Origin of the sequence: Christensenella sp. MSJ-20 (genome assembly GCF_044357945.1) — a bacterium.
GTDB lineage: Bacteria > Bacillota > Clostridia > Christensenellales > QAND01 > QAND01.
On sequence record NZ_CP076563.1, the window covers coordinates 1,088,353 to 1,144,786 of the forward strand.

Annotated in this window: 57 protein-coding genes, 3 tRNA genes and 2 riboswitches (1 of these 62 cut by a window edge); of the genes, 19 read left to right on the forward strand and 41 right to left on the reverse strand. The window is 55.9% G+C overall.

The features are described from left to right. Positions 1–1,599, forward strand: partial view of a LuxR C-terminal-related transcriptional regulator gene (locus KP626_RS05550; protein WP_395975599.1) — the 3' portion only. 150 nt of this gene lie to the left of the window's left edge; only the last 1,599 of its 1,749 coding nucleotides appear in the window; its start codon lies beyond the left edge, outside the window; it ends in the stop codon at positions 1,597–1,599. Beyond that, positions 1,596–1,823, forward strand: a complete 228-nt coding sequence (locus tag KP626_RS05555) for a helix-turn-helix domain-containing protein (protein WP_395975601.1) — start codon at positions 1,596–1,598, stop codon at positions 1,821–1,823. Before KP626_RS05550 ends, KP626_RS05555 begins: the two co-directional genes overlap by 4 nt. 190 nt (positions 1,824–2,013) lie before the next feature. On the opposite strand, the gene KP626_RS05560 is transcribed toward KP626_RS05555, so the two are convergent. After that, positions 2,014–2,089, reverse strand: a tRNA-Ala gene (locus KP626_RS05560). Between the two features lie 172 nt (positions 2,090–2,261). On the opposite strand from KP626_RS05560, the gene KP626_RS05565 reads away from it, so the two are divergent. Together KP626_RS05565 and KP626_RS05570 are read left to right on the forward strand one after the other, a co-directional pair. After that, entirely contained in the window at positions 2,262–2,735 is a 474-nt protein-coding gene (locus tag KP626_RS05565) for a QueT transporter family protein (protein WP_395975603.1), read from the forward strand. A gap of 122 nt (positions 2,736–2,857) precedes the next feature. After that, the gene (locus tag KP626_RS05570; protein WP_395975605.1) at positions 2,858–3,349 is read left to right on the forward strand and encodes a MarR family winged helix-turn-helix transcriptional regulator; all 492 of its coding nucleotides are present in this window, start codon (positions 2,858–2,860) and stop codon (positions 3,347–3,349) included. 28 nt (positions 3,350–3,377) lie between these two features. On the opposite strand, the gene KP626_RS05575 is transcribed toward KP626_RS05570, so the two are convergent. Genes KP626_RS05575 through KP626_RS05585 form a run of 3 tightly spaced genes read right to left on the reverse strand, consistent with a single transcriptional unit; the run spans position 3,378 to position 5,884 of the window. Beyond that, the gene (locus KP626_RS05575) at positions 3,378–4,526 is read right to left on the reverse strand and encodes a glycosyltransferase (RefSeq protein WP_395975607.1); all 1,149 of its coding nucleotides are present in this window, start codon (positions 4,524–4,526) and stop codon (positions 3,378–3,380) included. Next, positions 4,523–5,341 (reverse strand): M55 family metallopeptidase, encoded by an 819-nt coding sequence (locus tag KP626_RS05580; protein WP_395975609.1) that lies wholly within the window; start codon positions 5,339–5,341, stop codon positions 4,523–4,525. Before KP626_RS05580 ends, KP626_RS05575 begins: the two co-directional genes overlap by 4 nt. Positions 5,342–5,377: 36 nt before the next feature. After that, entirely contained in the window at positions 5,378–5,884 is a 507-nt protein-coding gene (locus KP626_RS05585; RefSeq protein ID WP_395975611.1) for a hypothetical protein, read from the reverse strand. 189 nt (positions 5,885–6,073) lie between these two features. Here KP626_RS05585 and KP626_RS05590 point away from each other — a divergent pair, with 189 nt between their 5' ends. Then, positions 6,074–6,823 (forward strand): collagen binding domain-containing protein, encoded by a 750-nt coding sequence (locus KP626_RS05590; protein ID WP_395975613.1) that lies wholly within the window; start codon positions 6,074–6,076, stop codon positions 6,821–6,823. Positions 6,824–6,886: 63 nt separating this feature from the next. Here KP626_RS05590 and KP626_RS05595 read toward each other — a convergent pair whose 3' ends face one another. Together KP626_RS05595 and KP626_RS05600 are read right to left on the reverse strand one after the other, a co-directional pair. Beyond that, a complete protein-coding gene (locus KP626_RS05595) occupies positions 6,887–8,290 on the reverse strand; it encodes an NAD(P)/FAD-dependent oxidoreductase (protein WP_395975615.1) in 1,404 nt (467 codons plus the stop codon). A gap of 103 nt (positions 8,291–8,393) precedes the next feature. Continuing rightward, positions 8,394–8,909 carry a DUF4358 domain-containing protein gene (locus KP626_RS05600; RefSeq protein ID WP_395975617.1) on the reverse strand — a complete coding sequence of 172 codons (516 nt, stop codon included), beginning with the start codon at positions 8,907–8,909 and terminating at the stop codon, positions 8,394–8,396. A 300-nt stretch (positions 8,910–9,209) separates the two neighbouring features. On the opposite strand from KP626_RS05600, the gene KP626_RS05605 reads away from it, so the two are divergent. The 4 genes from KP626_RS05605 to KP626_RS05620 all read left to right on the forward strand — a co-directional run bounded on the left by KP626_RS05605 (position 9,210) and on the right by KP626_RS05620 (position 12,114). Continuing rightward, positions 9,210–9,641, forward strand: a complete 432-nt coding sequence (locus KP626_RS05605; protein ID WP_395975619.1) for a MarR family winged helix-turn-helix transcriptional regulator — start codon at positions 9,210–9,212, stop codon at positions 9,639–9,641. A 61-nt stretch (positions 9,642–9,702) separates the two neighbouring features. Further along, the gene (locus KP626_RS05610) at positions 9,703–11,079 is read left to right on the forward strand and encodes an MATE family efflux transporter (RefSeq protein ID WP_395975621.1); all 1,377 of its coding nucleotides are present in this window, start codon (positions 9,703–9,705) and stop codon (positions 11,077–11,079) included. 69 nt (positions 11,080–11,148) lie between these two features. Then, positions 11,149–11,367 carry an acyl carrier protein gene (locus KP626_RS05615; protein ID WP_395975623.1) on the forward strand — a complete coding sequence of 73 codons (219 nt, stop codon included), beginning with the start codon at positions 11,149–11,151 and terminating at the stop codon, positions 11,365–11,367. Between the two features lie 219 nt (positions 11,368–11,586). Continuing rightward, a complete protein-coding gene (locus KP626_RS05620) occupies positions 11,587–12,114 on the forward strand; it encodes a cyclophilin-like fold protein (protein WP_395975625.1) in 528 nt (175 codons plus the stop codon). A gap of 40 nt (positions 12,115–12,154) precedes the next feature. On the opposite strand, the gene srtB is transcribed toward KP626_RS05620, so the two are convergent. The 5 genes from srtB to KP626_RS05645 form a co-directional block, all read right to left on the reverse strand. Next, a complete protein-coding gene (srtB, locus tag KP626_RS05625; protein ID WP_395975627.1) occupies positions 12,155–12,859 on the reverse strand; it encodes a class B sortase in 705 nt (234 codons plus the stop codon). Between the two features lie 140 nt (positions 12,860–12,999). Further along, on the reverse strand, positions 13,000–13,479 hold the full coding sequence (locus tag KP626_RS05630; RefSeq protein ID WP_395975629.1) for a PTS system mannose/fructose/N-acetylgalactosamine-transporter subunit IIB: 480 nt from the start codon (positions 13,477–13,479) through the stop codon (positions 13,000–13,002). Positions 13,480–13,605: 126 nt separating this feature from the next. Beyond that, positions 13,606–14,958, reverse strand: coding sequence for an alpha/beta fold hydrolase (locus tag KP626_RS05635; protein ID WP_395975631.1), 1,353 nt, complete (start codon positions 14,956–14,958; stop codon positions 13,606–13,608). Between the two features lie 4 nt (positions 14,959–14,962). Next, on the reverse strand, positions 14,963–16,180 hold the full coding sequence (gene nagA, locus KP626_RS05640) for an N-acetylglucosamine-6-phosphate deacetylase (RefSeq protein WP_395975633.1): 1,218 nt from the start codon (positions 16,178–16,180) through the stop codon (positions 14,963–14,965). Positions 16,181–16,227: 47 nt separating this feature from the next. Beyond that, positions 16,228–16,734 carry a PaaI family thioesterase gene (locus KP626_RS05645; RefSeq protein ID WP_395975635.1) on the reverse strand — a complete coding sequence of 169 codons (507 nt, stop codon included), beginning with the start codon at positions 16,732–16,734 and terminating at the stop codon, positions 16,228–16,230. A 197-nt stretch (positions 16,735–16,931) separates the two neighbouring features. Here KP626_RS05645 and KP626_RS05650 point away from each other — a divergent pair, with 197 nt between their 5' ends. Continuing rightward, positions 16,932–18,086 carry an aldo/keto reductase gene (locus KP626_RS05650; protein ID WP_395975637.1) on the forward strand — a complete coding sequence of 385 codons (1,155 nt, stop codon included), beginning with the start codon at positions 16,932–16,934 and terminating at the stop codon, positions 18,084–18,086. A 47-nt stretch (positions 18,087–18,133) separates the two neighbouring features. Here the strand turns inward: KP626_RS05650 and KP626_RS05655 are convergent, their stop codons facing one another. Further along, positions 18,134–19,255 (reverse strand): DHHW family protein, encoded by a 1,122-nt coding sequence (locus tag KP626_RS05655; protein ID WP_395975639.1) that lies wholly within the window; start codon positions 19,253–19,255, stop codon positions 18,134–18,136. Positions 19,256–19,266: 11 nt separating this feature from the next. Continuing rightward, entirely contained in the window at positions 19,267–20,652 is a 1,386-nt protein-coding gene (locus KP626_RS05660; RefSeq protein WP_395975641.1) for an MBOAT family O-acyltransferase, read from the reverse strand. A gap of 204 nt (positions 20,653–20,856) precedes the next feature. Between KP626_RS05660 and KP626_RS05665 the strand changes: the two genes are divergently transcribed. From KP626_RS05665 to KP626_RS05675, 3 genes are all read left to right on the forward strand, one after another. After that, positions 20,857–20,933 (forward strand) — tRNA-Thr (locus tag KP626_RS05665). Positions 20,934–21,238: 305 nt separating this feature from the next. Then, entirely contained in the window at positions 21,239–21,862 is a 624-nt protein-coding gene (locus tag KP626_RS05670; protein WP_395975643.1) for an SGNH/GDSL hydrolase family protein, read from the forward strand. A 90-nt stretch (positions 21,863–21,952) separates the two neighbouring features. Then, positions 21,953–22,843 (forward strand): tocopherol cyclase family protein, encoded by an 891-nt coding sequence (locus tag KP626_RS05675; RefSeq protein WP_395975645.1) that lies wholly within the window; start codon positions 21,953–21,955, stop codon positions 22,841–22,843. Between the two features lie 9 nt (positions 22,844–22,852). Here the strand turns inward: KP626_RS05675 and KP626_RS05680 are convergent, their stop codons facing one another. Further along, positions 22,853–23,347 carry a GNAT family N-acetyltransferase gene (locus tag KP626_RS05680; RefSeq protein WP_395975647.1) on the reverse strand — a complete coding sequence of 165 codons (495 nt, stop codon included), beginning with the start codon at positions 23,345–23,347 and terminating at the stop codon, positions 22,853–22,855. 89 nt (positions 23,348–23,436) lie between these two features. On the opposite strand from KP626_RS05680, the gene KP626_RS05685 reads away from it, so the two are divergent. Then, on the forward strand, positions 23,437–23,649 hold the full coding sequence (locus KP626_RS05685; protein ID WP_395975649.1) for a DUF896 domain-containing protein: 213 nt from the start codon (positions 23,437–23,439) through the stop codon (positions 23,647–23,649). A gap of 90 nt (positions 23,650–23,739) precedes the next feature. On the opposite strand, the gene KP626_RS05690 is transcribed toward KP626_RS05685, so the two are convergent. The 24 genes from KP626_RS05690 to KP626_RS05805 all read right to left on the reverse strand — a co-directional run bounded on the left by KP626_RS05690 (position 23,740) and on the right by KP626_RS05805 (position 50,628). Continuing rightward, complete coding sequence (locus tag KP626_RS05690; protein WP_395975651.1) at positions 23,740–24,027, reverse strand: DUF1292 domain-containing protein; 288 nt, start codon at positions 24,025–24,027, stop codon at positions 23,740–23,742. Positions 24,028–24,115: 88 nt separating this feature from the next. After that, positions 24,116–25,471, reverse strand: a complete 1,356-nt coding sequence (gene dnaB / locus KP626_RS05695) for a replicative DNA helicase (RefSeq protein WP_395975653.1) — start codon at positions 25,469–25,471, stop codon at positions 24,116–24,118. A gap of 12 nt (positions 25,472–25,483) precedes the next feature. Next, positions 25,484–25,936: a 50S ribosomal protein L9 gene (rplI, locus tag KP626_RS05700; protein WP_395975655.1), complete on the reverse strand. Its 453-nt coding sequence runs from the start codon at positions 25,934–25,936 to the stop codon at positions 25,484–25,486. Between the two features lie 615 nt (positions 25,937–26,551). Further along, the gene (gene serS / locus KP626_RS05705) at positions 26,552–27,979 is read right to left on the reverse strand and encodes a serine--tRNA ligase (protein WP_395975657.1); all 1,428 of its coding nucleotides are present in this window, start codon (positions 27,977–27,979) and stop codon (positions 26,552–26,554) included. Between the two features lie 16 nt (positions 27,980–27,995). Then, positions 27,996–29,018 carry a PTS transporter subunit IIC gene (locus tag KP626_RS05710; protein WP_395975659.1) on the reverse strand — a complete coding sequence of 341 codons (1,023 nt, stop codon included), beginning with the start codon at positions 29,016–29,018 and terminating at the stop codon, positions 27,996–27,998. Between the two features lie 159 nt (positions 29,019–29,177). Next, positions 29,178–29,612, reverse strand: coding sequence for a hypothetical protein (locus tag KP626_RS05715; RefSeq protein ID WP_395975661.1), 435 nt, complete (start codon positions 29,610–29,612; stop codon positions 29,178–29,180). Positions 29,613–29,639: 27 nt separating this feature from the next. Next, the gene (gene argS, locus KP626_RS05720) at positions 29,640–31,334 is read right to left on the reverse strand and encodes an arginine--tRNA ligase (protein WP_395975663.1); all 1,695 of its coding nucleotides are present in this window, start codon (positions 31,332–31,334) and stop codon (positions 29,640–29,642) included. A gap of 126 nt (positions 31,335–31,460) precedes the next feature. Further along, on the reverse strand, positions 31,461–32,090 hold the full coding sequence (locus KP626_RS05725) for a hypothetical protein (RefSeq protein WP_395979013.1): 630 nt from the start codon (positions 32,088–32,090) through the stop codon (positions 31,461–31,463). Next, a complete protein-coding gene (locus tag KP626_RS05730) occupies positions 32,050–32,742 on the reverse strand; it encodes a hypothetical protein (RefSeq protein WP_395975665.1) in 693 nt (230 codons plus the stop codon). Before KP626_RS05730 ends, KP626_RS05725 begins: the two co-directional genes overlap by 41 nt. 137 nt (positions 32,743–32,879) lie before the next feature. Next, the gene (locus tag KP626_RS05735; protein ID WP_395975667.1) at positions 32,880–33,854 is read right to left on the reverse strand and encodes a hypothetical protein; all 975 of its coding nucleotides are present in this window, start codon (positions 33,852–33,854) and stop codon (positions 32,880–32,882) included. A 64-nt stretch (positions 33,855–33,918) separates the two neighbouring features. After that, positions 33,919–34,033: riboswitch (molybdenum cofactor riboswitch) on the reverse strand. Positions 34,034–34,094: 61 nt separating this feature from the next. Continuing rightward, positions 34,095–35,120, reverse strand: coding sequence for an ABC transporter substrate-binding protein (locus KP626_RS05740; protein ID WP_395975669.1), 1,026 nt, complete (start codon positions 35,118–35,120; stop codon positions 34,095–34,097). A gap of 15 nt (positions 35,121–35,135) precedes the next feature. After that, positions 35,136–38,249, reverse strand: a complete 3,114-nt coding sequence (locus tag KP626_RS05745; protein ID WP_395975671.1) for a hypothetical protein — start codon at positions 38,247–38,249, stop codon at positions 35,136–35,138. Between the two features lie 48 nt (positions 38,250–38,297). Next, a riboswitch (molybdenum cofactor riboswitch) is annotated at positions 38,298–38,412 on the reverse strand. An 83-nt stretch (positions 38,413–38,495) separates the two neighbouring features. Next, positions 38,496–39,710: a hypothetical protein gene (locus KP626_RS05750; protein ID WP_395975673.1), complete on the reverse strand. Its 1,215-nt coding sequence runs from the start codon at positions 39,708–39,710 to the stop codon at positions 38,496–38,498. 9 nt (positions 39,711–39,719) lie between these two features. Beyond that, a complete protein-coding gene (gene wecB / locus KP626_RS05755) occupies positions 39,720–40,844 on the reverse strand; it encodes a non-hydrolyzing UDP-N-acetylglucosamine 2-epimerase (RefSeq protein WP_395975675.1) in 1,125 nt (374 codons plus the stop codon). Positions 40,845–40,856: 12 nt separating this feature from the next. Next, entirely contained in the window at positions 40,857–42,224 is a 1,368-nt protein-coding gene (locus KP626_RS05760; RefSeq protein ID WP_395975677.1) for a CotH kinase family protein, read from the reverse strand. A gap of 17 nt (positions 42,225–42,241) precedes the next feature. Further along, on the reverse strand, positions 42,242–42,922 hold the full coding sequence (locus KP626_RS05765; RefSeq protein WP_395975679.1) for a DUF4956 domain-containing protein: 681 nt from the start codon (positions 42,920–42,922) through the stop codon (positions 42,242–42,244). A gap of 20 nt (positions 42,923–42,942) precedes the next feature. Continuing rightward, positions 42,943–43,611 (reverse strand): polyphosphate polymerase domain-containing protein, encoded by a 669-nt coding sequence (locus KP626_RS05770; RefSeq protein WP_395975681.1) that lies wholly within the window; start codon positions 43,609–43,611, stop codon positions 42,943–42,945. A 21-nt stretch (positions 43,612–43,632) separates the two neighbouring features. Further along, positions 43,633–44,283 carry a DUF4203 domain-containing protein gene (locus KP626_RS05775; protein WP_395975683.1) on the reverse strand — a complete coding sequence of 217 codons (651 nt, stop codon included), beginning with the start codon at positions 44,281–44,283 and terminating at the stop codon, positions 43,633–43,635. A gap of 3 nt (positions 44,284–44,286) precedes the next feature. Further along, positions 44,287–45,360 carry a DHHW family protein gene (locus KP626_RS05780; protein ID WP_395975685.1) on the reverse strand — a complete coding sequence of 358 codons (1,074 nt, stop codon included), beginning with the start codon at positions 45,358–45,360 and terminating at the stop codon, positions 44,287–44,289. Further along, positions 45,361–47,190, reverse strand: coding sequence for a leucine-rich repeat protein (locus KP626_RS05785; protein WP_395975687.1), 1,830 nt, complete (start codon positions 47,188–47,190; stop codon positions 45,361–45,363). Between the two features lies 1 nt (position 47,191). Further along, positions 47,192–48,469 (reverse strand): glycosyltransferase, encoded by a 1,278-nt coding sequence (locus KP626_RS05790; RefSeq protein ID WP_395975689.1) that lies wholly within the window; start codon positions 48,467–48,469, stop codon positions 47,192–47,194. Next, complete coding sequence (locus tag KP626_RS05795; protein WP_395975691.1) at positions 48,454–49,239, reverse strand: hypothetical protein; 786 nt, start codon at positions 49,237–49,239, stop codon at positions 48,454–48,456. Before KP626_RS05795 ends, KP626_RS05790 begins: the two co-directional genes overlap by 16 nt. Positions 49,240–49,626: 387 nt before the next feature. Then, entirely contained in the window at positions 49,627–50,292 is a 666-nt protein-coding gene (locus tag KP626_RS05800) for a manganese catalase family protein (RefSeq protein WP_395975693.1), read from the reverse strand. Between the two features lie 259 nt (positions 50,293–50,551). Then, positions 50,552–50,628 (reverse strand) — tRNA-Arg (locus tag KP626_RS05805). A gap of 121 nt (positions 50,629–50,749) precedes the next feature. Here KP626_RS05805 and KP626_RS05810 point away from each other — a divergent pair. The 4 genes from KP626_RS05810 to KP626_RS05825 all read left to right on the forward strand — a co-directional run bounded on the left by KP626_RS05810 (position 50,750) and on the right by KP626_RS05825 (position 55,161). Beyond that, positions 50,750–52,165 carry an amidohydrolase family protein gene (locus KP626_RS05810; RefSeq protein WP_395975695.1) on the forward strand — a complete coding sequence of 472 codons (1,416 nt, stop codon included), beginning with the start codon at positions 50,750–50,752 and terminating at the stop codon, positions 52,163–52,165. Positions 52,166–52,354: 189 nt separating this feature from the next. After that, positions 52,355–53,437: a PASTA domain-containing protein gene (locus KP626_RS05815; protein WP_395975697.1), complete on the forward strand. Its 1,083-nt coding sequence runs from the start codon at positions 52,355–52,357 to the stop codon at positions 53,435–53,437. Positions 53,438–53,735: 298 nt separating this feature from the next. Beyond that, complete coding sequence (locus KP626_RS05820) at positions 53,736–54,515, forward strand: Cof-type HAD-IIB family hydrolase (protein WP_395975699.1); 780 nt, start codon at positions 53,736–53,738, stop codon at positions 54,513–54,515. A 16-nt stretch (positions 54,516–54,531) separates the two neighbouring features. Further along, on the forward strand, positions 54,532–55,161 hold the full coding sequence (locus tag KP626_RS05825; RefSeq protein WP_395975701.1) for an HAD family hydrolase: 630 nt from the start codon (positions 54,532–54,534) through the stop codon (positions 55,159–55,161). Between the two features lie 37 nt (positions 55,162–55,198). Here KP626_RS05825 and KP626_RS05830 read toward each other — a convergent pair whose 3' ends face one another. Both KP626_RS05830 and KP626_RS05835 read right to left on the reverse strand, forming a co-directional pair. Further along, positions 55,199–55,438, reverse strand: a complete 240-nt coding sequence (locus KP626_RS05830) for a 4-oxalocrotonate tautomerase family protein (protein WP_395975703.1) — start codon at positions 55,436–55,438, stop codon at positions 55,199–55,201. Between the two features lie 154 nt (positions 55,439–55,592). Continuing rightward, a complete protein-coding gene (locus KP626_RS05835; RefSeq protein ID WP_395975705.1) occupies positions 55,593–55,796 on the reverse strand; it encodes a helix-turn-helix domain-containing protein in 204 nt (67 codons plus the stop codon). A 224-nt stretch (positions 55,797–56,020) separates the two neighbouring features. On the opposite strand from KP626_RS05835, the gene KP626_RS05840 reads away from it, so the two are divergent. Beyond that, positions 56,021–56,194 (forward strand): hypothetical protein, encoded by a 174-nt coding sequence (locus KP626_RS05840; protein WP_395975707.1) that lies wholly within the window; start codon positions 56,021–56,023, stop codon positions 56,192–56,194. A 44-nt stretch (positions 56,195–56,238) separates the two neighbouring features. Here the strand turns inward: KP626_RS05840 and KP626_RS05845 are convergent, their stop codons facing one another. Next, on the reverse strand, positions 56,239–56,424 hold the full coding sequence (locus KP626_RS05845; RefSeq protein WP_395975709.1) for a hypothetical protein: 186 nt from the start codon (positions 56,422–56,424) through the stop codon (positions 56,239–56,241). Positions 56,425–56,434 lie beyond the last annotated feature (10 nt).

Sequence of the window (56,434 nt, forward strand, 5' to 3'; positions counted from 1 at the left end):
TTTTCTAACTCAGAAGAGAAGCTGGGACAAATATTAAAGGTTCGTCAAGATGCGGCCTATTCTGCAGTTACCAATCATTTGGATTCCCTTGAGGCGCAAAGCATCGCGCTGTCAAAAAGCGCTTGTTCCATCATCTCTGACGCGCTGGATAGGAGCCCAGTATCCACATTAAATGACAATCCCGAGGAACTTCTTAAGACTCAAAAGCTGCTTTACCCAACGCTAAACACCACTTTAAAATCCAGTGGCTGCAATGGTGCCTACATCATTTTAAATGCTACAACCAATACCTCCGCGCCCGTAGCCGCAACTTCGCGTTCCGGGCTTTACCTACGGTATGTAAATTTAAGCGCCACAAATTCCATACAGCAGGACGTAACATTTTATCGGGGCATCCCAGATGTCGCCAGGGATATTCCCTTAGAATTGCATAACCGCTGGAATCTAGAGTTTGATATTTCCAAAATTCCAGCCTATGAAACACTTGTGAAAACAAGCTCCGGGCGTCTTGCAGACAACTGCCTCTGGTCAAAGCGAATGCTATTACCGGGAACATGGGAAAACCTAATGCTGCTGTCCGTCCCCATTCTAAACGAAAACGGGGAAATCTACGGTATCTGCGGGTTAGAAATCAGTCAGCTGTATTTTCGCTTAGCTTATCCATCCGCCAGCAGCGAATTTGGCAATATGGTTACGGTTTTAGCTCCAATAGACGGAGATGTATTGTCCCTCAAGGACGGCTTAATTGGCAGTAGACAAGGTATGCATATCGATGAAATTTCTTCATTGTACTGCAAAAAGGGAGACTACTATAACACCTATCTAAGCAACGATAAAATCTATCTCGGCTTACATCAGGAGATCAATGTCAAATCCACAGACGGCAACACGCTTGCCGCTGTTACGCTGATTTCAGCGGAAGCGTTTGCTTCTGTCGTAAATCACGAGCGCATGATATGGATTTTTTGCGCTCTTGTATTTTTATTGCTGATGGTGCTATTTTCCCTATATCTATCCCGAAGGTTTGTTAAGCCCATTCTCAAAAAACTAGATGCCATTCGAAATAATACTTGGGATGAGGACTCCGCAGAGTCCTATTACGAAATTGATGATCTATTTGGTTTTCTTGCTGAAAAAGATCGGGAATATGAACAGACAAAAACTGCGCTGGAGACCGCGCAAAGTGAGTCCGCTAAAGCGCATACGGAACACGAACAAACACTTCGAGCATTGGAAAATGCGCAGCGAGAAGCAGCCAAAGCACAGATAGAGTATGAACAAGCTCAAAACAACTATATGGCCGCTCAACAAAAAATTGCGCGGCTAGCGCATTCCAAAAAATATGAAATCGATCCCGATGACTACCAGGAATTTCTGATCGGCGTTCAAATGCTTACTCCTACGGAACGGGTTATTTTTGATCATTATTTATCAGGAAAGAATGTAAAGGAAATTATGAACATCGTGGGCATCAAGGAGAGTACACTTCGCTATCATAATCGGAATATTTACTCCAAGCTGGGAGTGAATTCTTTAAAACAGATGCTACTGTACGCCGCATTGATGAAACAGGAAGGCGAAGGAGGATTTAAAAAATGACTTTGGCCGGCAGACTAAATCAAATCATTGAAGAACAGCATATTAGCAAAACAGAATTTGCGCACCGAGTTGGTATTACGAAAAATTATCTCTATATCCTAACCGGCAAAAGTAGAGCGAATACCAATAAAAACAAGACTATATCCCCAATACTAGCCAAACTTATTGCACTCGAGTTTGGTTACAACGCCAATTGGATTCTAAATGGAAAGGAAGAATCGTAAAAAGAACTTTTTACTGGGTAATTCTTTGTACTGTACAAAATAAGTGTAAGCATTACAGGCAAGCGGACGCTGTCTCGTTCAACAGCAAAAACTCTTCTGATCCAATCCGATAGCGCAACTGCAGAATACAGATTTGCAGCCCCTAAAAATAAAAAGCCCACCGTGATCTTAACAGAATTACGGTGGACTCTGGTGGAGCATAGGGGATTCGAACCCCTGATCTCTGCATTGCGAACGCAGCGCTCTACCAACTGAGCCAATGCCCCAGGGACGAGTGCTATTATAACAGATATCCCTTTTCTTTTCAATCGGCCATATCAAACCGAAAAAATTATTTTTCAATCAAGATCCAGAGAAAAATATCCGGTTTCGATTCCATAATTTGTGGTATCATAGAAACAAACCAGCGGCGCGGCCGTCAGCTCGAGGTGACCAATTATGAGTCGGGATCAGATTCATACCATCGTTCAAAGCGCAATCATTGCGGCCCTCTACTTTCTCTTAACTTGGGCTTTTGCGCCCATCTCCTTTTCCGGAGTGCAGGTTCGCATCTCCGAGGCCCTTTACGCCTTCTGCCTCTTCACCCCCTGCGGGATCTGGGGGATGTCGGCGGGGTGCCTATTGGCCAACCTGTTCTTCAGTCCTTACGGCTTTTTGGATATTCTTCTAGGCACCCTGGCTACCTTCGTGGGAGCCATTGGGGTCTATGCCCTGCGCAAAAACAAGATGGTTGCCTTTGCCTGCCCCGTAATCAGCAACGCCTTTTTGGTACCGGTGGTGCTCCAGGTAGCCGCCGGGCTTCCCTATGTGGCCAATCTCCTCTATGTGGCGGTAGGAGAAGGCATTGCCGTATACGCCATCGGATTGCTGCTAAGCTCTGTCCTGCCCCGCCTGTACCAGGACCAGCAGTAGATTCCATCGGCGCCGATACAACCAATTTTAGGAAAAACCCGCTTTTTAGCGGGTTTTTCCTTCTCTCCCCTGAACTTTTATGTTATTATAACCAATAGGAACATACGGAAGAGGGATCACCCATGGAGAAAGGTCTGCTCATCGAAGGAATCGCAAAAAATGTATTGGTGATGCTGCCCAAAGCTAAGGCCATCTTTAAGGATACGTATGGAAAGAAACCCCAGTTAAATCTGCGCGGCATCCAAATCCTGATCATCAACATCATCCACAATGAAGGACCCATGTCCATGGGAAAGCTGTCCTCCATCGTCTCCATAGCAAAGGCCAATACCACGCCTTTGGTGGCCGACCTCATCGAGAAAGGCTACCTCTGCCGGCGGCGGTATGAAAAGGACCGGCGCGTGATTCTCATCGACCTCACCGAAGAGGGCCGTCAGGTTCAGCGCATGGTCCAACAGGAGAACATCGCCTTTTTTAAAAGCAAGCTGGGCGCCTTCGAAACGGAGGACCTGGCCCGCCTGAACGACGTGGTTTTATCCCTAACGAGCCTCTTTGACCGGTGGCTGGAGACGCCTCCAGCCGAAGCCGTGGCAGAACTGCAAAAAAGCGAATAATAAAAAAAGAGCCCGGAAGGGCTCTTTTTTATTCCTTCGGCAATGTGCCCTCACCGGAACGGACCCCTCGTTCCTCCACCATCCGGATGATCTCATCGCAGAGATCATCCGCGGAATGGGCATTCCCAATCTTCTTCTGCATGGCTAAAATCTGCTGCAGCCGCTGGGGGTCCGATAGCAGGTTCAAAACCGCGTCGTCGGGGGGGTACTGGTCCGTTGCCAGGATAGCCGCTCCCTGGGCCACCAAAAAGAGGCTGTTTCGCTCCTCCAGCCCCGGGATGGGATCCAAAATAACCAGAGGAATCCCCTTGGCCAGGCATTCCGACGTGGTCAGCCCTCCGGGCTTGGTCAGCAAAACATCGGAAGCGTCCATCATCACCTCCACGTTGTCCACAAAGCCGTATACCCGCACATCCTTCTGGGTGCGAAGGGCGTTGAGCCGCTGATACATCTTTTCGTTCCGGCCGCAAACCACCAGCATCTGAAGATCCATCGGCAGCCGGTCCAGGGATTCCACCACCTGAGGCAGCTTACCGAATCCCATGCTGCCCGACATGATCAATACCGTGGGCTTGTCCAAAATGCCCAGCTGCCGCCGGGCCTCCCCCTTTTCCACAGTAGAGGCAAAGCGATGGTGTACCGGGATACCCCGGCAAAAGAGCTTCTCCTGTGGAATGCCCCGCTTAATCACCGAGTTGCGCATGCCCTCCGCCGCCAGAACATAGAGGTCCAGATCGGTCTCGTCCCACAGAGGCGCCATGGCAAAATCCGTGTTGATGCCAATGAGCGGAATCTCCAACCCCTTCTGCCGGCGGATCCGGGTCAGAATCACCCCGCTAAACACATGGGTACAGACCACCGCGTCGGGCTGGTACTCCGCAATGCAGTTCTCAATCTCCTTGTAGAACCAGGCGCCAATGAGCTTGGTGGTTCCCTGCCGGGAATGAATCCGCTTTTCGCTCAGCATGTCGTCGTCCATCTTTTTCAAGAGGCCGGGGGTATGGCGGGTCATGGTGATATAGATTTTATCCAGGGAGTTGGCCACCAGCTTGCTGGACAACAGCAGCGTGTCCACCATAACGCTGTCCAATCCCTTCCGGGTACAGGCGTCCACCACTGCCTTTCCGCAGGAGTTGTGGCCCTGGCCAGCCGTTACCGAAAGCACCAATACCTTCACCCTATCTCCACCTCCGCAGCCGCGCCCATGGCCCGGACAGCCTTTTTAAAGGCGGCCAGATAATCGTCCCCTTGGAAGGATACCCGGTTTCCCTCCTGCAGCTCCCCATAGGCGGCCGCCGCCTGGGCCTGCCGCGGGGTATGGAATACGACCTCCAAATCCCCGGCCACGGCGATGGGGTCACGCGCGCTCCGCAAATTTAACACCGCGCGCTTGGCGCTGACGCGCAAATCATGGGCCGTCCGCTGGCCATCGTAGCAAAGCGCGCATCCCGGCCCAAGCGCCTCCTTAACCAGGCAGCGCTCAATCCGGGGAGCCACCTTTCGGGCTTCCTCCAGCAGTACGTCGTCGCCCGTAGCCAAAAGCGCAGGAATGCCAAAGGCCCAGGCAACCGGGATGTTCATGCCCAGCTCCCCCACCTCATGGCCCGCTACCAGAACCCGCTCCACTACCCCGGGATAGTAGGTATGGGCCATCACGCCCTGGCTGCCGTTTTTCCCGTGGTATGCAACGAAAAAGGCTCCATCGAACTCCGCCCGATCCACCCCCGCCATCATGGAGAGGGCATGTCCCGTTCCCCGGACGACGATCACATCCTCCCCCAGGTGATCCAGGGATAGGTTCCGGCCCATCTCATGGGCGTCGCAGACATAAAACTCCGTGGCCCCCCCTTCCCGGGCGCCTTCCAACACCGCGCGAAGGTCCCGTTCCATGGCCGTTACGCCCCTATGATAAAGAGGGCTTTGGGGCTCCACCTCACTGAAATCGCAGAGCCCCGTAGCCCCTTCCGCATCCAGGGATATGTAGATCCGCATGTGCGTCCCTCCTCTTTTGTGTTGATTTTTATTTTATCACCTTTCTCCCGGCGCAACAACCGGCCCAATCCGCATCAGGTTCAGGATGGCTTTTTTCCTCCGGCTCTCCTCCGCCGGGCTCCAGACCAAGCGCACCCGGACGGGCAGTTCTCCCAGGGTCACCTCAAAGACCGCCAGGCCCCAGGAGCCGTCCTTCGCGCCAAATTGGGAATAGGGTACCACCGCGCCGTTTTTTTCGATGGCAAACCGGTCGGCGCCCGGGCAAAAATAAAGGGCTCGATAGGCCCCCGCCTGGCGGATCAGCGCCCCCTCCTCCCCAAAGCTGATATCATGCCGCAGATGAGCCGTAAAGCCCTCCTGTCCTTCTTCCTTCACCAGATGGATATAGGGCCGGTTTGCGGTGAGGTCGCTGAAAAAGTCCTCCACCGTTCCCGTATTGCCCTGGTTTAGCCAAACGCCATAGGCCGATAGGCCGGTATCCCCCCGCTGGCCCCGGGGGCCCCGGAGGAAGCCTTGGGGCGTCTGTCTATGGTTATTTTTCAAAAGGTCACACCCCTTTCATACTCCTTCCTATTATCCATATGCCGCGGAGCAGCGTCTGGCTACGGCAAGATCCCCCCACATCGCCCGTGTAGACGCATTTATACCGGTTTTTCTGCCATCACCCGCTTAAAATTCCCGTTTCTGTCCAGAATATAGATAGACAACACAGTACCAACAAGGAGAGATACGATGGAAACAAAGGGAAAACGTGTGAGGCGGACCGCCATGCTGCTGCTCTGGAGCGCCATCTGCGCCGCAGGAGGGACGGCGGTGGGCCACGGGATCGCTCCCACCGTTTTGGAGGAGACCGCAGGAGTCAGTCAATACACCCTGGATCTGGCCCGGACTCTGGAGGAATCCATGTGGAAGTACGAGTCCATGAACATCAACTTCGGCGACGGAGTCATGGCCATGACCCCCATTGGCGGCGAGGCGGTGATGGGCAGCACGGACGGCGTTCTGGATAGCGGCAGCCTGACGGTGCTAAAATACGCCGGAGGAGACCCCCAGTCCGCCGCCAAGTTCACGGTATACCGCGAGGACGGGGAGCTCTGCGCCAATCTCACCACCGATAGCGCAGGGCAGGCCAAGCTCCTTCTGGGAGCGGGTAGCTACCGGATTTCCGAGATGGCCACCGACGCCGATACCGTCCCCGCCGAGGATTACGAGTTCACCATCACCAAGGGCCAGCAACTCCAGCTCACCTTCTCCTCCGCAAAGCTGGGCACCCTCACCATCAACGCAGCGCCGGGCGCGGCGGTGGACGTATACGCCGGCGCCTCGCCTACGGGGACCGCGGCCTTTTCCGGCACGGTGGACGAAAAGGGGACCCTGGTCACCTCGGGACTAGCGCCGGGGGACTATACCGTGGTCTGCGGCGATTTGGAGAAGCGAGTATATCTTTTCGGCGGACAAACGGTATATGTATACCTGCAATAACCACAAAAAAAGGACGGCATTCGCCGTCCCTTTCCGCTTTCTAAGGCTATGGGCGTCTCCCCGTTATAGAGCCTCCCCCAGGATATCCCGGGCCACCACAACGCCGGTCACCGACGCCTGCATCAGGCCCCGGGTGATTCCCGCTCCGTCGCCGATGGTATAAAACCCGTCAAGGGGCGTCATAAACCGGTCGTTAACCGCGATCTTGCTGGAGTAGAATTTGGTCTCCACTCCGTACAAAAGGGTGCTCTTGGAATAGAGCCCGGGAGCCACATGGTCAAAGGCCTTGAGCGCCTCCAGGATACTGGTCAAATGCCGGTGGGGCAGAACAAAGGACAGATCCCCCGGCACCGCCGTAGTGAGGGTGGGACGGGTCGGGGATTTGGCCAGCCGGGACCAGGTGGTCCGCCGGCCCATGAGCAGGTCCTCCAGCCGCTGAACCATGATGCCGCCCCCCGTGAGCATGTTGCCCACCTTGGCGATATGCTGGCCATAGGCGATGGGCTCGTTAAACGGCTGGGTAAACCGGGTGGACACCAGCATGGCAAAGTTGGTGTTTTCGGTGCGGCGCTCCGCCTCGGCATAGCTGTGGCCGTTAACCACCGCCAGGCCGTCCTCGTAGTATTCGCCGCTCACCACGCCGCCGGGATTCATGCAGAAGGTCCGCACCTTGTTCTCAAAGGTATCGGAGTAATACACCAGCTTGGCCTCGTAGAGATGGCGGGTCAGATGGTCCATTACGGCGTTGGGCACCTCCACCCGCACGCCGATATCCACCTCGTTGTTCATCTTTTCCAGGCCCAGGCCCTCGCAGCTCTGGGACAGCCACTGGGCGCCGCCGCGGCCGGGCGCCGCCACCACCTTTTTGGCATGGATGGCAAAGGTTTCCTGCCCCCGCTGCATCTGGGCGCCGGTGACCCCGTTCTCATCGGTGAGGATGGTCACCGCCGTGGTACGGGGCAAAAAGGTAAAGTTCTCGTGGGCCGCCAGATGATCGTACATGTTGGACAGCACCGTAAAGGCGTTATCGGTGCCCAGATGCCGTACCGGGCAGGAGATCAGCCGAATGCCCCAGCGGTTGCACTCATAGGCAATCCGCTCCACCTCCCGGTCGTTTTCCCCGTGAACCAGGGTGGGAGCGCCGTTCTCCAGATAGATGGAGTCGGCATAGCGGATCAGCTCCTCGGCCTTTTGCCGGCCGATGTACTCCTCAATCTGTCCGCCCACGTCGGGGGACAGGGAAAGCTTGCCGTCGGAAAAAGCGCCTGCGCCCGACCAGCCATGGAGGATGTTGCAGGGCTGGCAGCCGGCGCACTTGCCAGTGGTTCGGGCGGGGCAGGCCCGCTCGGAGATGGCGCTGCCGCTGTCCGCCAGGATCACCTTCATATCCTTGGACTTCCGCATCAGCTCGATGGCGGTAAAGATGCCCGCCGGGCCCGCTCCAATAATCAGTACGTCACAATTCATAATAGCCTCCCTACCCCGGGCAATCCCGGTAAAAGGGCGGGGAAATCACCCCGCCCTTCCATTGCACTTCTTTTTTGTTCCATCTGCTCCCATGGATGGCCTGTTACTTCTTGATGGCCTCTTCCAACTCCTGCGGATGATCGCTGGTGATATAGTACAAGAGGTTTCCCACCCGTCCGGTAACGTTATTCTGCACCTTCTCATACTGGTCGGGCAGATAGGTGCTCCAGGTCTGCTCCTGGCTGGCCAGGGTGTCGGCCAGGGCCTCCTGGACCCGCTGGGCGCCGGCGTCATCCTTGACCTCGATGAGCACGATGAGATCGGATCGGACGTTCATCATGGCCTGGATCACCACCCCCTGTTTGACGGAACTGGCGTCCACCTGAACCGGTAAAAATTCGTTCTCCCCCAATACATCCAAAATGGCGTATCCAGGAAGGGGCGTTTCCTCCGTAAAGGCGTCCTCGCCAATGCCTCCGGCTTTCAGCTCCTGGGCCAGGGCATTCACCAGGTTCTCCTTGGCGGTGTCGTAGGAAACAGCGTCGCCGGATCCTCCTCCGCAGGCGGCAAGGGCCAGCATACAAAGACACAGGGCAATCAATACGGTGTATTTCTTCACGTTTTTGTCCTCCAGGTTGGAAATGATGGCGGTTCCTCGTCATGGAACCCTTAACTAGACGCGGCTTGCATTCCCATTGTTTCCTGTTTCCACAAAAATATTTTCACCCGCTAAGGTTATACCAGATATTCCGTTCCCTGTAAAGCCGGGGAATTGGAGGACAGCGGCCGCCAGTGTGGGATCCCTCGCTTTTTTTCGAAAACAGCCTCCAACATACCCCGTTGACAAACGTCCCATGGCGGTATAAAATAATCAAGCTATTAATTTGTTGCAGCCGCAACAGTTGGACGGTAAACAATCATGCTCGCACGACACATCAATGTCATCGGCCGCGCCGGTTATTTTTTTGCCCAGCATAGCCTATCCGACACAGGGCTCAACGGTGTGGATCATGGCGTGATCGAATATGTCGCGCACCACCCCGGCGTCAGCCAGGAAGGGCTGCGGTCCCATTTCAACAAGGATAAGAGCACCGTGGCTAGGGCTATGGTGCGGCTGGAGGAGGCCGGATACGTCCGGCGGGAAACCAATCCCCAGAACAAGCGGGAAAACCGCATCTACGTCACCCACAAGGGCCAGCTTCTGGTGGATCGGATCCAGGCTATGAAGAACCAATGGCGGAACATCCTTTTAGAGGGGTTTACGCCGGAGGAGCGGGAGGCCTTCCTGGCGCTCAGCGCCCGGGCGGCGGAAAACGCCGGCCGCTATCTGGGCCGGCAGCACGGGGAATGATCGTTTCCTTTGATTCAAAAGGCCTTGGGCCTTTTTATACTTTTTAAAGGCGGTGTTTTTTATGACCAATGACATGAGCGTTGGGAAACCGGGAAAGGTGCTGATGGCCTTTACCCTCCCCATGCTGCTGGGCAACCTGTTCCAACAGCTGTACAACATGGTGGACTCCATCGTGGTGGGCAATTACGTGGGTGCGGACGCCCTGGCGGCGGTTGGCACGGCGTTCCCCATCATGATGCTGGTGCTGTGCGTGGTCATCGGCCTCACCAACGGCTTCTCGGTGGTCATCTCCCAGTACTTCGGCGCCGGACAGACCGAACAGGTTCGGAAGGCGGTCTATACCTCCTTTGTATTCATGCTGGTGGTAGCCATCGTCCTTTCCATCGTCGGCGTAGCCATTACCTATCCCCTCCTCTGGCTGCTCCAAACCCCGGAAAGCGTGCTCTATGACTGCGCCAATTACCTGATCATCATCTTCGCAGGACTGGTGTTTACCTTCTTGTACAACATCTTCGCCGCCATCCTGCGGGCCCTGGGGGATTCCAAAACGCCCCTTTATATGCTGGTGCTGTCCACCGTGGTCAACATCGCGCTGGATATCCTTTTCGTGGCCAGCTTCGGCTGGGGCGTGCCCGGCGTGGCCATCGCCACCATCATCGCCCAGGCGGTTTCCGCCTTTGCCTGCTTCTTCTATACCATGAAGCGGGTGCCCATGCTCCGGTTCCACGGCAGCAAAAAAGGACTGTATGACAAGGCCATCCTTAAGACCATGATCGGCTACGGCCTTCCCTCTGCCCTGCAGCAGTCCATCGTCTCCATCGGCATGCTGCTGATCCAGGGCTTGGTCAACAGCTTTGGCTCCACCGTCATGGCCGCCTATACCTCGGGAAATAAGATCGATAACTTCGCCACCATCCCCATGATGACCATGAACATGGCCCTTTCCACCTATACCGCCCAGAACATGGGCGCCGGCAAGCCCGAGCGGGTTCGGGAGGGCTATCGGTTCTCCATCAAATTCACCATCGTGTTCTGCCTGGCCCTCACCGGCATCATCGCCCTGTGCGGCTCCTTCCTCATCGGGCTGTTCGTGGACAGCGTAGCCAACGCCGAGGTCATCCGCATCGGCACCGAGTTCCTGGATGTGGCCTGCCTGTTCTATTTCGTGTTTGGCCTGATGCAGAACTCCTTTGGCGTCCTTCGGGGCGCCGGGGACATGAAGTTCTTCATGGTCTGCACCTTTATGAACCTGGGCAGCCGGGTGGCCAGCGCCTATCTTCTGGCGCCCCTCATCGGGTACCACGCCATCTGGTGGTCCATGCCCATCAGCTGGGGCGTTGCCGCCATCCTGTCCACCGCCCGGTATCTGTCCGGCAAATGGAAGGATAAGGCGGTGGTCAATCAGGCCGCCGTGGAAGCGGCCTCCGTGGACCTATAACCGGTTGACAAAACCCTCCCGTCCCGGTATCATTTGAGCATATCAGAGCCCCTTAGGAGGTAGAAGACCATGGAATTTGAAAAGATTGCTGAAATCATCGCCAATACCCTCAGCATAGATAAGGACGACATCACCCCAGATTCCACCTTTAAAAGTCTCAGCGTGGATTCCCTCGACATGGTGGAGATCATCATGGAAATCGAGCAGGAGTTCGGCGTCACCTTTGACGATAGCGCCGATATCCAAAACGTGGACGACGTGGTAAAGTACATCCAGGCCCACGCCTGATAGAAACAAAGAAAGCCGCCGTTGGCGGCTTTTTTTGTCCTTTCCCGGCCATTTTCGGCGCGCAGCGGCCATTTGGAACCCCTCCTTCGGGCGTTTTACATCCGTCCCACGGTGCTTGTTCTTTCCCTCTCGACAAAAAGCGCGCTCCAAATTGTAGCATTGGACCCATTTCCATCACCAGCCTCCATCCAATCCCATACAAGGAGATCCCATGTCAATATGAAAAAGCTTTCATCCGCCCTGCCCCTGGCTTTCATCCTTTCGCTGCTCCTTTTTCCGATGGGCTGCGCGCCCCATTCGACAGAACCAAACCCTGCCGAGTCCACGGAAAACATAGCGGCAATGCCCGCCCCCGCGCCGCAAAACAGCAGGGAAGACACGGCAAATCAAATCAGCATCCGGGCCGGAGAAACCGTTTTCACCGCCACCTTGGCGGACAACTCCTCCGCACAGGCGCTCAAGGATCTGCTGCGCGCAGGCCCGTTGACCGTCGATCTGCACGATTACAACAACATGGAAAAGGTGGGAACCCTTGGTACAACCCTGCCGGAAAACGATGAACGTATCACCACCGGGCCGGGAGACCTGATCCTATACCAGGGAAACTCCCTTTGCATCTATTACGATACAAACACCTGGGACTTTACTCGGCTGGGAAAGATCAACGGCGTCACCCAAGCGGAACTCAAACAAGCGCTGGGGGAAGGCGACATTTCCGTTACATTGGAACTCCTTATCCCCCAATAAAACAACGGCCGCCCACTGGGCGGCCGTTTGATTTCTCCCCTTATTCCCCCGTGGTCTTTACGGGATGAAGCACCGCCTGGACGATAAACCGGGCGTCGTCGTACTCATAGGTGCAGGTGGACAGGGTAATGATCCGATCCTCCGCCCCGATGGGGGTATCGGTTTTGGTGATGGACTGGTTACGCATGGTTTCTACAAAGGACAAAAAGGCTGCGTCATCTTGAAATGAAATGGTGGTCTGAGGACCGGTAGCCACGTCCACATAGGCCGAAAACACCGTAGCGGTATAAACGCCCTGTGGAGTATACAGGTAAATGGTACGATGCGCGTTAAAATAGTCCGGATCTTTGTACTCCACCAACGCGGCAAACATGGATCCATTTTTCATATGATGCCCATAAATTACGGTATTGCGGTCGGAAAAATCCCCCTTGTTTTTCCAATCCAAGAAGATCGCTCCTGCACCGTTTGCCTTTTTCTCAAAGGTATGGGAGACATAATAGCTGTTATCCGTCCCCTTTACCATGGGATAATCCACCTTGGAATCCGGGATGTAGATCCAGCCCACGATTTCGGAATTTTTCTGGGCAAGGGCGGCAAAATCCACCTGACGATCCTCCGGGCCCGCCTCTTCCTCTTGGGGAAGAGGGGCGAGCTGCTCCAATTCCTGATACTCCTTGTCAGCCTCCTCGTATTCTCCAGAGATGTTCAAAAGCTGAATCCCACTGAAAATAAAAACCGCCAAAGCCACCGCCAGAATGCCCCATTGGAGGAGCCTGCGTCGACCGGAGGTTTTTTTTGATTTTCTTTTGCCAGATGTGCGCTGAGCCGCTTGGCGAAGCTCCTTCCGGCTCTTTCTTCCCTCGGACACTGGTTATTTCCTCTCTATCGGATGTAATTGGTCAAATCCACTTGTGCCTCGCTGGGCACGATTTTATGATAGATCTTTACGCCGTCTGCCACCATACCGGCCATAGCAGCCATCTCCTCACCGGTGGCGTTTTGATTCTTATAGAATGCCTTCCGTTCAGGCCGACGCTGCATCCCCCCGATGCAAAGAGAGCCCATCTCCACCCCATGCCGCCGCAGTTCCTGGGCCACCAAAGGCGAGCTAAAAAGCACAATGCACCGGATGGCCGGATCCCGGTCATACCGCTGGATGGGGCGAACCGCGTCTTCCACAGTATGCACCTCCACCCGGCAGCCCGAAGGGGACATCATCACCATGATGCTGGAGAGAAAGGTATCCTTGGCGGTAAAATCGTCCACCACGATGATCCGGTTGGCGTTGATATGCCGCACCCAGACCTCCGCCACCTGCCCGTGGACCAACCGGTCGTCCACGCGAAATAAGCTTATGGCCACAAATTTATCCTCCTGCAAAAAAGTAAAACATCGAAAGGGGCCGCCACCCCGTACGCTCCAGTTTGAACCTCTTGGGAGATCTTTTCAAAAATTATAGGTTCTCTTTGTTTGGGTTGTCAACCAACTTTAATGGTTTCGGATAAAGCTGGCAATCTCGTCTATAACATAGTCTGGCACGCTGCCGCCCGCAATATACTCCTGGGGAATGCTCCGCTCCCCCTCTCCCTCGCAAAAAAGGTGGTTCAGCTTTTCATAAGAAACACAGGTAACGTTTTCCCGCCCTGCTAGAGCCTTTTGATAGGTCTCGAAATCGCTCAGCGGCACCTGATAATCCCGTCCCCCCTGGAGGATCAGCAGAGGCTGTGTCATGGCAACCGCCGCCGTGACGGGGTCGTATTCCTTCAGATCCAGCAAATAGGCGGGGTTCATTCCCAGAAGATCCTTATTCATCTGATGATCCCCTGGTTCCAGTCTTTTGATATTCTCCACCTGGGCACAAACGCTGGCCAGCTGGGCATCCTTTTCCACCTGGGGTGTGGCAGTATCCAGGGAAAGCAGATAGGTATACTGCATCAAGATAAGGTCCTCCAGCGGTTGGGCTGGAGCGGCCAACATAATATAACCTGCGGCATCCGCTTCTTCCGCCATGCGCGGTACCAGCATAGCTCCCAGGCTGTGGCCCAGAAGGTAGACGGGCCCAGGAGTGAATTCCGTCAAATGCCGGGCATATTCCACCGCTAAAAGGGCATCGTCCATGGTCTCCTCCCGGACGGTAAATCGATCCGCTGCGACCTCTACGGCACAGGCGGTTGCATAGGTGTAGGTCCGCTTATCGTACCGCAACACAGCGATTCCCCTCTGACCAAGCCCCCACGCGATATCCCGAAAAGGACGGGTAGGGCCTACGCTTTCATCCCGGTCACATGGTCCAGAGCCATGGACCAACACCACCACCGGCACCGGTTCCTGGGCGCTTTCGGGATAGGAGAGCGTCCCCTTTAGAGAATAGGCCTCCGTCCCAAAGGAAACCTCCTTTTCCAACACCCCTTGAGGGGGCGGCGTGGTATCCTTAGGCCCTTTGCTCTCCAAGAGCTGAAGGCCGGAAATTCGTTTTTCCCCATCGAATACCACGCGCAGGTCCAGATATCCGTTCTCATGCAGACAGGTAAGAACCACTACCACATAGTCCTCTTGGACTTCGGAGGCACGGGCAACCTCCTTTACAAAGGCGCCCTTGGTTTTTTTTATCCCCTCATAAGCCTCCGCAAGCCGCTCTGTTCCCAGGGTCTGCTGCATGGTGGCGTCGAACAATGCCGTTATGGCACCATAATCCTCCTCACAAAAGGCAGTCAATACGGTTTCCGCCCGATCGTAATAGGGTTCCATATCCCGGGGAGCCTCCGTACTCTTCCCACAACCCATGGGCAAAAGCAGACAAAATGCCAAAAGAAGCGCCAGGATGCCATGCCATCGTTTCATGGGACTACCTCCGTTTGAGTTTCAGCAGTTCGGGATTCAGACAGGCGTCATCCCTCTGGGCGTCATATACCACAACCCCCTCGCTGATGGTATAAAGCACTTCGTAGTCATCCGTCAAAATGGTAAAATCCCCATATTTCCCGACCCGGATGGATCCTCTCTCCCGCTCCATCCCCAAAAGCCGGGCCGCGTTAAGACTGGACATCTTTGCCACTTCCTCTATGGGATAGCCCAGACGCTCCACCAGGTTTTCCACTCCGTTTAAAACATATTTGCTGCTGCCGTTCATCACGTCGCTGCCATAGATATACACCACGCCTTCAGGGGTCATCTCGGTCACCCGGGGTTTGGTGTCGTAGATGCCGGTTTCCATACCCGCCATATCCGAGGTATCCGCCACCATGACAATTCGATCCGTTCCCTTGTTGTTGATCACCAGCCGGACGAACTGGGGATGGAGGTGGATGAAATCGCAGATCAGCTCACAGAACAGCCGGTCCTCCAGCAGCATGGCCCCCAGCACGCCGGGCTCCCGCTGATGGATCATCCGAATGGCGTTTCCGGCATGGGCGATGGAGCTTACGCCCCAGTCTACCCCTCGGATCAGCTCGTCATAGGTGGCGTTGGTGTGCCCTGCCGCCACCCGGACTCCGGCGCTGGTCAGATACTTGATGGTTTCCTCCGCGCCCGGCAGCTCCGGCGCCAAGGTAAGATATCGAAGGTGCCCCCTTCCCGCCGTCACAAACCGTTTTGCCACCTCCACGCTGGGATTGGGCATCCACTCCGGCGTCTGGAACCCAGCGCCGGATTTCTCGTGATTGAAAAAGGGGGCCTCCAGATGGATCCCCAGGATCTTGGCTCCGGGGGTATTCCCCGATTCCATGGTATCGGCAATAAAAGAGATGGTGTCGCACATCTTCTCAATGGACCACAGGGAAGCCGTGGCCAGAAAACATGCAATGCCACGGCTGGCATAATGCCGGGCCAGGTTTCGAATCTCATCCGGGTTATCGGAATCTTTGGCCACCCATCCCCCGCCACCATGGGTATGGATATCGATGATACCGGGAATCACCCGGTTATCCCCCACGTCGAAAACGTGGCCTTCCGCCTTGCGGGCCTGCTCCACGAGGATAATCCGCTGAATACGGCCCCGCGCTACCTCCACATATCCGTCGACGCATCCCGCCTCGGTATAGATCCGCGTACTCTTGATGACCATCCTGCCCGCCCCTTTCCTCTTATGACCGGCACCGCCGGCATGCTCTGTTAAAACGAGATGCTGTCCGGCACCGGCTCATCCAGATACCGCCACTGGCTCTCGTCCAGCCCTTCCTCCGAAATGGAATGGATATCCATCTTCATATACTTGGCATGGGCGCTGGCCGCCACCGTGCCATCGGGCAACAGCACTTCCCCCTCCGCCTCAAATAGAAGCCGGGTGTTTCGAGTGATCCGTCCCACACACTTGAGTTCCGTATCATAGGGCACCGGCTTTCTATACCGGATGGATAGTTCCACCGTAACTCCAAAGGAATCCGGGCCGTCCAAATGGCAGATCGCCCGCCCGGTAGCCTCATCCAAGATTGCAGCAATGACGCCGCCATGAACCCGGCCAGGATAGCTCTGATGCTCCTTTTTTGCGGTAAATACCGCCACCACTTCTCCATTTTCCAGGTCATAGAAGCGGGCATTGAGCCCATAGGGGTTGTGATCCCCGCACACAAAGCATAGATCGGCGTTTTTCTGTACGCCCGACACACGATGTTCCGCCATCATACACCGCTCCAATCAAAAAATTTTATTGGTTATATTATAGCATATCCGCCAGGCAATGGGAAAAACCCTGGGCAACAACGCTCCCTCTCCTTCTACATTTGAAACTGTGAAAAATTTAATTATATTGCAATATATATCCATTTTCCTTACTATATTTATATAAAGAAGATTTGCGTATATTTGGAGGAGTGCATATGATCTACCGCCCGTTCGGCAACACCGGCCTTTCAATCTCCCAGCTGGGCATGGGCTGCATGCGCCTGCCTGTTATCGGAGGGGATCAAGCCAACATCGATAAGCCCCAGGCCACCGAGATGTTCGATTACGCCATTGACCATGGCGTCAACTACTTCGATACCGCCTATTTCTATCACAAGGGCTTTTCCGAGGTCTTTGTTGGGGAATATTTCGCCCAAAAGAAAAACCGCAAGGACATCATCCTTACCACCAAGCTCCCCCCTGCTCTCGCGCAGTCGGACGGAGCCCAGAACGTACTGGACGGCCAGATGAAGAAACTTCAGACCGATTATCTGGATTTTTACATCTTCCACCAGATCAACGCCAAAACCTGGCCCATCATCAAGGAGCTGGATCTGTTGTCCTTTATGGAGGAGCAGAAGAAAAAAGGCGTGATCCGCAACATCGGCTTCTCCTTCCACGATACCACCGAGCTGCTCCAAGAGGTGCTGGACGCCTATGACTGGGATATGTGCCAGATTCAGTACAACTTTATGGACGTCAACTACCAAGCCGGCACCGCTGGTTTGGAATACGCCGGGAAAAAGGGCGTACCGGTGTTCATCATGGAACCCATGAAGGGCGGTAGCCTCACCAACGTTCCCCGCGCCGAGATGGACGCCATCTTCGCGGAGTGCGACATGGAGGAGGTTGGCCTTCCCGATGTGGCGCTGCGGTTTATCTACGACCGGCCGGAGGTCACCTGCGTGCTGTCCGGCATGAGCAACCTCCAGCAGCTTAAGGAGAACGTCGCCACCGCCAGTGATGCCCAGGTGGGCGCCTTTACCCCCCAACAACGCCAGCTTGTGGAAAAACTCAACGCCTTCTACAAAGCCCGGATCAAGGCCGATTGCACCGCCTGCCAGTACTGCGTTAAGGAATGTCCTCTGGAGTTGGATATCCCCGGTGTATTCAACTATTATAACCGGGGCAGCATTTACGGCATGTGGAGCGATGTCGGCCCCAAATACATCCGCAAATACGAAGCGGATGGATCAAAATACAACGAGAAATGTTTGGACTGTGGCGCATGTGAAGCCATCTGTCCTCAGCAGATCGAGATCCGCCGGATCTTCCAGGAAGGCTGCGAGGCTCTCCGAAGCCGTCGGTAACCGATAGGAAAGGCCCCGAGCTGCACGGGGCTTTTTTTCTTGGCTTTTTACCGGCCCAGTAGAGGGACATTCCCATCCGTCATATAATTGGATAGGCTATACAACACCAGGATATGATCAAACCCCTCCTCCAGCAGTTGTCCTAAATCCGCCTTATAATAGCGCAGATCCACCAACACCACTTCCTGGTAGCTTTCCGCTAAAAAGGGAGCGAAGCAGTTGCCGTAGGAGTCCCGAATCAAAAGCAGTTTCCCCGTCCCCTGGGGGTTTGTGATACGCACCAGGGAATGGTTGCCGTCCAAGAACACGGTGTATTGATCCGCCTCCTGCAGCCGTTCCTCGTAAAACATGCTTTGCGAAGTACTGCCATCGTCGGCAATCCACACGGTAGCTTGAATGCCGGGATCCCAGATGAAAAGGCGATCGGGCGGCGTCAGCCATAGGGCGCTGCGGGAATAGGTGCTACCGTAGAACCCCTGGGAGGTTCGCACGGTGAACGCATCGGGCGCAAGGGGGGTGCGTCCTTTATGGGCCAGATAAGCGGCATAGGCCCGATAGGCACCCTGGCTGGTCCAGTGGTGATCGGTATGGTAGAAGTTCTCCCGTCCTCCGTCCGTAAGGGCGGGAATCAGGTCCAGGGAGCGGACCCCTGGGGGCAGATTCTCGTAGATCTGTCGGATGTATTGGTCGTCCCGGTATTCCATATAGTTTCCCCGGGATAAATCCCTTAGGATATACCCTGCCGAGGGGATCAAGGCAAAATCCACCGGTGTGTCCGCCTTTTGCGCAAAGACGCCCAGGGCCTTTTTGTTGCGCTTCACCGCTTCCTGATCCCATTTTACCGGCCGCTCCACCAGATAGTTTTCAGAAAAACGGTAGATTTCTTTGGTTCCCTGCTGTCCCAATGCCAAGCCCAAATAGGCGTTGAGCCCTACAAAAAAATCCCGGCCCGGCATATGGTCGGCGGCATAGTCCTCAGCGTCCTTGGCAAACGCGCCGCTGACCAGCCGCTCCCAAGTGAAGGAAGGAGCGGCTTCCAAGTAACGTTTCTCCCTCTGGGAAAACAGGGTCTTGGGCAGCAACAGGTAACCCAGTAACATGAGGGCAAGAAATCCGCAGAAAAGGCAGCAGAAAAGGGTATCGCTGAATCGGGTTTTCTTTTGATCCATCTCTCCGCCTCCTAAAACCGAAAATAGATGAAGGGATTATAGCTTTGACTGGCCAGTGCCGCCACACAGAGCACCAGTGCCGCCATCCCCAGCCCAACGGCACCGTACCGTCCCCAAACGGTATCCCGTATCCGGCCATAAACCCTGCTACCGAAAGGCGTGCTGGCAACGGCTGCAACCAGAAGCAGCGGCAGATAGCCGAGGATGTCCACACGCCCTTCCGGGGAGACAGCGCCGCCTCCAAACAGGCGGCCTAGGAACGCCCACAGTTCTGGCAGGCTTGTAAAGAAAAACAGGGCCCAGCCCATCAAGAGGAAGAACAGCGTGTACAAATGGCCCAGCCATAGGGGAGCGCGGTCCAGCCACCGCATCAAAAACAGCTTTTCTATCATCAGCAGCAATGCAAAGTACAGGCCCCATAATAAGAAGTTCCAGCTTGCCCCGTGCCAGAGGCCGGTAAGGGCCCAAACCACCAGGATGTTCCATAGCTGCCGGGGGAGTCCTCGCCGGTTACCGCCCAGAGGGATATATACATATTCACGGAACCAGGTGGAAAGGGAGATATGCCAGCGTCTCCAGAACTCGGTGATGCTTCGGCTGATATAGGGGTAGTTGAAATTCTCTAGGAAGGTAAAGCCCAACATCTTGCCCAGGCCAATGGCCATATCGGAGTAGCCGGAGAAATCAAAATAGATTTGAAAGGCGAACGCCGTAAGGCCTATCCAAGCGCCCAGTCCGCTGCCCTCCTCCCGCAGCAAGTCCCACAGCAGCCCCATCTGGTTGGCAATGAGGATCTTCTTCCCCAGGCCCACCGTAAAGCGTCGGATCCCATCGGCAAATTGGGAGACGCTCTCCCGCCGATCCTCCATTTGCTCCGCAACATCCCGGTATCGCACGATGGGACCGGCGATGAGCTGTGGGAACAGGGACACATAGGTGCCAAAGGGAATCAGGCGGCGTTGAACGGGAGCATCCCCCCGGTACACGTCGATGGTATAGCTCATGGTCTGAAAGACATAGAAGGAGATACCGATGGGCAGTGGAATGGCGGGAAGGGGCACTGTGCGCAAGAAAGGGAACACCGCTTGCATCATCCCGGCGATAAAATCCGCGTATTTGAAAAAGCCCAGGAGTCCCAGGTTGACCACCACCGAGGCCACCAGCACCATCCGTTTGGCCCGAACCTGGCGCCGGTACCGCTGTATCAGCAGCCCATAGGCATAGTTGGAAAGGATGGAGAATAGCATCAAGAGCAGGAACACCGGCTCGCCCCATCCATAGAACACCAGATTCACCAGAAACAGAAGGGTGTTGCGGTACCGCCTGGGCGTCAGATAGTATAGGGCCAAAACCGTTGGCAGATAGAAAAACAAAAAGATGTTGCTGGAAAAAACCAAGGGTATTCCTCCAATGGATTTATGGCGAGCCGTACCGGCCATGATCAGGGATAGGGTTCCCCTGAAAGCCGTCAAATAGAACCAATTACTATAAGTTAGGCCGGTTTTCAAAGGTTGCTTTCATTTCTTGGAGAAACCCAGAAAGAAAGGGTTGCAATCCCGATTTTCCTGAGATATAATATGAAAGCGTCTGAAGCTGGACATGCTGCTGTAGCTCAGCAGGTATGAGCGCGTCCTTGGTAAGGACGAGGTCGCCGGTTCGAATCCGGCCAGCAGCTCCAGCGGCAGGTTGCCGCACCCGGTATCGCAACTTACCCATGGTAGGTTGCGATATTTTTTTACCCGAAACAGTCTCCCGTTCACGCCTTTGTATCCCATCTGCAGCGGGTTGCCGCATACCATACCGTTGTCTTTGGACAGGAGTAAGACGGTAAAAAGTCATCCCAGGTTCCCAGGTCCCTGGCCAGTATACCGGTTTTCGCTCGCTGCCACAAGGTGGCAGGAGGGCGATATCCTTGGACAACCGATTGTCTTTTCCTTCTTATTTGGATAGAATGGAAATAACAGCCAAGGAAGGAGCCAAGACATGAAAAAACGAATCCTATGCTTTGGAGACTCCAACACCTATGGGGCAAACCCTCAGGATCTGGGCCGATACGATGAAAATACCCGGTTTACCGGGCTGCTCCAGCAAAAACTCGGGCCGGAGTATGTGGTAATAGAGGAGGGGTTGCTGGGCCGGACCACCTGTCTGGACGATCCCGAGATGGTGGGTACCAACGGCCTTTCCTACTTGATCCCCTGCCTGGGCAGCCACGCTCCTCTTGATACCTTAGTCATCATGCTGGGCACCAACGACAGCCGGGCAGTCAACAAGATGCAAAGCGCGCAGATTGCCGCCAACATGGAGAGGGTGATCAAGGTCGTCCTTCCCCTCCCCGTCTGGGCCGGCGTGCCCGACGTCCTTCTGTTGGCGCCCCATCCCATTACCCCGGACTACGCATCCGGGCCGCTGTATGCGGTCATGGGCCCCGGGTGCGTTGAGAAAACCCTCCCCCTGGCCCAAAGCTACAGAGAGATTGCCCAAAGGCTTGGGATACGTTTTCTGGACGCTGGATCCATCGTGACGGTTTCCCCTCTGGACGGCATCCACTTCACCCCGGAGGGCCACGCCGCTTTGGCGGATGCGCTGTCTCGGCTGCTCCTATAATCCTATAACAATGAATACAAAAGCCGCCAATTAGGCGGCTTTTTGCATGGATGGTCTTTTTTACGGAATCCTATGATTAGGAGGTATGCTATGACCTATTATCATGGGACAAAGAAGGATTCCGCCTATTTTGAGGGATGGTACCTCAAACACCAACAGGGCAACGATACCATTGCCCTAATTCCTGCCGTTCACATGGATGGAAAGGGTGACACATCCGCGTCCATACAGGTGGTCACCCAGCAGGGCGCTCACGCCTTCCGCTTTCCCCTGTCCGCCTTTTCCGCCCAGGAAAATACCTTTGACGTGTCCATAGGAAACAACCACTTTACCCATGAGGGGCTATCCCTGAACCTTTCCGGGCCCTCTCTTACGGTAACAGGCTCCCTTCAGTACGGCCCTCTCTGTCCCCTCAGCTGGGATATTATGGGCCCCTTTGCCCTGCTCCCCTTTCTTCAGTGCAACCACGGGGTGATCAGCATGGGGCATACCGTTCGGGGTAAGCTGCTCATCAACGGCAAACCCATGGCGTTCACCCGAGGGGTAGGCTACATCGAAACCGACTGGGGCCGTTCCTTTCCACGGGAATACCTATGGACCCAATGTAGCCACTTTCCCTTTCGGCGCACCGGCCTCATGGCCTCCATCGCCCATATTCCCATGCTGGGCACCAGCTTTACCGGTTGTATCGCCTCGGTCTTTCTCATGGGGCGGGAGTACCGCCTGGCCTCCTATCTGGGCGCGCATATCCTATACTGGGGGCCAAACGGATTCCACATCCGCCAGGGAAAGTATCAGCTTATGGGAAGCGTGCTCTCCCAGCGGCCACATCGGCTGTCCGCGCCCCAAATGGGCGTTATGAACCGTACCGTCTATGAGAGTCCAGCCTGTACCGTGCGGTACCGGTTCTACCGGGAAGGCATCCCCCTTTTGGACTTCACCAGCCCCCACGCCAGCTTTGAATACGCACCGCCCCGGTAAACCCGTTGCCTATTCTCCGTCACAGGTTCCCGCGTTTGGACAGTTTTCACAGGTCCGGGGGAACAATACCTCCTGGGCGGGAGCGTACATATCCACATGGTCATACAATTCTCCCGGCTTACGGTAGGGTTTCCCCATGGCCTTCAGGCCAAACTTCTCATAAAAGCCCTGAGCCGTGACCTGGGCGCATAGATGGATCCCCTCCGCGCCGGCGTTGAGGGCGCGATCCAGCAGAAGGCGGATCAGAAGATCGCCCACATGCTGCCCCCGGAATTCCTTCCGCACACAAACCCGGCCGATGGTATAGTTCCCTTGATCCAGGTAGACGCGGCCGGTGGCAATGGGCGCGTCCTCATAGTAGATCACGGCATGCCAAGCGTAGTAATCGAAATCGTCAAATTCCTCCGATAGGGAGTATCCCTGCTCCTCCACAAACACGGCGGTTCGCACCGCCTTGGCTGCCTCAAAATTCTGGGTTCCAAAGACCCACGTGGCCTTTAGCATCGTCCCATCCTCCTTTTTCCATGGTAAATCATTGAGAATTCTCTTGCGCTGCTCCGGTTGTATGGTATGATACTTTCCGGAGGGATCATATGGATAAGCTCATCAAACGCATCAACGAATTGGCCGCCTTAAAGAAGCTCCGCCCTTTGACGCCCCAGGAAACCAAGGAGCAGAAGGAGCTTTACGGCGTATATCTTGCCGCCATACGGGGACAGCTCAAGGCCCAGTTGGACGCCATCGAGCTGGTGGATGAAGAGGGCAACGTCACCCCGCTTCGCAAACGGGATTCCCTGCTTAACTAGAGGGGCATTTTCCAACAAAAACGGCTGCCGCAGACCGGGCGTTCCCATCTGCTGCAGCCGCTCTTATTTGGCAGGAAAAAGCGCCGAGGGTTACTCCTCTTCCTCCGCCTCGCTGAGTTCCTCCTGCAGGATCTCCTCAACCACCTGGGTGAGTTCCTCCAGAAGATCGTCCTCCACGGCGACAAATTCCTCTTCCCCGTCGTTTTCCACAATCTTCAGGATGTAGGCGTCGCTGGGGCCTTCCTCGCTCTCCACGGCCTCCAGCTCTGACAGCACGGCATACTCCTGGCCCTTGTGCTCAAAGGAGAACAGAATCTCAAACTCGATCTCGTTGCCGTCCTCGTCCTCAAATACTACAACATCCATTTCTTCATCCATGATGGTTATCCTCGCTTTCACTCATTGGGGACTGGGATATTCTCCCCGCCTCCCTGCTATTGTACCCATCCCCGGCCGGGAATACAAGTTAAAGTTCCTCTCGGTCGGAATAGGCCACAAACTTGGTGTATTCGGGGATCCACCGAAGGGTAACCTCTCCGGTAGGGCCGTTCCGGTTTTTGGCCAAAATGGCGTAGGCCAGGTTCTCCCCTACGTTCTCATCCTCATCGTCCTCCCCATGCATATCGTCGTGATGGGCCAGGAAGATGACCATATCGGCGTCCTGTTCGATGGAGCCCGACTCCCGCAGGTCTGCCAACATGGGCCGCTTGTTCTGCCGGCGTTCAATATCCCGGTTGAGCTGGCTCAATACCAGGATGGGTGCTCCCACATCCCGGGACAGGATCTTAAGGCCCCGGGTCAATTCCGAGATTTCCTGCTGACGGCTGTCCCCGCGTCCAGCCCGGCCGGAGGACATAAGCTGGAGATAATCGATGATGATAAGCCCCAGCTTCCGCTGGGCAGAGAGCCGCATGCACTTGGCCCGGATCTCCGGCACGGTGGCGCCGCCGCTGGCGTCGATATAGATGGGAGCGGTGGAAAGGGTGCTCATGGCATTTAACAGCTTCACATACTCGTCGTCCTTGGCCTGGCCGCTGCGGACCTTGCTCAAGGGGATTTCTGCCTCGCTGCACATCATACGCATGGCCAGGTCTCCCGCTGACATCTCCAGACTGAAAATGGCCACCGGCAGGCTCTGACCCATAGCGATGTTCTGGGCGATGTTCAAAGCAAAACTGGTTTTGCCCACGCCGGGCCGGGCCGCCAGGATGATGAGCTGGTCCTTATTGAACCCAGCGGTCATAGCGTCCAGGTCCACATAGCCTGTGGGGGTGCCCACGATGCCCCCTTTGCTGAGGGCCGCTTCATTGATCCGCTCAAAGGCCTCTCCCAAGGCCTCCATGATGGGGCGCAGGGAATCCGTCCGCTGGCGGGTAATGATGGAGTAAATGGCGTCGTGGGCGGCGCTGATCACCTCTCCCGAGGGTTTGTCTGCTCGGAATCCTTCATCCACCATCTCAGAGCCGGCCTTGATGATGCTGCGCAGAGCTGACCGATCCTCCACAATGGCCACATAGCGGCCGATATTGGTGGTGGTGGGCACCGTTCGGGAAAGCTGGACGATGTACTCCATGCCTCCGGCCTTGGTTACCTCGTTGCGCTGTTCCAGCACGTCCACCAGGGTAACGAGGTCGATGGGCTGGGCACTGCGGTAGAGCTGCGCCATGGCTGAAAAAATCACCTGATGGGCAGGGGCATAGAAATCCTCTTCGGTAAGGGTTTCCATGGCGGCGGCCACGGCATCCTGGTCCAAAAGCATACTGCCCAGGACGGACTGTTCCGCCTCCATGCTATTGGGTGGCATCCTTCTGCCGTTTTCCACCGACGCTTCCTCCTATTGATCCTTGGCCACTACCGCCACGTTGATATTGACGGAGATGTTAGCAAAGGGCTTGATCTCCACGGAATATGTGCCAAGGGCCTTGATGGGCTCGGAAAGCACGATATCCTTTTTGTCCACCGCCAGGCCCAGTTCCTTCTCCAGCCGTGCGGCGATTTCCTTATTGGTGACAGCACCAAACAGCCGTCCGTTTTCCCCCGTCTTGGCATAGACGGTAACGGTTTTTCCCCGCAGCTCCTGGGCCTTCTTTAAGGCTTCCTGGCGCTCCAGCTCCCGCTTATGGGCCTGAGCCTCCAGCTTGGCTGCCGCCTCCTTCACGTTGCCCTGCGTGGCCTCGGCAGCCAATTTCCGAGGAAACAGAAAGTTGCGGGCATAGCCGTCGCTGACCTCCACCAACTGTCCTTTTTTGCCGGTTCCCTTTACATCATGATTTAGAATTACTTTCATAAAATCACCTCTTTTGCAGGCTGAGCCTGCACCCTTTTTGCATGCCTTCGGCATGCGGCCATACTCCTAAAACGCTGCCTTGTCGCTGCAAATTCCATGGATCCCTTAGCGCCGCATTGCCCTGTATACCAGCAGGCTGTGCCTGCACCCTTTTTACATGCCCTCGGCATGCGGCCACGCTTCTAAAACGCTGCCTTGTCGCTGCAAATTCCATGGATCCCTTAGCGCCGCATTGCCCTGTATACCAGCAGGCTGTGCCTGCACCCTTTTTACATGCCCTCGGCATGCGGCCCATGCTCTTAAAACGCTGCCTTACCGCTGTAAATTCCATGGATCCCTTAGCGCCGCATTGCCCTGTATACTAGCAGGCTGTGCCTGCACCCTCTTTGCATGCCCTCGGCATGCGGCGCTCCTAAAACAACATATACCATTAGCCGCTTTCAATCAACTATTAAGCAAGGCTTGCGATACACCCACAGGCTGAACGGAATACCCTTGCTGTGCGGTCGCCTCTTGAAACCAACCTGTTGCCGTTGGTCACCATGGGTTATCCTAAAGCAAAACTTTCCTACGGCATGCATCCAGTGTCAGCGGCACGGCGGCGGGCACTGCCCGCTAGCCGATGTACTCCACACCCATATAGGGAACCAGAGCCTCCGGCACCTTCACCCGGCCATCCGCTTCCTGGAAGTTTTCCAGAATGGCGGCCACGGTGCGGCCCACGGCCAGGCCCGATCCGTTGAGGGTATGGACATAGGCGGTTTTCCCATCCTTGGTACGGCAGCGGATGCCAGCCCGCCGGGCCTGGTAATCCTCAAAATTGCTGCAGCTGCTGATCTCCACATACCGGCCGTAACTGGGCATCCACACCTCGATGTCATAGGTTTTGGCCGAGGAAAAACCCATGTCCCCGGTACACAAAAGGATCACCCGGTAGGGGATGCCAAGAATCTGCAGAATGGCCTCCGCATCATGGGTAAGCTTTTCCAGCTCGTCGTAGCTGTCCTCAGGGCGGCTGAACTTTACCAGTTCCACCTTGTTGAACTGATGCTGGCGGATAAGGCCCCGGGTATCCCGGCCCGCGCTGCCCGCCTCAGCCCGGAAACAGGCGCTGTATGCGCAGTACTTATAGGGAAGCTGATCCTCGGGCAGAATGCTCTCCCGATGCATATTGGTGACGGGCACCTCAGCGGTGGGAATCAGGAAGTAATCCGTCCCCTGAACCTTAAAGGCATCCTCCTCAAATTTGGGAAGCTGGCCGGTGCCGATCATGCTGCGGCGATGCACCATATAGGGGGGGAAAATCTCGGTATAGCCGTGATCAATGTGGGTATTGAGCATCAGGTTGATCACCGACCGCTCCAGCCGAGCGCCCAGTCCACGATAGAAGGTAAACCGGCTGCCGGTAACGCTGGCCGCCGCCTCAAAATTCAAGATACCCAGATCGGTGCCGATATCCCAATGGGCTTTTGCCTCAAAATCAAACTCCCTGGGGGCGCCGACGCGGCGGATCTCCGGGTTATCGTTCTCATCCTTGCCGGCGGGCACCGACACATGGGGAATATTGGGGATAGACAGCAGGAGGTTGCCGAACCGCTCCTCCACCTGCATCAGTTCGGCGGAATACTCCATCAGTTCCGCCGCCAGTTTCTTGTTTTCCACAAGGAACTGCTCCTTGCCGGCGGCAATGGCCTCTTTCTTTACCGGTGCGCTCTGGCAGAGGGCCCGAAGCAACTGCGCGATTTCGCGCTCCACTCCCAGAGGGCCATCCTCCCGAAGGGTGGACAAAAAGCCCTCCACCTGCTTTTCCCGAATGGACGCAAGGGACGCTTCGTCCACGGCCTTCTGCAGGCTCATCAGGGCCGGCATAAACTTGCTGGTCCGATTGGAGGCAGCCTTCAGCTCATCGCTTTTGACGATCAGCTCCCGGCGGCGCTCGTCCAGAGCCAACAGCTCATCGGCCATGGCGGGATCGGCGTTTCGATTGATAAGAGCGGTTCTAAGTTCCTCGGGATTCTGGCGAATCCTCCTGATATCCAGCATGGTAATCTCCCCTTACTTATAGGTCTAGTTTTAGGTCCCCGTCCTTTAGCCAGCCCAGCTTCCGCATGGCGGCGGCCACAGCAAGGCTGATGACGGCAGGCAGGATAAAGTGCATAAGGGCTACCTCAATAAGGATCACCCAGAAATCGGTGGTGGCAGCCATGGCGGTAAAGGTGCCCACCTGGCCAACCAATCCGCTGGTACCCATCCCAGCGCCCATGGGGATGTTGGTCATGCCCAGCACCCGGGTAGAGATGGGGCCCAAGATGGCGCTGGCCACGATAGCCGGCAGCCACACGATTGGTTTCCGAACGATGTTGGGAACCTGGAGCATGGAGGTGCCGATCCCCTGGGAAATGAGACCTCCCCAGCGATTCTCCCGGAAGCTGATGACGGCAAACCCGATCATATTGGCACAGCAGCCAACGGTAGCGGCGCCAGCGGCAATGCCTTCCAGGCCAAGGGAAATAGCGATGGCCGCGCTGCTGATGGGAGCGGTTAGCGCCATGCCCATAACCACCGACACGATGATGCCCATGGGAATAGGGTTCATCTGGGTAGCGGTGTTGATAAAGGCACCCAGGCCGGTCATAAGAGCGGATACCCCGGGGCCCACCAATACGCCGATGGCGCCGCCAGCCAGGATGGTTACAAAGGGCACCACCACGATGTCCACCTTGGTCTTCCCGGTGATAAAGGTACCTACCTCGGTGGCCACGATGGAGGCCAGATAGGCGCCCACAGGACCGCCAGCAGCGTAGGCGGTGGCTCCCACAGCGGCATTACTGAACACGCACAGGGGACTAGCCTTTAGCCCGTAGGCGATGGCCACGCCGATGGCCGCGCCAACCACCGGAGAGCTGGCTGCCAGCACGGTAGAAAACTGGGCCAGAAAGCCCAATCCCGGGATCAGGGAGAGTTGGGAGATGATCAATCCGATGATAAGGGACGCAAAAAGTCCCTGGGCCATAAAGCCGAGTCCGTCGATGAACCACCGATGGGCCCATCGTTTGATCAATCCCTGGTTTCCGTTTGCCATTTTGTTCGACTCCTAAATGTATATTTAAGCGTCACCCCTAAAACCCGGCACCCGTCGGCCAGGGTAAAAGCAATGGCTTCTTGTACCCTGGCGGGGTTCTGCCGAGAGCGGTTTTGCCGCACCCGTATTTTGCGTTCGGCGGCAAGGGCGCCCGGGCCCCTATTTTAGTGCGATGCGCTTATAATCGATGCGTACCCCCGCCTGGTCCAGGAAGTCCACCATGGGGGTTAGGTTATCATACTCCACCAGCATGATGATATTGCCATCCTTTAGGTGAAGCTCCATATTTTTGGTATTGGAATCGTAATAGGACAGGGCCACGTCGTCCCCGGTAAAAACCCTAACGCGGCCGCGCTTTTTGATCTCCACACGGCCATCCTCCACGGTATAGCTTGTGCGGAAAATCCGCCTGCCATGATAGAAGCCGTAGCCCAGGGAACAAAGGGCCAGGGCCGCCACCAGCAGCTTGTCCAAAAGGGGGCTTTGGGCGTTCAACAAGAGTGCGCCTCCCACCGTTACCCCCAGATACAGAAAGAACTGCACCAGAAAGGGGCGAATCTCCTTATTTGGTTTGCAGACGATTTTTCTTTCCATAAAACCAGCTCCCCTCCGGTACTCCCGCTACATCCGCTCGGGCGCGGCGATGCCCAGCAGGTCCAGCCCCCGGGAGATGGTATCCCGTGCGGCCCGAGTCAGGGCCAGCCGGGCCGCGGTACCGGAGGCGTCCGCCTCATCGATGATCCGTACCTCGTAGTAGAAACGGTTGTAGGCTTTGGCGGTCTCCATCACCGCCCGGGCCACCAGATAGGGCTCGTTCTTGGAAAGGGCCTCGGGAAGGGCCGCCTTATAGGCCACCATAGCTTTTAAGACGCCCATGGCGTATTCGTTGTCCAGGGCAGCGTAATCAAACTGGGCTGCATTCTCCCCCGCCTTCTGCAACACGCTGTTGCAGCGGGCATGGGTATACTGCATATAGGGGGCCGTTTCCCCCTCAAAGGAAAGGGCGCGGTCATAGCTAAAGGCGATATCCTTGATTCGGGCATTGTATAAAACGCCAAACACCACGGCGCCAACGCCTACCTGCTCCGCCACCTTGTCCTTATCGGCAAGGCCAGGGGACTTCTCTTCGATGATCACCCGGGCCCGGTCGATGGCGGACTGCAGCACGTCGGTCAGCAGCACCACGTTGCCCTTTCGGGTGGAGAGGGTGCCGCCGTCCGCCAGGGATACCATCCCAAAGGCCACATGCTCCAGGTCCTTGGCCCAGGGATAGCCCATCTTCTCCACCACCCGGAACCACTGACGGAAGTGGAGATTCTGCTGGTAGGCCACCACGTAGAGGGATTTGGCGAAATCGTAGGTTTTTTTCCGGTAGAAGGCCGCGGCGATGTCCCGGGTGGCGTAGAGGGTGGAGCCGTCGGACTTTAATATCATGCAGGGAGGCATGTTGTCCTCGCTCAGATCCACGATATAGGCGCCCTTATCCTCCTTGAGCAGCCCCTTCTCCCGAAGCTCTTCCACCACGGGAGCCATCTTATCATTATAGAAGCTCTCCCCGTTGTAGCTGTCAAACCGAATCCCCAGGAGGTCGTAGATGCCCATGACCTCGCGGATGGTCATATCCTTGAACAGGGTGAAGATGGACAGCGCCTCCTCATCCCCCTGCTCGATCTTCACAAACCAGGCCCGGGCCGTATCGTCCAGAGCGGGGTCCTTCTCCGCCTCGGCATGGAACCGCACGTAGAGGTCCAGCATGTGGGCGATGCCGCCTTTTAGCACCTCTTCCTCGCTGCTCCACAGCTTGTATGCGGTGATGAGCTTTCCAAACTGGGTCCCCCAATCCCCCAAATGGTTGATGCCCACGCTTTTGTACCCCATAAAGTTATAGAGATTATAGAGGGCATGGCCGATGGCGGTGGAGCTCAGGTGCCCGATATGAAAGGGCTTCGCGATGTTGATGGAGCTGTAATCGATGCACACCGCTTTCCCCTGGCCCAGATCCTCCCGGCCGTAGTCCCGGCCCATGGCCAGGGCTTCCGACAGCACCTTCTCGGCATAGGCCTTTTTGTCCACATAGAAGTTGGCGTAGCCTCCTGCCTCGGCTACCCGCTCAATCCCTGCCGGCTTGTCCGCCTGGCAGATCATAAGGGCGATGTCCCGGGGAGACCGGCGCATGGTCTTGGCAAAGGGGAAGCAGGGCAAAGCGTAGTCCCCCAGCTCCTCCTTAGGGGGCTTCCCGATCAAGGGCAAAATCTCCTGGGGAGTTACCCCCAGGGCGTTGGCGGCCATTGCAGCGATCTCGTGTTTAAAGGGCATATCGGACACTCCTAATTCTGCGGATAGGTTTTCATTTAAATATAGCATACCCAATTCCAAGATACAACGCTGCAAGCGCAATGGACAGGATATTTTGTTGCAAAAAAAGCGCCTGTGGGCGCTTTTTTATTTCGCTTCCTCCCCGTAGTACTTTTCCGCATGATAGGCAAAAAGGCCCTTCAGCATAGAGGTGATGTTGCTGGTGGACACGGTGGCCCCGGCCACAGCCTCGGGATCCACGGTCTCCACCTGGGTGCCATAGCCCTGCCAGGCGTCAACATCCCGTTTGGTGAGCTTCACCAGCTGCTGAACAAAATGCTGGTCCATGTACTCCTGGGTATATTCCGATCTATAGTAGTTGGGGTTGCTGTCCCCCCAAAGCCCCTGGTTGTTGCCAAAGGTGATGGTGCGGATGGCCGCATCCTCCCCGGATTTTCGGGTATTCAGCAACTCCACATAGGCTACCGTCACAAAATTGCTCTGGGCGTCCCGGCAGGTGCAGGAATGAAACGCCACCTGATAGGCGGTAAAGGTGCTGTTGCTCTCCTCAAATAGAATGGTGGCGGTATAGTCCTCTGGGGTGCCGCCCGAGGCATAATGGGTAAAAGGAAAGGTGACGGGGCCCTCCCCCTGGGGCGCCGTGGCTTCCTGGCCGCCGCAGCCCGTCCCCACAAGAAGGCATAGCGCCAGCATACAAAGTAGGATTCGCTTCATCTCACTGCACCGGATGGAGGCGGTCGAAGTCCAGATAGGCATAATCCGCCCGCCAAGTAGCATAGATGTTCTCCCCGTCGGCCTCCTCGGGGTACTGAATCAGCTCCAGGGCATGCTCCCCTTTGTAGGTCCAGTTGGCCCCGATGTTGTACAGTTTATCCGCGTCCCAGCCCAGGTAGATGAGGAGGTCCCGGGTCATACCGGCATAGCCCCCGCCGCCACACATGAGAAAGATGGCCTTATCCTTGGGAAACAGCTCGTCCAAAATCATCTGGGACTCCCGGTAATTGGGGGTGGCAGACGCGATGGAGCCATCCTGGTTCCAGGTCAGGGTAAAAAGGGTTTTCCCCTCGTAGGCCCCCGATACCGGCAATGCCGGAAGAGTGGCGATGTAGGGGTAGGGTACCACTTTGAATCCCTCTATGGTGCGGGTCAAATCGGCTTCGCCCCCGATTGCGGCATAGTCCGCGGGGTCAAAGAGCATCCGGACATCCCGGTAACAAACGTCCTCCCGCCCCAGAAAGCCGTCGATGGTCTCCATGTTGATGTTGGCATCCACCCCAAACTCGCTGTCCGCCTGGACGGACGGGGCGGGCAGGGGGTCGGGCGTCTGAACCTGGGCTGCGGGCGCTCCGCCGCAGGAAGCCAATGCCAATATCCCCAGACACAGGGCAAGGACTGCAAATCGTTTCACATGCGTTCCCCTCTTTCTGCAGTATTGTGAAAAAAAGAGCCCGCGGGAATTCCCCAGGGGTCGTCCCGCAAACGCGGAACCCCCCGGGGCATACGGCTGTAAAGCCGCTCCCAATACGGGCTCAACAGGTCGGTTGGTTATTCGGCGGTGATCTCCACCACCAGCTTGGCAAACAGCTTGGAGCTGGTCTCGCCGCAGGGGGCAACCCAGATGGTGCCGTCCTCGCCGGTGGCCTTGTCCTTCTCAATGGCCACCAGGGTATACTCGCTATCGGCCACAGCCTTCTCATACTCGCTCTTGTAGCCGTCGTTGGCCACGGCGGTCACCTTCTCATAGGAGGTCACGCCGGCAGCGGCCAGCACGTCGGACAGCCGGTAGCCGGTATAGGCTTCCTCAGCGGTGTTGCCCTTGCTGTTGGTGACACTGGCGGTGATCTTGTAGATCTTGAGGTCCTTCAGGGTGTCGTTGGTAACCTCTTTGCCATTTACCTTAAAGGAATAGGCGGCAAATTCCACCTTGTCGGTACGGTCCAGAATCTCGGGCTTCCCAGCGGTCTCCCCACCGGAAGCGCCGCCCTGGCCGGGATCGGGGGTGGTGGTTACATCGGCGTCCACGGTAAGAGCAACGCAGCCCTTCAGATAGTTGCCGGTGGTCTTGTTGCTGCAAGGCGCAAACCAAGGAGCTTTGCTGAACTGGCTGCCATCCTGGGAGATGGCGATAAGGGTGGTATCCAAAGCAGCCTCTTCCCCGGTCACCTCCACGGTATAGCCGTCATCCGCGGCGGCGGTCAGCTTGGTATAGCCCTCGGTGATGCCGCAGGCGGCCAGCACGTCCTTCACGGCAAAGCCTACATAGGTCACGGTGGACTCAGTTCCAGCGCTGTTGGTGCTGGTGGCCTTCACGGAATACACCGGGTAGTCCGCCATGGTCTCGTTGGTTACGGCGACGCCGTTCACGGTGATGGAAAAGGCCGGTACAGTAACGCCCTTTACCTCTTCCGCAACCGGGCCGTCTCCGCCGGGCGTGGTGGCAGCGGGCTCATTGCTACCGCAGCCCACCATGGCAAACACCATAAATGCCGCCAACATAAGTGCCAAAAGTCTTTTCTTCATAACCCCTACTCCTTCCAGAATTGGATCATCAAAAAGGGTTCTTTTTCCGATGAAAAAGAACCCTTTTTATGCAAACAGGATTCCTTTCCGCATTGGGAAGCCAGCCCGTTTCCAGGCGGACTCTGGCTGTGGGCCATGGCAAGCGCGTTAGGCCGGTCAGCTCGAAATCACGATCATATGATTCTATTAATCCATACAAATTCTAGCATTGGCGCCAATGCCTGTCAATGAGCGGAGCGCCTATTCCAGGGTATACCCCAGATAATCGGCGTCAAAGGTCTTCCCAAACATCATGGTATAGTATTCATCCACCTCGGCCTGAAGCTGATCGGCGGTAAAATAGCTGGGATACATCTCATGGAGCATATAAAAGATGGCCAGAACGCTGGCAACGCCAGGCAGGTCCCAGGAATCAATCCTGGCGGGGATCACCGATACCCGTCCCGTTTGAATCGCGCGCATGGCAGCCCAGGTGGGATCGGTCAACAGATCCTCCACGGCATACTCCAGCACGGTGGAACTGGTGCAAAAGAGGACATCGGGATTCCAGGTAAAGATGGTCTCTACCCCCACCGAAGCCCAATTACGGTTGCCGGTAACGTCTTTGGCTACCGGGATGCCGCCGGCTTTTTCAATCATATAGGTTTGCAGCATGTCTCCGCCAGCCACCCGGCCCAGCTCACCGCCCATCACAAGGGCGGTAACCCGCTCCTCCTGGGGAATGGTTGCCACAATGCCGTCGATTTTCTCCAGCTTGCCATCGATCCAGTCACTGACCTCCTGGGCCCGGGCGGATTTCCCAAAGTATTTTCCTAAAAGAGCCAGGGTGTCCTTAACCCCTTCCATATCCTCGGCGGAGATGCACAGGGTCCGGATTCCCAGCTTTTCCACGGCTTCCACCGTCTTGGGATCTCCCACCCGGTGCAATACCACCGTGGGCCGGTAGGAAGCCAGCGCCTCCAAATCCATCACCCCGCGGCCCACGCTCCCGGCCTCCCCAAGGGCGGGAACCGCAGTGGTCCAGAAGGAGGATTTGCAGTTGATGGCCAGCACCTGATTCTCCAAATCAAGGGCCACGATAAAGGGAACCGCTACGGCATATACCGAGGCGATGGTCTCCTTCCCTCCATCTTCCGGTATCGGAAGCACCGCTCCCGCCGCATCGGTGATGGTTTCCCCCGTGGGGGTATCGGCGGGGTTGCCGCCGCAGCCCAGGGCGGTCAGCAAAAAGGCCGCGCTGAGCAGGATTGTCAGCAATCGTTTCATAAGCGGTTTCCTCCGTTACTGCAGCTGGCTGGGCAACTGCACATCGATGGGGCCGGAGCCGGGGATGGTAACCACCAGCTTCTGGAAATACTTAACGGAAGCTCCCTGGACCGTCTCGGCGATGACCCGGAGAGGCCCGGCGGTATTGCCGGCAATTCCAGTGTAGCCCTCATGGTTTTCAGAGTCCACAATGGGGTAGCCGTTTAGGGCATAGGCGATGATAAGGGGCTTTCGATCCCCGTTGGCGTCCAGAACCCCTAGCTCAAAGCCCTCTTTATAGAAGAGGCTCAAAAGATCGTTCTTGTAGCCGTCCGAGGCATAGGCGGTGATGGAGATGGGATCTTCGATGCCCGGCACGTTTCCCGCCACCAGCTTGATGAACTTCCAAATATCGATGCCCTCGCAGGTGCCGATCTCCAGTACGGCATACTCCTCCCGGACGATGAGGTCCGTCAGGCTTTCCAACTGGGCTACGGTGAAATTATGGGTCCATTCGTGGTCATCGTTGCGGATGGTAAAGGTCATCTCGTAGTCCAAGAACTCCGAATAAACGTCGCTCATGGCATGGCCCCAGGTCTCGATCTCGTTGGCGGTAACCTCCACACCCACCACGCTGCCCAGGCAGGCGGCGACGTTGGCCTCTTCCTCTGTCCGTGCCGGAACCACCAATTTTACCGGCCCTTCGCCGTTGTGATAGTCCGCTGCATAGCCAGCGCTGGAGGCGCCAGCCACAAGGGGCATGCCAAGCTTGCTATCCTCCGCCACCTTGCCGGTGCCGTAGGCCAGAATGGCGTAAAGGGATCCCTTTTCGGGGTTCACATAGTTGACGCCGTTTTTGCTCTTGATCTGTCCCAGGGAAAGGGTGTGGCTACCGCCGTCCGCGGTATGGATGATTACATCCCCCGCGTTGCTCTTGATGCCGATTTCGGTAAACAGGTCATAGAGCCCTACGCCCCGGTACCGTTCCTCAATAACGCTTCCATCCTCACTGCGGATGGAAAAATCCATGGTCTTCGCCTGGGTCTGGCGGTTCTCCAAGTCAGCAACGGTATAGGTGGCTTTTTTCTCCAAGCCATCGCCGTAGAACTCGATCTTCTGCGCAGCCGATTCACTGTACGGCGCCTCAATATGGGCATAGCGGTCGGGCTCCAGGTTTACGGTGATGCTGGTGACATTCCCCAGGAATTGCGCGTCGCTCTCTGCACTTGTAGTGCTGGGAATTACAACGCTGAGCGGTCCTCCGCTATTGTTTACAGGATAGGTCTTGGGATCGCTGTCCGAAAGCGGGGATAGGGTAATCTCCTTGACATATCCCTGATCCTGCGCGCTCTTTACCAGAGGCGCGCCGTTTTTAGCAAAGGCCAAAAGGGCCGGCTGCCCATCAATCCCCTTGGAAGCGTTATAGCCCTCCTGGAAGAGATCGCTCAGGTTAACCTCCATCTCTTTCGTGCCGTCCGAGAAGGTAACGGTGCCCACGGTGCCCTGAAGCTTCACCACATTCATGAGGAAGTACTCCAAGCCAATGCCTTCATAAACGTCGCTTTGGTATTCGTCGCCGTCTTTTACCTCATAGATACCCTTGACCCGGGCCGCCTTCTTGACGTTGTTCTCCACGCCCTCGCCGTAGATGATATCCTCCACTTGGCCTACCGTCAGAGTGCTGTCGCTCAGCCGCTTGCCGTCGGCGCTGTTCACCACCACCCGGAGCTGGCTGTCGCTGAGGGCCTTTTGGTGGGCGTTATCGGTATACTGATGGGTATTGTATTTTACATCCTCCCCAGCAACCACTTCGCTTAAATACTGAACCTGGTTGCTGCCGTTGGGATGGTTGTACTGGGTCTTGCCAAACACCACCCGGATGGGGCCGCCACTGTTGGCCAGGCCGGAGAGGTATCCCTCGTCTCCCTTGTTGACGGTGTAGGGATACCGGTTAACCCCATAAGCCAAAAGTACGGGGTATCCCGCCTTTACCAGATCCTCGCTGGTGGGCACATAGGAGCCGTCTCCCGGATCGGCGGCGTTCTTATTGTAAAAACCGAAGGCCTCGGGGTAAGAGAGGGCCTCGGCAGAAAAGGTCTCGCTGGATACCTTGCCATCCGCCGCCACAAAGCTTATTAGGGTGGTCCGGGATTTGGCCCGGCCCATGGTTTCCGCATCCTCCATGCCAAGATAGAGTAAAAACTTATAGAGGTCCAAGCCCTCGTATTCGTTGACGTACCAATAGGCGTTGTTGGCCAGGCTGTAGGAATCCCGGTAGGCCATGCCCCCCTCGATGACGTTCCCCTTGTTGTCATACTGGACCAAATCCTCCAGCTGCTCCACCGTTAGGTTGATCTCATGGCCCAGAGCGCTTCCCCGGAAGGCGATGAGATACTGGGAATAATCGGCGGAACCATAGACGCCTCCATCCTGGGCGGTATGCTTAAAGCCCGGTTCGGTCTCCTCGGCCACATAAACATAGGCCACGTTGGAGAAGGTCTTATACCCGTTCTGTCTGCCGTATTTCTTGGTATCGTAAACCAGGCGCAGACAGCCGTCGTCGTTTTTAAGCTTGTCCACATAGCCCAGAGAATGATCTTTCTCGGTCTTGCCATTAAAGACAAAGGGGGCCACCGTCTCCTGATCGGTGCTGCCAATGCCATAGGCCAGCAGGATGGGCTCTCCCGCGTCATGAGCAGCTTTGATCTCCTCCAGGGTCAGCTCGCTGATGGTCTTGCGGTTGCTGTCCTTAAACTGCACCCGGTAGGCTTTTTCGGTAGTCTGGATTCCGTTATCCCCATCGGTCATCTGGGAAAGCAGGTAATAAAGGTCCATTCCCTCATAGATGAAAGTCCCTCGGGAATCCTTGTACACCCCTCTAACCAAGCCGTCGTTGCGGTTTTCCAGCTCCCGGATGGATAGAGGCGTGCTGGTAACCAGACCGGGACCCTCCACCGTCAGGGTAGCACCGGTGATGGCGTCCACGTTATAGGGCAACGTCTCGTCATCGGTGACGCCGCCGTTATTGATATGCTTGTAGGGCGAGCTCTGATAATCCACCCCAGAAAAATCAATTTGGATGGTTTGTCCACAGCCGCCCAAGGCAAACATGCATACCGCCAAGGCAAAGGCCAGCAGCCTCTTTCTCATCACTTCATTTCCCCTCTCTCCAATAAAAAAACCGGCACCAAAGGCCGGCCAATACAACAGGGCCATCCTTTCCAGTGCGGGAGGCCTGGGCGTTTCCACCCAGACCCATGGCCGCAGCCCCTTGGTTTCCGTTAGGAGCTCCGGCTCGGATGGTGATTTGGATCAATTTACCACGGTAATAAGTATAGCACGAACAAATGCTTCTGCAAAGAAAAAATGCCGAAACGCAGCCGTCCCGGCAAAACGCTACTGCACCTGCACCAAGCCCAGGGGATCGATTCGCTCCATCTCCGTTTCACACCACCGGGCCATCTCGCCGCAAGCCAGGATGATCCAGCCCGCGTCTCCGCAGTAAAGGGGATAATCCCGATCCGGGAGCACTCGCCGGCGGTAGTATTCCATATACTGGTAAACCCGCTCTTCGTCGCCCATCTTGGCGCCGGCATAGGCCACCAGTCCCCAATAAAAGCTGGCGTTTCCCGTGGCATAGTGCTCCATTTCCTGCCAAGCGTGCTCCCGGCAAAACCGTTGATAGATCTCCTGCGCCCGCTGAGACGCAGGCTCCAGCAATCCAAAAAGGATGGGAAACAGCTGCGCTGTAGCATCGGGATAGAACTCCTGCCAGCCCCCAAATGCCAGCGTTCTTCCTTTGGCGTCCGCCCCCGTCTCATAGCGGCGCTCCCCCTGGTTCCACAGCAAAGCCTCCAGCCGCTCGTTTAAAGACGTTCTGCGCTGCCGCAGCCAGGTCAGGATCCGCTCCCCATCCGGAACGGGATACCGCTCTAAGAGGCTTTCCACGCAGCCCAGCGCAGCGTACACCTCCGCGTTGTCCATCAGGTATTTCACCAGGTAGTCCGGCTTTGTAAAGGAGAGGCCATCCCTATCGATGGTGCGCTCCATAGCGCCAAGAACCAGCAACACCTGATCCTGATATTGGCGAAACAGCGCCTCGTCCCCCGTCCGCTGGCAGTATTCGCTGATCAGAATCAAAAAGGTTGCAGCGTAGGAATCCACCGAATCATAGTGCCGTTCGCTTTTCTCCGACACCACCTTCCCATCGTCCACCTCTATGGTGTAGTCGTAGATCGTCCCAGCAATGCCACTATAGTCGGACACAGCATCGTTTAGATGGGCCATATGCCATTGGATGTAGTCCCTTACCGCCCGGTACTCCCCTCCTTCCAGGAGGCCCCATGCGGCGATATCAGAAAAATAGGGAGTGATACTGGCCTCGCCATGGGTTTCCCCGCGAAAAGGGATGGCGCCGTTTTCAAGCTGGATAGAGGAAAGCCATGCGGCTTCCCCCGCCGCCAGCTCCCGGTAATAGGCCGCGCGCTCAAAAAGGGCCTGCTTGCGCGGCCCCATCTGATGATAATATAGACCTCCCGCAGCACCGGACAACAACAGTAGCGCTGCCAGGGCCAGAGGAAAGACCGATCTTCGCCTGTACTTTCTTCTCATAAACGTCCTTTATGCACCGAGAAAGGGCTGCCATTTACGGCCCTCCAGCACATCCGCAATCCGCTGGCTGGCATACCCATCCCCATAGGGATTGGAGGCTTCGCTCATCCGTTTGTAGGCGCCTTCATCCTCAAGCAGCTGTTTGCACGCCAGGAAGATGGTCTCCTCCCCGCTGCCAACCAGCCTAAGGGTCCCCGCTGCCACCCCTTCAGGGCGCTCGGTTTCCTCCCGCATCACCAGCACCGGTTTTCCCAAGGCTGGCGCCTCCTCCTGGATACCTCCGCTGTCCGATAAAATCAAATGGCTTCGCGCCATGATGTTGTGAAAATCCACCACATCCAACGGTTCTATGATATGGATATTCTCAAGGCCGCCCAAAATATGCTCCGCCAGGCTTCGTATTTCCGGATTCAGATGGATGGGGTAAAGGGCCTTTACATGGGGATACGCCTTCAAAACCGCTCCAATGGCCCGGAACATCTGCTCCATAGGCGCTCCCATGTTTTCCCGGCGATGGGCGGTAATGAGAAGCAGCCGGGCCTCTCCCACCCAGTCCAGCTCCGGATGGAAATAATCTTCTCTAACGGTGGTTTTCAGCGCGTCAATGGCGGTATTGCCCGTGACGTAAACCCGCTCCGGAGACTTTCCTTCCCTAAGGAGATTCCCCTTGGCGGTTTCCGTGGGCGCAAAGTGATATTGGGCCACTAGCCCGATCGCCTGCCGGTTAAATTCCTCAGGAAAGGGAGAATAGATGTTATGGGTCCGCAGGCCCGCTTCCACATGCCCCACCGGGATCTTTTGATAAAAGCAAGCAAGAGACGTCACAAAGGCCGTAGTGGTATCGCCGTGAACCAGCACCACATCCGGCTTCTCCCGAACCAGCACCGCTTCCATCCTCGCTAAAATGCGCTGCGTAATATCGTATAGGCTCTGTCTGTCCTGCATGATGTCCAGGTCGTATTCCGGTACAATCGCAAACGCGCGCAGTACCTGGTCCAGCATCTGCCGATGCTGCCCCGTAACGCAAACCACCGTCTCAAGGGTCTCCCTTGTGTGGAGCTCTCGCACCAGGGGGCACATCTTGATGGCCTCCGGACGGGTTCCAAAGATCAGCAACACTTTCTTCTTCTGCATCGGTCCGCTCCCTCAGTTGATACAATGGGTATATAGTTGCTCGATGTTTTCATCCAAAAAGGCGGTTCGCGCCAGGATGCAGTCCTTGAGCATCGCTATCGCCTCCTCAAAACTCTTGGGGTCCCGGCTGTTTCCCGCCTGATCCTTGGAGAGCAGATTCTCTTCAAAAGTATAGCCCCAAACCGCAAAATTCCGATCCACAGCGTCGCCCAGCTGTTCCACATAGCCGTCGATCAGCCCCAGGATCCGCTCATCGGACCATTGTTCCCGCCGCAGCTCCCGGTACCGGGCCACCACCTGATCCACAAAGGCACGGTCCTGCAGAAGCCGGTCAAACCAGTTCCCATCCTCCACAAAAAAGCGGTCGGTGGTATAGTCCGTCCATGGGTAGTTATCAAAGCCGTTGTTAAAATCCCAAACCGCCATCTTCAGCTTTCCTCCGATGTTTTTATAGAGGTAGGTGGAAAGATGGGACGCGTCGGGGATCATAGCCAGCTCGTTGATCAGATAGTATTCCACAAAGGAGTCCACATCGATGTAAGCCGCATACCCCTTTTCCGGATCTGCAAATCCATCGCCGTAGAGGGTCTCCTCAAAGGCGCTGATATCCCGCTCGATCCACTTCACCTGGGCATTGCTCAGCTTGGACTTGGTGGGATAGGAGATACTCAGCTCGTTGTCCGTTTTCCCCATCACCGTGCCGTAACTGCTGATGGCGTTCTCCTCGGTTCCCACCCGTTCCCGACGCAGGAGGTAGGCGGTTTCCCCGGAAAGCAAGCCAAACTCATAAAGGTCCAGTCGGGCCGCTCCGTTGGTGACCGGCTCCACGGCCAGATAAATCCCCTGGTATTCCCCATTGACATAGACCTCGCAGTAACGGGTATCCGGCGCCCAGTCCATCAGCTCCCGGGAAAGATCGTAGACCAGCTTGTTCCGCACCAGGGACCGATCCAAAAACGGCCCATAGAGCACCCATTCGCTATGCTCCCCCATGCCCAAAAGGCCGTATTTCCGGCTTTTTGTTTCACTCTGAAACAGTTTGATTCGGTATTGCCGCTTATCAAAAATATAGTAGGAGGAGTTACCCCGGTACTTGACCGTCGCCAGGGTGGTAAGCTGGGGCTGTGCCGCCGGGGTGTTCTGCCCATTGGCCTGATCCACAACGGAGACCTCTCCCAAGGTGGTGGTTTCCTTATAGATGCGGCTGCCGTTGGTGTCGATGAGAATCAACGGAAGGTTCCCGGGCTCCCGGGCCGTTGGCGTCTGGGGGGCGCCTGGAGACTGGCCTTGGCTCTGATCCGCGCCGCCTAGATGGCTGATCACCGCCACCGATGTAAGCAAAACCGCCGCTGCCAGGACGCAGAGGATGATTTTTTTCAATGGACTAAGCTCCTATCCTAGCGGCTGATGTCGTCCGCCTGCTCCACCAGATTGACGTTCTGGATGCCTTCGATCTTCATCAGCTTCTGCACGATGTCGATTTTTGCCCGCTCGTCCGATTTTTTAATGGCGTTCTGGCCTACCTCGTAGACCAGCTCGCAGTGATCCGGCGTGGCATTCTTCATCCTGCGGCGCACTGCCTTGCCAAAATGCTGCATCACCGCCGCCTCGGCCTTGTTCTGCACCGAAAGCTCGCCCCGTACGATCAAAAGCATCCTATTATCGGGGCCAATCTGGCGGAATAGAACCAGGAATAACAGGATAATAACCGAACTAATGGCCGCCAAAATGTACTGGGAAACGCCGCAGCAGATGCCGACGGCAATGCTCCAGAAGATATAGGCCGCGTCCCGGACATCCTTGACCGCCGTGCGGAACCGGATGATGGACAGCGCGCCCACCATGCCCAGGGACAGCGCCACATTGTTGCTGATGACGCTCATAATCAGCGTGGTGATGATGGTGATCATCCCTAGGGAAATGTTGTATTTGCGGCTGTACGCCACCCCGGAATAGGTAATGCGGTAGGTAAACATGATGAAGAGCGCAATGATGACCGTCACACAGTTGTTCAATATGATGGTTCCAAGATCCAATGCGCCTAGGCCAGTAAAGCTTTCTAACAGCAGATCCTTCATTTTCCCCTATCCTCTCTCATTTATAAAAGTCTTGATTGTGCATATTTGCTGTTGGAGGTAGGCAGACGATCCAGATCCGCCACCACCTCCTTGAACACGTGGGGCAAAAAGTCATTGTATTTGACCTCGAATACGCCGGTATCCGGGGGCAATAGCGGCAGCAAAGCGGGGTGCTCATCAAAAAAACCGCCGGGGACATTGGACGCCGATACCTGGGTGTCAAAGGTAATGCGAATATCGCTGGCCGGATAAAGATACGCCTTTCGCCAGTAGTCCACTACGCTTTTGGGGCTGTACGCGCCCGCTCTTAGCCGCAGATAGATCTGCTGGGCGGTGGGCTCCAACCGCTCCGCTAAAAAGCCATAATCCCCGTTCAGCATTCTATGGGCCTCTTCCCGGGAGACGGTAATGGATTTCTTTACCCCATCGGTGCCGGACTTGCATTTGTATTCCAACTTCACGGTCCGGGCGTCCCAGGCATACATTCGGAGCCGGATCTTGCGCTTCTCCATACATCCGAACAGGGTATCGTACAGATCCTGATCGTTTAGGGAATCGAAATACAGGGAGCGCACCCGGTATCCCTCCTGACCTCCGTTTGCGTCCAGTTCCAAAAAGCAGTCCAGTTTTTTCTGAATCAGCGAATAATCCAGCAGGGAGATCACGTATTTGATTTCCTTACGGAACACTGTTTTGATGCCGTCCCCCTCCTATCCCAAACGTTGCTTTCGCGCGTGACTTTTCTTCCTCATAATCCGGGTACGCATCCGGTAGACATCAATCTCTCGGTTGGTGCCATATTGTACGAGGATGCCTGCGCAAGCCAATAGGAATGCGGCGGCAACCTGCCAGAAGGGCGAAAGGGACCACCCCAGAAGCCCCGGGCCTCCGGTACCCAGGACCAGCGCGCCCCAAACAGCGGTGGATATCATCACCAGATGCTGAGAAAAGGGAACGGTAACCACCGCCGCTGCCAAAGCCGCCACCAAACGCAGCCACCATAAAGGCGTAAGCGCCATAGCTAAGCCATACCCAATCAGGCCGCAGAGTAAAAATGCGCTGACTTTGGGCCATTGATACACGAGAAATCCAACCATAATGCCCAAAATCGCGAAGGTGGTAACGACAACACCACGGTCCGCCACGCCGCTCATCAGGGCCGTTATGCCAATAGCAGTGAGAAAAAACGCCATGACGGCACTCCAGACCCGAAAAAACTTGTATCCAAAAAAGCAACTGAGCAGCGCCAACAACAGCATAGCGCCGGCCAGAATGGCGATACCCTCCTCCATGATCTGGGAAATACCCATCTGCTGGCCGAAATACCGCAGCACCTCATAAAATATGTTTCCCATTCCCATGGCCTATTTTCCTCCCCCCAGGCTGCGCATCCGCTGGTTTAACGGCGTTTCTCCAAACTGGTCCGCCCCTTCCAGGATCACGCAGTCGGTGACGTTGTACTCCATAAAAATTTGCTGCAGGCCCGCCGCGCCATTTTGATAACGCTCCCCGTTCACCAGGTAAACGGTCTCATAGTAGGGGGTAAACCAGGGGGCAAACAGCTTGGCGTTGGAATCCCCAATCACCAACAGGGTTTTTCCGTTTGCCCCATCCCCTTGAAGGATGGAGTGGGAGTAATAGCCCGCCACAAAAATATCCGTTCCCCGTCGGGAAAGGGCAACCGCCGGCGATTGATGCTCGGCATATTGGCTGGGCCCTTCCCGAATCGTTACCGTCTGCCAGTTGGCGGCGTCCTTTAAGATATAATAGGCCACATAATCGGTATACTGGCTTTCAATGGCCGCCTGATCTAAGCTTGCAAACACCCCAAGGTAAAACTCAAAGCGGTAATCCTCATAGGCATCCAGTTCCAGCATGTCCAGGCCGATGGACTCCCCATAAAGCCGCGCGCCGTAATAGGAGCCAAGTGCGGTCCAGGAATCATCGGTGCGAAAGAAAATATACTCCTCCCCATGCTCCAAAAGGGCGGATGTTACGTCCAGGGTCTCCACCCCCGCTGGGAGCGCCTCATAGATCTCCCGAATCGCCGCCGAGCTGTCGTCGGTGTACTGGGCAAATGCCGGCTCCGTGGCAATGCGCAGCGGCACCAGCATCACCGTAGTCCGGACTTCCTGGGGGATGGCCCGCACCAGACTCCCAATGGACTGGGCCGTAATCCGGTTTGCTTCCGGATGATTAAAAAAACGCTCCAGCACCCGGTCTTTAAAATATACGTATTCATCATCCACCAGGAGCGGCTCCATGGACAGGGTCTGGCCATAGGGAAGCCCCTGCTCTCCATAGAGGGGCGCCGGCGATGCAAAGGCGCCGGGCGATGCGTCCGCCATGGCATTCTTCAAAAAAGCCGCGCCAATGGAGATCCCTACCACTCCCACCAGCATCAGCAGGCTCAACAGCGTCGCCTTTTTTCTGCTCATTTAGCTCCTCCCCTCCCGCAACCCCAGCAGCCGCTGCCGCGCCTGGGCATGCTCCGCTAAAAGCCGCGTGCTTTGGGGAATCCCCCGCAGTGCCCAGGGATCCAGCTCCAGATCCCGGCAGAGGAACTGCAGCTCCTGGAGGGACCTACAGCCATAGAAAGCATATCCTCCCAGCTGGGCCACCCGCTGTGGAATCGTCATCCGTAAGAGGGAGGAACAGCCCCGAAAGGCGCTAAGGCCGATCCGCGTCAACCCCTGTGGCAGCTGCAACTCTTTGAGCGAAACACAATTGAGGAACACATGGCCGGCCAATTCCGTAAGATGGCAGCCATCCAGGTTCTCCACCCTCTCCAAGGATCTGCAGCCGGAAAAAGCGGCGGACCCCAGCACAACCAGGGAATCGGGCAGGGAAACATGGGTTAGGGAAACGCATCCTTCAAACGCCGCGTCCTGGATCTCCTTGAAACGGGAGCACCGGGAAAACGACAGCTCCGATAGCCTGCCGCAGCCACAAAAGGCATAGGCTTCGATGGTCTCCAAGGTGGAGGGAAGCGACACCTTCGTCAGGTTTTCACACTGATAGAAAAAGCTGCGCCGGATGACCCGTACCCCTTCCGGGATCACCGCCTCCCGCAGATACCGGTTTTTACGGAATACCTCGGCGCTCATCTCATCGAACTCCGCGGCAGACGCAAACACAGCGCGCTCGGTAACGGGCAGAACGGAGGTCTTTCGGAGGCTACCCTGGCGCTGCTGATAAAGGGCCACTTCCTCCTCCGGATCCAGATAGGCCCAATCCGCATCGGGACAGCATATCCCTCTTGCCTCGCTGCTCACATACCCAAAGACCTTGCAGTCCGCTCCAAATACGATCTCATCCCGGGCAATCACCGATTTGATCTCCCCGTATTGTCCAATCCGTACCCCCCGCTGGGTCACGATCTTCTGCTGGGTAAAGATGTTGCCGTATACCCGTACGTTCTCCCCCAGATAGATGTCTCCTTCGGCGAATAGATTGCCGTACACCACGGCGTTGTCATATATCATGATGGCCTTGTGGGAGCGGATGTGGCCCTTTACCGTAAAGCCCTCCAGTACGCTGACATCATGCTTACTGACGACGGTGGCCGACAGCACCCCGTCATCGTCGGTATTGTCCTCGTCCACATACCGGATGTTCCGCAGGACCTCGCTGCTGATGGCCAAAGCGGTCATGGCAGCGGCGCTCTCCTGGCGGCCCTCCCGATCCTCCATAGACCATCCCAGGTTGATGACGGGTGCGTACAGCCGGCGAAACACGCAGTCCCGGCCGATAACCAGCATATTGGCGCTGCTGGCGCTGATGCCCAGCGTGCTGTGGTCATATACGCTCAGGGTACCCTCGGCGTCCGCCCACCGGAGAACCTGGGTGCCCTCTCCCAGCACCACATCTTTTTCTCCGTAGATGGCCCGAAGCGTAAAGCAGCCATCCAAATAGGCGTCCTGGCAAGCATAGATCTCCTTTTCAAAGGTTATGCCCGCCGGCGGATGGAACTCCTTTTCCCTGGCGTATACCACGCTCTGGCATACGCTAGGATAATCCTCCTGGGTGTCCGCCTCCAATAATCGTTCCCGCTTGGACATTAAAATGGTACCGCTGCCGTCATAGCTTTGAAGGCTTTTTTCCATCAGCTCTTTGAAGGAAAGCGCAAAGTACCGGGGATCCCGGTACCGGCTTTCATTGATATCCAGCGCTTTGGACTGCTTCCGCTTGACGGAGCCCATGCTCATCACCAGCGGAAACAGCAGCATCAGCAAAAATATGATGATGGCGATCACAATTATTGTCATCCTACCCAAGCGTCTCCTTTTTCTTTTCTTCCGTAAAACGCTCGGTCTTCGCCCATTTGACCTTTCTGTGGGTAACGAGATCCCCAATGGCGTCCAGGAAGCCAAGTCCGATGTTCCACATATAGAAATAAAAGTTAAAGGTCAACAACGGCAACAGCTTTACGTCCTGATCAATCCCATCGATCATCAGGGCCGTAGCAATCTCATAGAAAGGCGCAAAATTGCCGTAGCTGTTATATGCCCCCACGAAGAACGCCGCCCACCAGCCCACAAAGACATTCATCTCCCCCAGGAAGAAAAGCGCCACCGAATCCAATAGGGCCAGCGCCAGCAGGAACGGCACCATATACACCATCAAAAGCAAGCTTCCGTCCAGCTTCTCCCGCAGGCTCATGTGTTTGGTCAGCAGCGTCCGAAACAGGTATCGGAACATCACGTTGTTGTGCCCGCTGGACCAGCGGCGCACCTGCCTGCCCCGAACCGCCCAGGTCTCCGGCACCTCTTCATAGCACTCGGCGCCGTTGGCGTAAACCACCTTCCAGCCGCTGGTATAGAGCCGGAATGTCAGCTCGGTGTCATCCGCCAGCACCCGGGTGTTAAAGCCGCCGCTCTCCATCACCAAGTCCTTGCGGAATCCTCCCACCGTGCCACCGTATTGGGGTACGGTTTTCAGGTTATACCGCGCCTGCTGATCTGCTTGATATCCGCCAGAGCGCTCCAAGTTCAGCAGGCGAGTCAGCGTATTGGTATTCACGTTATAGGGAATCACCCGCCCCATGACGGCCCCCACCTCAGGATCCTGAAATGCCAGGGCCAGGCTATTGATCAGGTCCTTGCCTGGGCGGTAATCGGCATCAAAAACAATGACGATCTCCCCCCGGGCAACCTTCATGGCGTCGTTGAGCCCCGCGGGTTTTCCCCGCTCGCCCTCCGAGCGGTGAATGGGCCGGATAAAAGGATACCGGCTGTGGTATTCCTCCAAGAGCTCCGCCGTCCGATCGGAGGAGTTATCGTTGATGGGGATGATCTCCAGCCGATCCCGATCATAGGTGCAGTTCAAAAGGGAATCCAGCACGTAGCTGAGCACCTTCTCCTCGTTGTGCATGGGGATCAGGATGGATACGGTGGGCATATCGCTATCGTAGATATCGCTGTAATACATGCGCTGGCGTCCAAACATCCGGTTATAGGAAAAAACCGCATGGCGCACGGCATAGATCAGCATCAGCAGCACGGTGCATATAAAATATACCTTAAGAATCGTTAAAACCACTTCCATACGGCCCTCCTTTCCCCCGTATTGACACGGCGTATCACATGCTCCACAAACAGGCCATAGAAAAACACCAGGTACAGGAAGTCAAAAAAGGGGCCCAGCGCAAAGAAAACCACCGGCATATACAGTGAGGATGCGGCGGAAAGCAGATACAAAAGCGCAAGATACCGGACGCTTCCAAAGACCAGGGAATATCCCATGATGCCAAAGAAGGTCAGACAGCGCGCTAAAAGGGTTCCGTTGTTCATAAAGCCCGTGACAAAACCGGCGATCACAACAAAGGAAAGCCAGATGCCCACCTGTTGTTTGATGTACAGCTCCGAATATTGGGTAATGGTATAGGGAAAATACTGGCTAGCCAAAGCAAAATAGATGCAGGAGACCACATGGATCAGCAGCATAATGGAGAAATAAATGGAGAGAGGTTTCCCCTTGCGTTTGGAGGTAAAGCAAAACCAGAGCAAGCCAAAGGAGACCAGCAAGTTGATCATGCAGAGCGAAAAACTCGGCGTGTTGGAGGGCAGGGATACAAAATAAACGCCCCCGATAAAGGGGATATATTCCCCGTACTGGATGCCCAGACCCTCCGCAGGCATCACTATGGACAGGCAGCCCTGGGTCGCTCGGCTCAGAAGATTTGTTAGCTGAGGATAGAAACACAAGAGTAGAATCAAGCTTGGCAGAACACAAATCAGAAGAAACAGCAGCTGGTTTTTATAGTCGCTTTGAAACCTGCGGTATGTCCGCGGATAGTATATCTGGTTTTTCTGCATCCGCGGCACCCCATCCCTCTACCCCGCTTGATGGCGAATTACTTGATAAAAGCAACATTAATACTTAGTAAAGTTTACGATAAATAATGCATGGCCTTCAATGGAAAAACACAAAAATATCGACGTATTTCAGCGTTAATTGAGACCGGTCAATTAGTTTATCCAAAATGTATCCTTTGTTTGGAGGGAATCCCAATTTTTTCGGAGTATGGGCCGCAAAATAAGGCGCAAGGGATGGCATAGCGGAGTGATTTTTATGGAGTCCTAAATTCATACTGTGCACCATCTGTTTAAGATACGGGTTGGCCCGCCCTACGCCCCATAAAAAACACCTGCCGCAGAGGAATCTCCGCAGCAGGCGTCCCAAAACGATGGGCTTTCCGCCGGTTAATTGAAGGAAGGAGGGGTAACCTTGGTATCCTGAAATCCGGTGCCCGGAGAGGGGTTCGACATACTAAAGTACATCTTTGCCGCCTTGGTTGTTCCAAAATCCCTGTTGGACCCGGTATCCTGCACCCGGTTAAAGGCTTCCTGGAACATGGCGTTGTGCGCCTCCTCGCGGTTCAGCAGGAAATCGATGGTTTCCTTTACCTTCTTATCGCTGATCTGGCGATAGAGATACTCGTACACCACCTTTGCCCGCTGCTCGGATGCGATATTGGAGAGCAGATCCGCGCAGAGGTCCCCCGTTACCGTCACATAGTCTCCGGTCCAGGAATAGCCCGAGGCATTGATCAATCCAGGGTTCAAGCCAAGAAGCACATGGGACTGAATTTCCCCCGCCGGAACCCGGGTGGCATCCACATCATGGCCGTTTAGAAGGTTGATGGTCTGCGCCACCATCTCCATATGCCCCAGCTCCTCCGCCGCGATGTCCAAAAACAGATCCTTGATTTCGGAATCCTTAATCCGGAAACTCTGGGACATATACTGCATGGCCGCCTTGAGCTCTCCGTTGGCGCCGCCCAGCTGCTCCTGCAGCAGGGCCGCATACTGGGGATTGGGATTTACCACGCCAACCGGATGAAATAGTTGCTTTTCGTGTCGAAACATCTTACACGCTCCTTTCCCCTTTAGTATGAAATCCCTTGATGGTTTTATGTATTTCTTCAAACAAAAAGTTCACAACCGCGTAAGCGGTTTGTGAACTTTTGTGCGGCGACTCGCCGCTGGGTTAGAGTCTGGAACACGAATTGCGCATCGAGATTCTTGACTGCAACGAACGGTTAAAATCGATATTTTCAGAGCCGGGAACAAAAACAAAGCGCACCCACAAAAGTAGATGCGCGATCTGTCTGCGGCGACTCGCCGCTGGCGTACCCGGAGGGATTCGAACCCGCGACCTCTTGATTCGTAGTCAAGCACTCTATCCAGCTGAGCTACGGGTACATGTAATGCTCAAATATCTTATAATAAAGGAAGTGATCTGTCAAGATCATCGCGAAAAATACTCCAACTTGGCCGGACATCCTGTATAATAAATATATGAAACTCAAAAGGAGCCTTTGCCATGTATGATCTTTTGCTTACCAATGCCGTGGTAATTACCGTAGACAGTGCCCACACCCTGTATGACCGGGGATTCGTGGCGGTCAAGGGGGATCGGATTGTCGCCCTAGGGCCCATGGACCAGCTTCCCGACCCACTTCCCGAGGCGGAGCGGGTTCTCAACCTCTCGGGACACGCGGTGCTTCCCGGCCTGGTGGACGGCCATGGCCATGCCGGTCACTGTCTGATCAAAACCCTAGGGGAGCATCTTGACACAGGTTGGGACGAGATGGCTGAAGAAATCTACTACACCTGTACCGACGAAGAATTCTGGTATGCCGAAGGGGCTCTGGCCGCTGCGGAACGGCTCAAATTTGGCACCACAACCGGGGTATCCATGGTGGGAAGCACGCCTCGGGTGGATATCATCGAACCCGTGGGCGCCAGCCTAGCAGGCGGCAGCTCGGTTGGGCTACGGCAGCTATCGGGTATCGGCAGCGCCAACGGCCCCTGGCCCAAGCGGGCAAGACTATTTGAGGAGGACGGCTCCTGCCGCTCCTATTCCGTTACGCCCCAACAGGCCTGGGCTTCCACCGAAGCAGCCGTTCGGGCCTATAACGGGCGGCACCCCCGCGAGCTCTGCATCGTGGCGCCCGGAAAGATGGGCTTTCGTCCCGATGAGTCCGTTGAGAGCAACATACGCCACAACCGGGAGATGTTCCGCATTGCCCAGGAATACGGCGTTCCACTCCATACCCATGCCACCGGCGGAGACGTGCAATTCCTCTATGAGCATACCCCCGAGATCCTCACATCCCACCTATCCTTGACCCACAGTACCGGATATAGCCAGCGGGAGCTGGAGATTCTGCGGGATACCGGCGCTTATGTCTTCCATGGGCCTACCACCAACGGCAATATTCGGGGCCATTGCCCTGTGATGGAGATGCTGGATATGGGCGTCCATGTGGCGGTGGTCACCGATGGCACCGCTCCCGACCGCAGCTTTGACCTATGGAGGGATATGAAAAACGTACAGCTCATCCAGCGGTTCCGCCAGAAGGACCGTGGCAACATCTCCTGCGGAAAGGCCCTGGAGCTGGTTACCATTGAGCCCGCCCGGGCTTTGGGCCTGGATCATCTCATCGGCTCTCTGGAGGTGGGCAAAAAGGCCGATCTCATCGCCGTCAACGTGATGCAACCCCATCTGGCGCCCTTTGGCGTTATGCCGGTACAGCGGCTGGTCTATCACGCCATGGGACAGGACGTGGACTATGCCATCGTGGATGGCATAGTGATGATGGAGGATCGCCGGCTTACGCAGGTGGAGGAACGGACGCTCCTACAGCGGGCGGAGGCCGCCTTTACCACCATGATGAAACGGCTCAACCGACCGGAGCTGCTGGAAAACCCCCATCTGTATGATCTACATCAATAGCCTCGGAAGACCGTAGGTCGTCGCTTGAGAACAGGGACCTCTCTATCCTCCATCGTATTTCGTTGTTTTTAATCGCGTATTTCCATTAAAATGGCGTTGCGGCGCCCCCATATAATTCCAGATATTGTATATTTTATGCATCTCTGGTATGATGGGGATATCAAGATGGTACGACAAAGGAGGTCCCCCATGAAGCGCAACTTATCCTCCGAACAAACCACCCGCCGCTCTTCACAAAAGCTATGGATCCTTGCCTTTTCTTTGGCTTTTTTGATCCCTCTTTTGTTATCCCATCCCCTTTCCACTCAGGCTCAGAACGCCGATATTGCGGCACAAGCGCTGGCAAACGCCGAAAAACGGCCGGCTGAGGCTTCTGTTGTCCCGCCGGAAGAGGATGCGGAAATCCTTAGAGCCATCTCCCAAGCAAAGGAGGGGCTTATGGCGCGCACCGCGGGCTACCGCTACACGGGTAATGGGGAAACCATGGAATACCAGGAGGGCCAGGACATCCACCAATGGCTGTGGGACATGGAAAAGCGCTATGACGCGGGCCTCTACAACGGAGAAAAGCATCCCTACTACCCCGGCGCCGTCAAGGTGCCCGGCGGATGGGATCTGGGGCCTGATCCCACCTACCAAGCAAAGCTGCGCCAGCTCTATGGCGAAGAGGATTACGCTTTGCTGAACGCGCCTATCAGGTGGGAGCGGGTGCCAAACATCATCGGGATGGATGAGCAAACGGCGCTCAATGCCCTTCACGCCAAAGGCTTTGCGGTTCGGGTAGGCTATCGGAAAACCACCGATCCCAGCCAGGACGGCAAGGTATACTATCAGGACATTGGCGCTGGGTGCCTGTTTAACACCAAAGCCGGGCTTATCATCAGTGTTTATTCCCTTGACCGGGAGGGGGAACGGTACCAAAACCCCTGGAGCACCCTTCAGCCATCCCTTACTCCCGATGAAATGAAGGACAAATGGGCACAGGAGCAGGGGCATCCCCTGCCCTCGCCCACACCGGACCCCACGTTCACCCCATGGCCCAGCGACATCATCCCATCGGAAGACCCTAATTGTGTGACCGTAACCAAGCCACCGGCAACGCCGACGCCTGTCCCAACGCCTGCACCCACTAGCGAACCCTCTCCCACGGCGACGCCATCGGCTTCCCAGCCTTCCATCGAACCCAGCCCAGAAGTCCTACAAACACCCGTTCCGCCCTCAATGGAAACGGATGGAGAAAATGAAGGCAATGTACCACAGGATCCCCAATGATGTCTCACCATATAACCAGAAAAAGCGTCCGGATTTCCGGGCGTCTTTTTCTATGAAACGCTTTTCAGATGCATATATATACGAATTATTTTGATAAAAAATTCAAATATTTTGGCCGATTCTATCCTATTTTGGACGGATTTGGCCAAGGATGGCCAGCGGAAAACCGAAAGATGGCGGGATTTGGGCGGCCCATCTCCCAGGCATAGCGCGGCGCTGGAAAGCCGCCCCACTCCCCTTGGGGTTTGGTCCCAGCGGGGAGCTATGGTATAATGACCCCGTTGGGAGTTGATACCCTTTGATCAAAGCGGTATTCTTTGACGTAGACGGCACCCTTTTATGCCATGGAGAACAGGGAATTCGTCCCGGCGTCTCCAGAGCCCTTGCGGCTCTCCGGGAACAAGGAGTTCGGCTGTTTCTAGCCACTGGGCGGCATCCCTTGGAGTATCCCGACTTTGGCGGCATCGCCTTCGATGGATACATCTCCATCAACGGCCAATACTGCTATCGGGGAGACCAGGTGCTGTACCAGAACACCATTCTCCAGGAGGATCGGGCGGCCCTGATCCGCTGGCTGGAGGAAAAGGATCAGGCTTGCATGTTCGTCCAAGACCGGGTGATCTTCGCCAACCGGGTCAACGACGCGGTTCGGGAATACCAAGCCTTTGTTCATTTGCCCCTGCCTCCGATTGCATCTCCGGAGCGGATTCTGGACGGCCCCCTCTTTCAGGTGATGCCCTTCGTATCCCCGGAGGAGGAGCTGGATCTGCTCCGGGTCATGCCCCATTGCCGGGCCACCCGTTGGAGCCATCTTTGCAGTGACGTCATCCCCTGGGAAGGGGGAAAGGCCGTGGGGATCCTCCGCATGCTGGAGCACTTTGGGCTGACCGCGGCGGAAGCCGCCGCTTTTGGCGATGGGGAGAACGATATCACCATGCTTCAAACCGTGGGCCTGGGAATCGCCATGGATAACGCCTCCGCCGCCGTAAAGGCCGCGGCCCGCCGCATCGCTCCGCCCCCCGAACAGGACGGAGTGGCCCATGCCCTTATGGAGCTGGGCCTCATCCATACATTTTAAGGACAGGAGAGTCACTATGGTAGACAGCGTTATCTTTGATTTGGACGGCACCCTATGGGACGCCACCGGCACCGTCATCGACTGTTGGAACGAGGTTCTGGACCGCCATGACGGCATCCGGGAGCACTTCACCGTGGAGGGCCTTCAGAGCATCATGGGACTGCCCACTCCGCAGATCGCCCAACGGCTGCTCCCCTATCTCTCCCCGGAGCGGCGGGAGGCCATCATCGACGAATGCTTCCGGGCGGAAAATGTCTTTTTGGCCCGCCACGGCGCCCGGCTGTATCCCGGCATGGAGGAGGCGGCCCAGGCTTTGAAAGAGCGGGTTCCCCTGTTCATCGTCAGCAACTGCCAGGAGGGGTATATTGAATCGTTTTTTGCTGGAAACGGCACCGGCGGTTACTTCACCGACTGGGAGTGCTACGAGGCCACCCGACGGCCCAAGGGAGAGAACATCCGCCTGGTGATGGAGCGCAACGGCCTAGCCCATTCCATCTATGTGGGAGATACCCAGGGGGACCGGGACGCCGCTCAATTAGCGGGGATCCCCTTTATTTACGCCCGATATGGCTTTGGAGAGGTGGACGGCTATGACCATGCCATCGATTCCCTCTTGGAACTGCCGGAGCTGATCGCGCGCATTTGAAAAAAGAAAAAAAAACAGGGCGGTTGCCCTGTTTTTTTCAGCCTTTGGGCCATTCCTCCCGGGGCTGATTCTTGATGATCACATTGGGATTGCCGTTTACCTCGGGAACGCTGACCTGATCATGCCAGTCCTCCTTGGCCACCTCCTGTACCGCTATCACAAAGGCCTCGGCAGGGGCGCCCAGAAGCTCCATGGCGCGGTCCCCCAGGGCAACCGCCAGCTTTTCCCGTTCTTCCTGGGTCCGGCCCGGAAACATTTTCACGTTGATAAAGGGCATCAAGACCACCTCCAACTTTTTTGATTGGCATCATCATAGCACCCTAGGACGCCGTCCGCAATCCTTTTGGCGGCGCAGCAAAACAAGCTCCGGTCACATAGGAAACCGGGTTTCCAGATGGGAAAAATCCCCAAAAACAAAAAAACGCCCGCGCTTAGTGGTCCTCTTGGTACTCGATGATATCCGACACGGTACACCTTAAAATGGAGCACAGGGTGTCTATGGTAGCGGTGGTGATGGGTTCTCCCTCCCGCATTCGCTGGAAGGTGTTGCTGGACATCCCCTGCTTGAAGACCAGATAATATACCGTTACATTCCGGTCCAGCAGCGTCTGGAAAAAGGGCGCGTAGCTAATCATGGCATCACCTGTTTCCTAAGAATCGGCAAGCCGGACCCGGGCCATTTTCCCATTGCACCGGTACGCCGCCCAGAGCCGCAACCGATACGCCAAAAGCATGGGCCACGCCAAGGGAAACGAAGGCTCCATTGGTTTCTGCCCGGCCTCCGATTCCTACGGTACCATGGCGAAATCATTGACCATACTCAATATATTGAGTATACTTTGGCGTGAGGTGAAGGGGAATGCCGGATTATGAAAAGCTGTACTACTTTCTATTTAATGAGATTTCCGATGTGATCGCGCGGTTGCAGGAAGCGCAGCGGAAAGCGGAGCAGCTCTATATTGCCGGCCAGGAAGAGGGGACGGATCCCATGCTGCCTGCCGACTGGGACGTAATCAAACCTGAAAAAGAATAAAAAACGGAGGCCTTGGCCTCCGTTTCTCTTTCCCGGGACTGAATTTACCGCTCCGTTTCCTCGGAGGCTGGGACCTCGATCTCACCGTGCTCCTTCTCGAAATCGGCGATGCACCGGCGAATCAAATACAGAATCTGTCCGTTTGCTGAGCGTCCCTCATATTTGCTGATATAGTGGAGCTTTCTATGAAGCTCTGGGTCTATGCGTATCCCTAGATGTTTCCCTTTCACGGTCATCCTC

Excerpts from the sequence above, each read along its gene's own strand:
- KP626_RS05555 (WP_395975601.1), top strand. The coding sequence starts at position 1,596 with ATGACTTTGGCCGGCAGACTAAATCAAATCATTGAAGAACAGCATATT.
- KP626_RS05565 (WP_395975603.1), top strand. The coding sequence starts at position 2,262 with ATGAGTCGGGATCAGATTCATACCATCGTTCAAAGCGCAATCATTGCG.
- KP626_RS05570 (WP_395975605.1), top strand. The coding sequence starts at position 2,858 with ATGGAGAAAGGTCTGCTCATCGAAGGAATCGCAAAAAATGTATTGGTG.
- KP626_RS05580 (WP_395975609.1), bottom strand. The coding sequence starts at position 5,341 with ATGCGGATCTACATATCCCTGGATGCGGAAGGGGCTACGGGGCTCTGC.
- KP626_RS05590 (WP_395975613.1), top strand. The coding sequence starts at position 6,074 with ATGGAAACAAAGGGAAAACGTGTGAGGCGGACCGCCATGCTGCTGCTC.
- KP626_RS05595 (WP_395975615.1), bottom strand. The coding sequence starts at position 8,290 with ATGAATTGTGACGTACTGATTATTGGAGCGGGCCCGGCGGGCATCTTT.
- KP626_RS05605 (WP_395975619.1), top strand. The coding sequence starts at position 9,210 with ATGCTCGCACGACACATCAATGTCATCGGCCGCGCCGGTTATTTTTTT.
- KP626_RS05610 (WP_395975621.1), top strand. The coding sequence starts at position 9,703 with ATGACCAATGACATGAGCGTTGGGAAACCGGGAAAGGTGCTGATGGCC.
- KP626_RS05615 (WP_395975623.1), top strand. The coding sequence starts at position 11,149 with ATGGAATTTGAAAAGATTGCTGAAATCATCGCCAATACCCTCAGCATA.
- KP626_RS05620 (WP_395975625.1), top strand. The coding sequence starts at position 11,587 with ATGAAAAAGCTTTCATCCGCCCTGCCCCTGGCTTTCATCCTTTCGCTG.
- KP626_RS05635 (WP_395975631.1), bottom strand. The coding sequence starts at position 14,958 with ATGAAACGATGGCATGGCATCCTGGCGCTTCTTTTGGCATTTTGTCTG.
- nagA (WP_395975633.1), bottom strand. The coding sequence starts at position 16,180 with ATGGTCATCAAGAGTACGCGGATCTATACCGAGGCGGGATGCGTCGAC.
- KP626_RS05645 (WP_395975635.1), bottom strand. The coding sequence starts at position 16,734 with ATGGCGGAACATCGTGTGTCGGGCGTACAGAAAAACGCCGATCTATGC.
- KP626_RS05650 (WP_395975637.1), top strand. The coding sequence starts at position 16,932 with ATGATCTACCGCCCGTTCGGCAACACCGGCCTTTCAATCTCCCAGCTG.
- KP626_RS05655 (WP_395975639.1), bottom strand. The coding sequence starts at position 19,255 with ATGGATCAAAAGAAAACCCGATTCAGCGATACCCTTTTCTGCTGCCTT.
- KP626_RS05670 (WP_395975643.1), top strand. The coding sequence starts at position 21,239 with ATGAAAAAACGAATCCTATGCTTTGGAGACTCCAACACCTATGGGGCA.
- KP626_RS05675 (WP_395975645.1), top strand. The coding sequence starts at position 21,953 with ATGACCTATTATCATGGGACAAAGAAGGATTCCGCCTATTTTGAGGGA.
- KP626_RS05680 (WP_395975647.1), bottom strand. The coding sequence starts at position 23,347 with ATGCTAAAGGCCACGTGGGTCTTTGGAACCCAGAATTTTGAGGCAGCC.
- KP626_RS05685 (WP_395975649.1), top strand. The coding sequence starts at position 23,437 with ATGGATAAGCTCATCAAACGCATCAACGAATTGGCCGCCTTAAAGAAG.
- KP626_RS05690 (WP_395975651.1), bottom strand. The coding sequence starts at position 24,027 with ATGGATGAAGAAATGGATGTTGTAGTATTTGAGGACGAGGACGGCAAC.
- rplI (WP_395975655.1), bottom strand. The coding sequence starts at position 25,936 with ATGAAAGTAATTCTAAATCATGATGTAAAGGGAACCGGCAAAAAAGGA.
- serS (WP_395975657.1), bottom strand. The coding sequence starts at position 27,979 with ATGCTGGATATCAGGAGGATTCGCCAGAATCCCGAGGAACTTAGAACC.
- KP626_RS05710 (WP_395975659.1), bottom strand. The coding sequence starts at position 29,018 with ATGGCAAACGGAAACCAGGGATTGATCAAACGATGGGCCCATCGGTGG.
- KP626_RS05715 (WP_395975661.1), bottom strand. The coding sequence starts at position 29,612 with ATGGAAAGAAAAATCGTCTGCAAACCAAATAAGGAGATTCGCCCCTTT.
- argS (WP_395975663.1), bottom strand. The coding sequence starts at position 31,334 with ATGCCCTTTAAACACGAGATCGCTGCAATGGCCGCCAACGCCCTGGGG.
- KP626_RS05725 (WP_395979013.1), bottom strand. The coding sequence starts at position 32,090 with ATGCCTATCTGGACTTCGACCGCCTCCATCCGGTGCAGTGAGATGAAG.
- KP626_RS05735 (WP_395975667.1), bottom strand. The coding sequence starts at position 33,854 with ATGAAGAAAAGACTTTTGGCACTTATGTTGGCGGCATTTATGGTGTTT.
- KP626_RS05740 (WP_395975669.1), bottom strand. The coding sequence starts at position 35,120 with ATGAAACGATTGCTGACAATCCTGCTCAGCGCGGCCTTTTTGCTGACC.
- KP626_RS05745 (WP_395975671.1), bottom strand. The coding sequence starts at position 38,249 with ATGAGAAAGAGGCTGCTGGCCTTTGCCTTGGCGGTATGCATGTTTGCC.
- KP626_RS05750 (WP_395975673.1), bottom strand. The coding sequence starts at position 39,710 with ATGAGAAGAAAGTACAGGCGAAGATCGGTCTTTCCTCTGGCCCTGGCA.
- wecB (WP_395975675.1), bottom strand. The coding sequence starts at position 40,844 with ATGCAGAAGAAGAAAGTGTTGCTGATCTTTGGAACCCGTCCGGAGGCC.
- KP626_RS05765 (WP_395975679.1), bottom strand. The coding sequence starts at position 42,922 with ATGAAGGATCTGCTGTTAGAAAGCTTTACTGGCCTAGGCGCATTGGAT.
- KP626_RS05775 (WP_395975683.1), bottom strand. The coding sequence starts at position 44,283 with ATGGGAATGGGAAACATATTTTATGAGGTGCTGCGGTATTTCGGCCAG.
- KP626_RS05780 (WP_395975685.1), bottom strand. The coding sequence starts at position 45,360 with ATGAGCAGAAAAAAGGCGACGCTGTTGAGCCTGCTGATGCTGGTGGGA.
- KP626_RS05785 (WP_395975687.1), bottom strand. The coding sequence starts at position 47,190 with ATGACAATAATTGTGATCGCCATCATCATATTTTTGCTGATGCTGCTG.
- KP626_RS05790 (WP_395975689.1), bottom strand. The coding sequence starts at position 48,469 with ATGGAAGTGGTTTTAACGATTCTTAAGGTATATTTTATATGCACCGTG.
- KP626_RS05795 (WP_395975691.1), bottom strand. The coding sequence starts at position 49,239 with ATGCAGAAAAACCAGATATACTATCCGCGGACATACCGCAGGTTTCAA.
- KP626_RS05800 (WP_395975693.1), bottom strand. The coding sequence starts at position 50,292 with ATGTTTCGACACGAAAAGCAACTATTTCATCCGGTTGGCGTGGTAAAT.
- KP626_RS05810 (WP_395975695.1), top strand. The coding sequence starts at position 50,750 with ATGTATGATCTTTTGCTTACCAATGCCGTGGTAATTACCGTAGACAGT.
- KP626_RS05815 (WP_395975697.1), top strand. The coding sequence starts at position 52,355 with ATGAAGCGCAACTTATCCTCCGAACAAACCACCCGCCGCTCTTCACAA.
- KP626_RS05825 (WP_395975701.1), top strand. The coding sequence starts at position 54,532 with ATGGTAGACAGCGTTATCTTTGATTTGGACGGCACCCTATGGGACGCC.
- KP626_RS05830 (WP_395975703.1), bottom strand. The coding sequence starts at position 55,438 with ATGCCCTTTATCAACGTGAAAATGTTTCCGGGCCGGACCCAGGAAGAA.
- KP626_RS05835 (WP_395975705.1), bottom strand. The coding sequence starts at position 55,796 with ATGATTAGCTACGCGCCCTTTTTCCAGACGCTGCTGGACCGGAATGTA.
- KP626_RS05840 (WP_395975707.1), top strand. The coding sequence starts at position 56,021 with ATGCCGGATTATGAAAAGCTGTACTACTTTCTATTTAATGAGATTTCC.